Origin of the sequence: Aquimarina celericrescens, assembly GCF_042682765.1 — a bacterium.
GTDB classification, from domain to species: domain Bacteria; phylum Bacteroidota; class Bacteroidia; order Flavobacteriales; family Flavobacteriaceae; genus Aquimarina; species Aquimarina celericrescens.
The window spans coordinates 403,701-461,371 of record NZ_JBHUHY010000002.1 but is presented as its reverse complement, the minus strand read 5'-3'; the positions used below and the strand labels follow the sequence as shown (position 1 = coordinate 461,371).

Sequence of the window (57,671 nt, the reverse complement as noted above, 5' to 3'; positions counted from 1 at the left end):
AAACGGCATATCTATATGAAGAATTAAATAGTGTTAAAAATGAAGTCTTGCATCATGAATTGGTAGAGAACTCATTAACCATAATAAAAAATGCCAGGGCTACATTACCGATAAAGAACTTAGACCTGAAAAAAGTTGCTTATGTATCTCTGGGAGATGATTCTGGAGAAGCTTTTTACGAACAACTGAACAAGTATACCAAGGTTGATTGGATTAAAGCCGGTCAGCTTAGTGATATGATGGAGCAGCTACGTAATTATAATTATATAGTAATAGGATTTCATAAGTCTAATACTTCACCCTGGGCAACCTATAAGTTTACCGATAAAGAATTAGTTTGGTTATATGAGATCGCCAGGCTCAATACTACTGTACTCAATATTTTTGCACGCCCTTACGCGGCATTAGATATGCTTTCTACCACAAATTTTGAAGGAATTGTAATGGCATATCAAAATAGTAGTGTAGCACAAGAGAAAGCAGCTCAACTTCTTTTTGGTGCGATAGAAGCAAAAGGAAAGTTGCCAGTGAGCGTAGGAGAAGAATTCCCGGTAGGAACAGGAATCGAAACAAGATCACTAAAACGATTAACATATGGGTTACCAGAGAGTGTTGGTGTTAATTCTTATAGGCTTAGTAGAATTGATTCTATCGTTAATCGCGCATTAGAAGAAAAAATGACACCTGGTTTGCAGTTAATTATTGCCAGAAAAGGAAAAGTTATTTTTAATAAAAACTACGGTTATCATACTTATAATAAACTTCGCAAAGTAAAGGGTTCAGATATTTATGACCTTGCATCACTTACAAAAATACTGGCTACATTGCCGCTTACTATTGAATTAAAAGATAAAGGACTTATTTCTTTAGACTCTAGAGTAGGCGAACTCCTACCGTCGTTTAACGATTCTAACAAAAAAGATATCACTGTTAGGTCTATGTTGTCACATTATGCCAGATTGAGAGCATGGATTCCGTTTTATTTGAAAACATTAGACACCATAACTCAAAAACCAGATAAGAAATATTATCGCAATAGATTTTCGGAAGACTTTAATATAGAAGTAACAAATAATCTTTACTTGCGAAGCGATATGAAGGATTCTTTAATGCAGCGAATAAAGGACAGTGAATTGCGAACAAAATTGCGTTATAAATACAGTGATTTGCCATATTATCTTTTAAAAACATATATAGAAGATCACTATGGTAATACTTTAAATGATCTTACACAACAACATTTTTATAGACCTTTGGGAGCAACTAACACCACGTTTCTACCTTTAAAAAGATTCAAGAAGAAACGAATAGTACCCACAGAGAATGATCAGGTTTTTAGAAAAGAGATTATACACGGGTATGTGCACGATCAGGGAGCTGCTATGTTCGGAGGAATAGGAGGGCACGCCGGCTTGTTTTCCAATGCAAATGATGTTGCTAAAATAATGCAGATGTATCTCAACGGTGGATATTATGGTGGGAAGCAATATTTCAAAAGTCAAACTCTCGAAGAATTTAATACATGCTACTATTGTGATAAAGATGTACGAAGAGGAGTGGGGTTTGATAAACCCCAATTGGGAGATATTGGTCCTACATGTGGTTGCATATCGATGACCAGTTTTGGTCATAGTGGCTTTACAGGGACTTTTACCTGGGCAGATCCAGAAGAGGAAATCATTTATGTTTTCTTAAGTAATCGTACGTTTCCTGATTCTGCAAATCGAAAATTGATCGCTAATGATATACGATCAGAAATACAAAGGGTGATCTATGAAGCCATTGATTATTGATTACATAATGTCTCTGAGGATACTTTAAAAGTTTGAATAATATGAAAGTTGAATTTTCTAAAAATGGTCCTGTTTTTTCTCGTATCGTAGCAGGATGCATGAATTGGGGAGCATGGGGAGCCAATCTATCTGTGGATCAAACCCAAAAACTTATTGAAGATTGTATAGAAATCGATGTGACAACATTTGACCATGCCGATATTTATGGCCACTATACTACAGAAGAACTATTTGGTCATGCAATAAAAGGTAATACCGCATTTCGTGATAAAATGCAATTAGTGACAAAGTGTGGTATTAAGTTGACAACACCAAATCGCCCTAAAAATCGAATAAAATCATATGATACTTCGGCTAGTTATATTATTGAATCGGTTGAAAGGTCATTGACCAATTTACAAACTGATTATATTGATCTTCTTTTACTGCACAGACCTAGTCCGCTAATGAATCCAGAAGAAATTGCTGACGCTTTTACAAAATTAAAAGACCAGGGGAAAGCATTAAGTTTTGGAGTTTCTAATTTTACTCAATCACAGTTTGACATGCTTAATGATTTAATTTCTTTAGAGACAAATCAGATTGAAATATCCCCATTATATTTAAAACCTTTTACTGATGGTACTTTAGATCAATGTATAAAAAATGGTATTAAACCAATGGGGTATTCCACATTGGCTGGAGGTAAGTTTTTTGCAAAAGAACCAGAGGATAGTGTAGTACAAATTATTAAAGTTGCTGGTCAGTTAGCTCAAAAGTATAAGGTGACTATAGATCAAGTACTCATTTCCTGGATCGTAAAACATCCTTCTGGAATTTATCCCATAATAGGATCAACAAAAATTAGTAGAATTCAAGCTGCAAAAGAGGCCTTAGCTATTGAAATCACAGATGAAGAATGGTTTATGATTTGGGAAGCATCTACAGGAAGGGAAGTGGCTTAGAAATTTTATAAGAAACCAGAAATACTATATTATATATTTGATTTTGATGATTTTAACTTTGATTTTTTATGGGTTTCCATCAAAATATTAGTGTTAAATTACTTGTAAATTGTATTAGTAATATAGTTTTTGTTTATATTTAAACTTTCGGACTCTTAAACGTATATGCAGTTTTGTTGAAAATTGTTAACCGTAAACCAAGTAAACCTCGCACAAAAAACATCCCTAATCTTAATCCCCCTGACCAATGAATAAGTATAAATTAACACTTTTCGGATTGGTATTGTCTATTTTTATTTATTTCTCCTCAATCCTATTAGAATTAGACTTGTTTGAAAAATTTATGGACTTTCTAGCCAGTGTTGAACAATTTGAAGTCGACGAAATGATAATTCCTTTTTTGATTTTCGTAGTATTTCTTTTTATTGATACGTTTAGAAATAACAAAAAAGTCGAAATGGAAAGCGCAAAACTTAATATCTATAAAGCAATGCTTTCGTCTAGCCATCATATTTTAAATAATTTTATTTATCAAATGGATATCTTTAAACTCACAGCTGAAGATACACCAGGTTTTGACGCCAAAGTATTAGCTTTTTATGAGGATATCATAAGTAACGCCTCTGAACAGATTTATTCTTTAAGTAATCTAACTACTATAGACGAGTTTTCTATTCGAACTTCGGTAATGAGTGAATAGGACAGTTTTTATTTTTTGAAAAAACTGAATACAGAACCTCCATATTTTCGGGAATTATCAAAAAATGGTACTTCTTCTAGCGAGGTGTATTTTGAATGTTCGATTATTAGAATACCCTTTTCGTATAGTAATTCTTTTTCAAAAACTAATGTTGCTATTCTTGAAAATTGTTCATTGGTAAAGTCATAAGGAGGATCTGCAAAGATTATATCAGCTTTACGATTTACTTTTTCTAGGTAACTATAAACATCGCTTTTTATAGTTTCTATAGGGAAATCATATTCATGTGTCGTCTTTTTTATATATCCCAAACAGGCATAATGAGAATCTACTGCAGTTATATTTGTTGTGCCCCGGGAAGCAAATTCGTAACTTATATTCCCAGTTCCAGAAAAAAGGTCAATTACTGATATCTTTGAAAAATTATAATGATTGTTTAAAATATTAAATAATCCTTCTTTGGCCATATCTGTGGTTGGGCGAACTGGTAATTTTTTTGGAGCAGTAAGTCTTTTTCCTTTATGTTTTCCCGAAATAATACGCATGTCAAAAATGGCTTAATAGTACAAAATGTTGATGTGGTTCTATAGGATCAATAGTTGATGGTAACTTATATTCTTGCCCATTGTGATGACCAAAGTCTACATTTCGAATATATTTATGGGCAATAGTGTAATATTCACTATCTTTTTGAATATCTCCCAAAAATGTGAGTGTAAAGTCTTCCGGGTTTAGTTGTAATTGTTCAGTTGTGAACATGAGGTAATATAAAAAATCTTCCTTACTTTCATGATTAAAAGAATTGGCTAAAATCAATTTTCCTCTATTTATGATGATCAGATCAAAGGATTTTTCGTTCATGTTGGCAAAAACAGTTACATTGTCGCTATTCTTTTCTTGTGAGAGTAATGAGCTTATTAAGATAGTACTTGTATGCTTGTAAGTGAATGATCCAAAAGTTTCAAAAAAGAAATTATTTATGTTAGTAAGCGGAATGTATACAGTCACTATTTCATGCTGATCCAGTTCATCGTATGCAATAAAATCATTTTCAAGTAATTTGATATTGTATTTCAAATAATCAGTCAGAAGATTTTTATCAAATAAAGCCTTTGGAACAATTGTATATAAGTTATTTTGATGGATAACTTCAATGGTTTTAAAACTTCCCTTTAAGGCTGGGTTTCTATCAAAAGTATGCTTGATTTTATTAAGTACCTGTTCTGGTGTAAGTTGTATTCCAAAATTATCTTGCTCGATAGCATTTATGTGTTTATGGTCATCTATAGTGCAAAAAGAAAGTCCATTCAAGCTAACTTGAATGGACAATGTATGTAATACGTTATCTATATTATTATTGGTCGTTTGCTCCATAAGTTCTTGGCCAGTTACCAGAAGTCATTACTTCAGTCATTGAACCTACCGAAAGAAACGGTCCATTCACTCCATCAACAGATACTACCTCTTTTTCCTGAGCCAATAAATCTTTGTCCAAATCATGTAAAAGTATGTCTTTAGCTACTTTTGCCTCAAAAACAGGAATTCTAAGGTCATTTTTATTAATAAAACCGGCATTCATTTCGAAAGTAGCGTCAATACCTTCAACGGGTACTTTCATCATGCTTTTATGACTACCTGCTTTGAAAAGGGAATCTTTAACTGAAGCATACCCTAAGGTATCAACTACAACCGTATCTTTTGGTTCGTCGATTCTCAATATTTTATTATATCTTATGAAACTAGAATCTCTTCTTTGAGTAAGAGTAAACTGAGCGGTGTCTATAAATGTGATTAATTTTTCAGCATCTTTTTCAAATCTTCCAGTTATTGATCTATAAGCTAATTGGGCTTTACGGATATCCCTTAGATTTTCAACAGCTTGAGCATATCGAGCTTGTTTTATTTTATTGAATTTCACAGGACCGTTAACAGAATTGAATACTAAGTATCCTAAAAAACCTATAACTACCCACAGAACTAATTGAATAACAATTTTCATTTTATGATTTAGCTTTAAACATTAGTGTATACGCAAATCTACAATTTTTTTTTAATCGTAAAAGTTTATTGCCAAAAAATCATTCCTATCTTTGATTTATTAACTAAGTATCAATACAACATCAAAGAATTTAATGAAGGAAAATGAATTTTACGAATTATTGAAAGAAGATTTTCCTTTTGAACCCACACTCAAACAAGATATTGTTCTTCAAAAATTATCACATTTTGTTCTTAATGGAACAAAGGATTCTCTTTTTTTATTGAAGGGATATGCAGGTACAGGAAAAACCACCTTAGTTGGTACCCTGGTAAAAAATTTATGGAAGGCTAAACTAAGTGCAATACTTCTTGCCCCCACAGGAAGAGCTGCCAAAGTGATTAGTAATTACTCTGGCAAGCAAGCACAAACCATTCATAGAAATATCTATTATCCCAAAAAAGATAAAACTGGAGGTTTGGCTTTTCAATTAAAGCAAAATAAGTCCCGAAATACTATTTTTATTATAGATGAAGCATCAATGATTCCTGATACACCCAGTGATAGTAAACTATTTGAAAATGGATCTTTGCTTGATGATTTGATGATGTATGTGTATTCTGGTCATAATTGTAAAATACTTTTTATTGGTGATACCGCACAACTACCACCAGTTAAACTTGAGGTAAGTCCGGCTTTAAACCCTGATAATTTATCGATGGGGTTTAATAAAGATGTAACACAGATAGAATTAGACGAAGTCGTAAGACAAGCCGAGAATAGTGGGATTTTAATGAATGCAACACGCTTGCGAGAGTCGCTAAATGATGGTTTTTATGATTCTTTTCAATTTGAAATATCGGGATACCCAGATATTGTAAGATTTTTAGATGGACATGAAATCATAGAAGCTTTGAATGATGCATATTCTAGTTCTGGCCACGAGGAATCCGTTATTATTTTGCGTTCTAATAAAAGAGCAAACGTTTATAATCAACAAATAAGATCCAGAATCCTTTTTCAAGAAGAAGAACTTTCTGCCGGAGATTATTTAATGGTGGTAAAGAATAATTATTTTTGGCTTGATAGCAAAAGTGAAGCAGGGTTTATTGCAAATGGAGACATCGTAAAAGTTCTTGAAATATATTCGATAAAAGAGCTGTACGATTTTAGATTTGCCGAGGTAAAAGTGAGTATGGTAGATTATCCAAATCAAAAACCTTTTGAAACAGTTTTGTTGTTGAATACATTAACATCAGAGACTCCTTCACTATCATATGAAGAATCAAACAAACTGTATCAAGAAGTAATGAAGGATTTTACAGATGAAAAATCAAAGTATAAAAAATTTTTAAAGGTGAAGAACAACAAATATTTTAATAGCTTACAGGTTAAGTTTTCTTATGCGATTACCTGTCATAAATCACAGGGAGGGCAATGGGATAAGGTTTTTATAGAACAACCATATTTACCCGAAGGGATTAACAGAGATTATCTACGCTGGTTATATACTGCAGTAACAAGAGCTAAAAAAAAACTGTATCTAATAGGATTTAAGAATGATTTTTTCGTGGAAAACTAGTATTTTAAATGATTCACGTATCGATATTTAAGATATATTTAGAGACTTGTATGAAACTAAAATCTTATGTTGGCAGGATAATTGATTTAAAAAAGTTATTTTTGCAAATCCAGAAAAGCAACAAACATTGAACAAAAATACTCTAAAAATCATCGCAATGATACCTGCGAGATATGCAGCAACGCGATTTCCAGGAAAACTAATGCAAGACCTTGGTGGTAAGACCGTTATAAGACGTACTTATGAAGCCACGATCAATTCGGGACTTTTTGATGCTGTATATGTAGTTACAGATAGTGATATAATTTATCAGGAGATAAGTGATCACGGCGGAAAAGCAATTATGAGTAAGAAAGAGCATAGTTGTGGTAGTGACAGAATAGCAGAAGCTGTAGAAAATATGGATGTTGACATTGTTGTTAACGTGCAGGGAGATGAGCCCTTTACAGATCGCCAAAGTTTAGAAAAAGTTCTTGAAGTATTTTATGAAGATGATTCTGATCGTATTGATTTGGCAAGCCTTATGACCCCAATTAGTGATTGGGATGATATAATGAACCCAAATAGTGTTAAAGTCATTGTTGACGAAAATAATTATGCTTTATACTTTTCTCGCGCACCGATTCCCTATCCAAGAGATAAAGAATTAGACTACACGTACCATAAACATAAGGGTGTTTATGCTTTTAGAAAACAAGCTATTTTAGACTTTTACAATCTCCCCATGCGTTCATTAGAAGCTTCAGAAAAAATTGAATGTATTCGATATCTAGAGTATGGTAAAAATATTAAAATGGTAGAAACACAACACCAAGGTGTTGAAATTGATACCCCGGAAGATTTAGAAAGAGCAAAGAAAATAATTAACAAAGAGGATATTATAAGCACGAAATTTATGGCTACCACTTCCGAAGTATATACCTCTAATCATAGAAACTTTCCTATGGTTCCAAAGGTAGTATTTGGAAGAGGATCATTTAATCAAGTAGGAGAGATTATTTCATGTGAGCGCAAAGGAATCGCACCATTTATTTATTTGATAGATAGCGTTTTTGAGAAAAATATCACTTTTATTGAGGACAGAATACCGTTATCATCTACTGATGAAATAATTTATGTATCAACTGCAGAAGAACCAAAAACTTCTCAGGTAGATGAGATCGTTGCTAAAATAAAAAAGGACTATCAGTACACACCAAGTGGTATTATTGGGATAGGTGGAGGATCAATATTAGATTTGTCAAAAGCTGTTTCGATTATGTTGACCAATCCCGGGAGTGCTTCGGAATATCAAGGTTGGGATTTGGTTAAAAATAAGGCGGTATTTCATGTTGGCGTACCCACTATTTCTGGAACTGGAGCCGAAGTGTCTAGAACAACCGTACTTACCGGACCTGAACGTAAGTTAGGTATTAATTCAGATTTTACTCCATTTGATCAGGTTATTTTGGATCCCGAATTAATTAAGGATGTACCTAAAGATCAGTGGTTTTATACAGGGATGGATTGTTATATTCATTGTGTAGAATCTCTTCATGGAACCTATTTGAATGCATTTAGCCAGAGCTATGGAGAAAAGGCATTGGATCTTTGCAAAGAAATTTTTGTAAGTAATTCACTTAGTAAAGAAGAAGCTGATGCCAAATTAATGATGGCCTCTTGGCATGGAGGAATGAGTATTGCTTATTCTCAGGTAGGTGTCGCTCATGCAATGAGCTATGGTTTGGCTTATGTTTTAGGTACAAAGCATGGAATAGGAAATTGTATTGTTTTTGATAAATTAGGAAAGTATTATCCAGAAGGCGTTGCTGTGTTCAAAAAAATGAAAGAAATACATGGTATCAGTTTACCCGTTGGAGTTTGTGCCGATGTAACCGAGGATCAGCTGAATATTATGACTAGCGTTGCACTAAGCTTGGAGCCCTTGTGGGAAAATGCCCTTGGAACAGACTGGAAATCAAAGGTGAATGCGGATACCCTAAAAGAAATTTACCGCTCTTTATAAATAAATTTATCTGATCTCGTAATTTATTTTTCTTTATGAAACGTTTTTCTTCCTTTTTATATCACAAAATTTTAGGTTGGAAGATAATAGGGGATTTTAGTGCAGCAACGGTTAAAAAATGTGTAGTCGTTGTAGTACCCCATACTAGCTGGCACGATTTCTACATTGGTTTACTTATTAGACAGTTGGTCGGTCTTAAAATTAGTTTTTTAGGAAAAAAAGAACTTTTTAAATGGCCAATAGGATGGTATCTTAAAAAGGTAGGAGGAATCCCGTTAGACAGAACTCCTGGGCAAAATAAGGTCGAAGCTATAGCAGAAATTTTTCAAAAAAGAGATGAACTACGTTTGGCAATTGCCCCAGAAGGTACTAGAAAAAGAGTAAAAGAATGGAAAACTGGGTTTTATCATATTGCCAAAGCAGCAAAAGTTCCTATAATCATGGTGACATTTGATTTTGGAAGAAAACAGAATGTAATTTCAAAGCCTTTTTACCCAACAGACAATATTGAAGAAGATTTGAACTATATGTACAGTTTTTTTAAAGGCGTTAAAGGGAAAATTCCCAAATATAGCTTCGATGTAGACTAAAATTTTTGAGTTTTCTTTTCTTTAATTTCTTCTTTCTTTTCTTCAGTATTTCTTCTGCCAAATAGTAAAGCTGTACTGGAAAAAGTTGTACCAAAATTTTTCGCAGCATAATAAACCTGAGACATTGCGCTTTCCACTTGTTCACTTGAAAGTTCCTTTAAAGGATGAATATAAACAGACCAAAGAATTCCGTTAGAAATGCCATATTTTACATCTAATGCAGAATGAAAATTTGCAGTCATCGAATCTAATAACAAGTCTTTATCAAGATTAGCCGATTCTGTAATCGGTGAAATAATTCTCATTCTATTATTTTGCTCATCGGTAACGCAAAGCATTGGGATTTTTTTATAAATAAATTTCCAGTTACCCATAACCCCGCCAATAGTATCTGCCTTTTGGTTAATGATCTCTTGAAGCGAATTGTTGGTCATGTTTTGAGCATGTGCGAAATATACTATAAAAAGGAGTAATAATATGAGTAGTTTTTTCATGCTTTGTGTTTTACAAGTAGTCGGCCAAATTTATAAAACATAACAATAAAAAAGAGTTTAGCCATGCTAAACTCTTTGCATAATATAATTAGGTGAATATTATTCATTCTTCAGAAGAAGATTCTTCCATGGTATGATATACATTTTGCACATCATCATCCTCTTCTATCTTTTCTAATAACTTTTCTACATCTGCCGCCTGTTCTGGTGTTAATTTTTTAGTAACCTGTGGGATTCGCTCAAAGCCAGAAGATAGAATTTCAATCTCGCGGCTTTCAAGTTCTTTTTGAATGGCTCCAAAATTTTCAAAGGGAGCATAAATTAGTATTCCATCATCGTCTTGAAATACCTCTTCAGCACCAAAATCGATAAATTCTAATTCCAATTCTTCAGGATCAACCCCTTCACTATTAATCCTAAAATTACAAGTATGGTCAAACATGAATTCAACAGAGCCAGAGGTTCCTAAGTTTCCGTCACATTTATTAAAATAAGATCGAATGTTAGCTACTGTCCTGTTATTGTTATCAGTGGCTGTTTCTACCAAAATAGCAATACCGTGTGGCGCATATCCTTCAAAAAGTACTTCTTTATAATCTCCCTGAGATTTATCGGAAGCCCTTTTAATTGCTCTTTCAATATTGTCCTTGGGCATATTTACAGACTTGGCATTCTGTATAACTGCTCTAAGACGAGAGTTAGAATCTGGATCAGGACCGCCTTCTTTTACGGCCATAACAATATCTTTTCCTATCCTTGTAAATGCCTTGGCCATTGCAGACCAACGTTTCATTTTACGCGCTTTTCTAAATTCGAAAGCTCTTCCCATATGTTAATTTTATAATCTAAATACAAACATAAGTAGAAACCAAGTTTTTGACAAATGTTTATTCTCCTTCTATGATATCTTCTATGGTTTTGGCAAGTTTAAAATCTTTGTCGGTTATACCGCCAGCATCATGGGTAGAAAGACTTATTTGTAATTTATTAAAGACATTAGACCAATCGGGATGATGTTGTTGTAATTCTGCTTCAAAAGCGATACGAGTCATCACAGAGAAAGCATCTTTAAAATCATTAAATTCGAAGGTGGTATGAATTGCATTATTCTCGTATTCCCAACCATCAATAGCTGTTAATCTCTCCTTAATTTCTGAATCTGTTAGTTTTTTCATGTTTTTAATTTTGTTTTTTGGCGTGATTATAAGCCCAGTTCATTACGCATCACTTCATCTTCATTACTGTTTTTACCCCAATAGGCAGATTTAATGCGTTTGATTTTTGTTGCTTTAGTAATCATTTCTTTGGCGTTGGATCCAAAACCACTGGTAAAGCTTTCTGTCCAACTTTCAATTTCGTAAGGGAAAGAGCTGTTAAATGCGATACTAATGTTTCTACTAAGTTCAGGATATTCGATTGAGTAAATATTAGTTTCTCCATCATTTTTTATAGAAGCTTTTGCTGTATAGGCTTTAATTTCCTTATGTTTTAACCTGCAATACTCAAAAGATGGGATCACTTTAATATCACCCAAAGGTAAATCATCGGGATTGATTCTAATTTTTGTCCATAGTTCATTTTCAAGGATGGCTTTGTTCAAAGAAAATTCTTGATCAGCTTCATTTTGAAAGTAAGAATGTGACATAATGTCGAATTGTTGTCGATTGTTTAATTGTGCATATATATGTCCACACCATTCTTGAATTGAACTTGATACTTTTATAGCATGTCGATTGTCTGAGACAGGATAGAAGGTACTTTGCATAATAGAATATGGATAGATACCAGTGTTGAATTTTTTGGTTGCATTGAGTTTCAGAACCGGAATATTGTTCGGATTGCGGTTATCAGCCTTTACTTGCTCATTGGGTAGAAAATCTTCAGTTACATAAATGAGTGTAGCAGTTCCCTTTCGTATTTCGCCGTACCGAGCTTGTTCTAATTGAAAGGAGGTGATTTCAGCATTACCGGCATACCAATATTTTTTAAAATCTTCTGAAAGACTTTTTGTAAGCGGTTTACTATCTTCTTCTAATTTTTCTTTTTCTTTATTCGATTCATCAGCTTTGGCATTACTACATGCGATAACTACCAGAAAACTTAGAATCCCGAATAATATGGCTAACTTTTTCATAGCTTTATTTTTGATTTCTCTTTCTGTGCAAATTACAATAAAGCTATGATTTGGCAAGTGTTGTTAACGTTTCATAAACAAGGTGAGTAGGGAGTCCCATTACATTAAAATAACTTCCTTCTATAGATGAAATTCCAATAAAACCGATCCATTCCTGGATACCATACGCACCGGCTTTATCTAAGGGTTGATATGTATTCACGTAGTACTCAATTTCTTCTTTAGTAAGTTCTTTAAAAGTAACTTTTGTAGTATCATAAATTACTTTGATTTGATTTGTAGTTTTAAAACAAACAGAGGTAATAACCTTGTGTGTGTCATTAGACAAAGAAGCAATCATATCTTTGGCCTCGTCAAGAGTTTTTGGTTTACCAAGCGCTCTGTTTTTATGCCATACAATGGTATCACTTGTTATTAAAATATCGTTTGGTTTTAAATCTGTAAACACTGTTGCCTTAAGTTCTGCTAAGTAATTAGAAATCTCCTCTTTTTCAAGATGATCTGGATATATTTCTTGGACTTCTCTAACATCAATAGTAAAATCTAAATCTAAATCATTAAAAAACTTTTGCCTCCTGGGAGAACCTGATGCAAGTATTATAGTGTAATCTTTTAAGAGATCTTTCAGCATGATTTATGTTAAAATAAATTGATAAAACAACAATGATAAAGAGGCGACAATGAGGATGATTTTTAAGAGTAGTTTCAATATAGCTATATGTTTGTTTGATTCCAGAGTAAAACTTCTTATCATGAAATAAATAAGAGGAGCAACCAACAATACCAATACAAAAACGACGGCCTGGGTATTAGCGAATAAATAGGAGTAAATATAATAAACAACCGATGCAATCGGAATTAAGGCTGCTATCCCTATTAATTTTATAGTTCGTTCTTTACCTAAAACTATTGGGACCGTTCTTAACCCGAGATTATGATCCCTATCAATCTTTAAGCAGTCTTTAACTATTTCTCTTAGTGTAATTATTGTAAATGCAAATACTGAATAATCTAAAATAATAGAAAATATGACGGTTTGAGATTCTCTGTTCTTTTCGGTAATAGCAGGAAGTAAGTCAAAGACTCCAACAACGATCAAGCTTAATGCGGCTAATAACCCAATCACCAAATTTTTGACGAATACTATTTCTTTTAGATATGAAGCATACATATAAAAGATACCCGAAACTAAGATGAATAACGCTGCAAAACCAGGTCTTCCAATAATATTGGCCAAATAAAATCCAATGAGAACACCAATTGCATTAAGGAGAATAAACAATCGATTTGCAGATTTCTCGTTAATATTCTTGTAAAGTAAATTTTTGTCTTCGTTGTCATAAATTGCTATGATAATGTTTCCTGCTGCAGCAATAGAAATAGTGGCAATAACGAGTAAAGCTATTCCAAAATTACTTAGTGTAATTGCAACTCCGAAAGGTTCAAAAAGACCATACTTTATGCAAAGTTGTGCAAAGGCAATTATTAGTAGATTATCTAATTTTATGAGTTTGAGAAATGGTGGCATGAATATTGGTTAATGAGTGGGCAAATGTAATAATTAATCTAATCTTTCAATAGGGGTTTTTGATACTTCAATAGGAAGAAATGTTTTAGCGATGATGATAAGGCTCATTTTTTAATATGGTGAACGCCCTATACAATTGTTCTATAAAAAACAGACGTATCATCTGATGGGAAAATGTCATCTTTGATAAGGACAATTTACTATTCGCACGACTGCAGACTTCTGGGCTGAAGCCATAGGGGCCTCCAATGACAAAGGTAAGTTGTTTGATCCCACTATTCATGTGTTTTTGCAAAAGACTAGAAAAACCCACAGAATCATATTGTTTTCCGTTTTCATCTAAGAGAATTAAAATATCAGAATTTTCAACTTTTTTCAAAATTAATTTTCCCTCTTTTTCTTTTTGTTGCGATTCGCTAAGGTTTTTTGCCTTTTTAATATCAGGAATAACGTCAAAACTGAATTTAACATAGAATCCTAACCTATTGATATAGCTGATGATAAGATCTTCCAGCTGTTTATTATCTGTTTTGCCTATTGCCAGTAATTTGATGTTCATATTAAGTAAAAGTTACGATAATTATACCTTTAAAATTGGGTAGATAATGCAGTAATAATATAGAGTAAGTAGCAATACCTTATGTTTCCGACTTCGTACTTCCGACTTCTTTTTTTACATTAGCAAAAATAACTATTCAATATGATTAGCAAAGCCCAATTTGATAAAGAAATTGATTTGATCATTGCCAACGCGATTAGAGAAGATGTTGGCGACGGCGATCATAGCTCGTTGGCATGTATTCCAGAATCTGCAACAGGAAAAGCAAAACTTTTAGTAAAGGATGAAGGAATTTTGGCAGGTGTAGCATTTGCTAAGAAAGTATTTAATTATGTTGATCCCAAGATGATTCTGGAGGTGAAGATCAACGATGGGGCTCCTGTTAAATATGGAGATGTTGCTTTCTATATATCAGGTAGTTCACAATCCATTTTAAAAGCAGAAAGACTAGTGCTCAATGCCATGCAACGAATGAGTGCTATTGCCACCAAAACGAATCATTTTGTAAAGCTGCTGGAGGGTACCGGAACAAAAATTCTGGATACTCGAAAAACTACTCCGGGAATAAGAGCTTTAGAAAAATGGGCTGTAAAAATAGGGGGAGGAGAAAACCACAGATTTGCCCTGTATGATATGGTTATGTTAAAGGATAATCACATAGATTTTGCCGGAGGAATAACAAAAGCCATAGAAAAAACTACAAAGTATCTTTCCGACAAAGGGCTTGATCTCAAGATTATCGTAGAGGCTCGTAATCTTGAAGAAATAAAAGAAATACTTAAAACTTCTAGCGTTTATCGAATATTAATTGATAATTTTAATTATGAAGATACCAGAAAAGCCGTAGCACTTATTGGAGATACCTGTCTTACCGAATCCAGTGGAGGAATTAACGAAAAAACGTTACGAAAATATGCAGAATGTGGAGTAGATTATATTAGTAGCGGAGCTTTGACGCATTCTGTTTATAACCTGGATCTAAGTTTGAAAGCGGTATGATAATATGACAAAACCTATTGAAGATAAGCTTGCTAAAATACCAGTAATCAATATTTTGGTTAAACTAGGAAAAAAAGCTATTCTTCCTGGTTTGGAAGGGCTATCACTGTATGATCTGGTAGAGATTTATGTCATAGGAATTATAAAAGGTACTTTTTCTGCAAGGGCAAGTGCAATATCCTGGAGCTTTTTTCTTTCCATTTTCCCTTTTTTACTATTTCTGTTAAATTTGATTCCATATGTGCCTATCGATGATTTTGAAAAAAACTTTTTTGAGTTTATAAATGAGGCACTACCTAAGCAAACTTCGGTTTTTTTTTCTGGTATATTCGAAGACATTGCATCCAATCCAAGAGGGGGTCTTTTATCAACAGTTTTTGTACTTTCAATCTTATTCATGACCAATGGTATTAATGCTGTTTTTTCAGGTTTTGGATACTCATATCATATAAGTCTGAATAGAAATTTTGTCAGGCAGTATGTAGTCGCCTTAGGAGTCTCGTTAATCGTGGCATCGTTGTTGCTAATTACTGTCATAGGAACTCTATATTTCACATATTTGGTAAATAACTTAAATGAAATGGGAATGGTAGACGATACTGTTTTTTGGTTAACCATTGGAAGATATTCATTATTCGTCTTCATGATATTTGTGATCATTGCAACATTGTTTTATTTTGGCACTTCAGAGGGAAAACAAAATAAGTTCTTTTCACCAGGTGCATTAATGACCACCTTGTTGATTATTGTAACGACTTATTTATTTGGAATCTATATTGATAATTTCTCGAATTATAATAAATTATATGGCTCTATAGGGGCTGTTTTGATATTGATGCTTTATATCTGGCTTAATGCGAACTTATTATTGTTAGGCTTCGAATTGAACGCATCATTAAATCAATTAAGGAAAAATTTTGACACATAATTTAAACAATTAATTACTATTTAAAAATGAAAAAACTAAGCGTATTATTTTTTGTTCTAATTTCTTCAATGTCTGTTCAAGCTCAAATAGAAGTAGGTGATGCAGTGTTACCTAAAACAGTACAGTTTAATGGAGAAACTCTTACTATTAATGGATATGGATTAAGAGAAAAAATTTTTATAGATATTTATGCAGGAGGATTATACCTTAAACAAAAAAGTAATAATGCAAGTGCCATATCAAAGGCAGATGAGACTATGGCGATTAAACTTCATATCGTATCAGGATTAATGTCAAGAAGTAAAATGGCTGGTGCTTTACGAACTGGATTTGAAAAATCTACTAATGGTAACTTACAACCTTATAAAGAAAGAATAGAGAAATTTATAAGTTTTATAAAAGATGAAATTGAAGTTGATCAGGTATATGATATTGTATACGAAAAAGGAAAAGGAAGCGTCATTTATAAGGATGGTAAAGAGAAAGGATATATAACCGGATTAGATTTTAAAGAAGCTCTTTTTGGTATTTGGCTAGGTGACAAACCTGCAGATAAGGGTCTTAAAAAAGAAATGTTGGGTTATTATTAATCCAAAAGATATAATTGTATTTTTGTATTAACAAGGTAAACAGATCTCATTTTGTTATGCGTGCATAATATTTTTAATATTTTGTTCGACTATAAAGCAATATAATTTTTACAATAACTTACCCCGAATAAACCTTATTTATAATGAAGAAAATTACATTCGTAGTAGTAGCTATAATTTCATTCACTGCTGCTACTGCACAAATTAGAGTTGGCAAAGCTATTTTACCTTATGAAGAGAATTTTGCGGGTACTGATTTAAAATTGAATGGAGCTGGAATGAGAGAGATGCTCTGGATTGATCTATATGCAGGAGGACTTTATCTTTCTAAAAAGAGTAAAGATCCAAAAGTAATATTGGATGCTAACGAAACCATGGCAATAAAATTAAATATTGTTTCAGGTTTTGTGACTCAAAAGAAAATGATAAAGGCGGTAAGAGATGGATTTACCAAAGCCACTTTTGGTAACACGAAGCCTTTGGATGAACGAATTAATAAGTTTATAAAATTTTTCTCAGAGCCCATTGTGAAAAATGATATTTTTGATATCGTGTACATCAAAGATAAAGGAGTAAAGGCCTTTAAGAACGGTAAAGAGTTGGGTACAATTGAGGGTCGTGATTTTAAATATGCACTCTTCAAAATTTGGCTAGGAGATGAGCCAGCTAGTGAAGGAATAAAAAATGGAATGTTAGGATTACAATAATCCTTATAATTTCAAAAATAAGAATAATAAAGTAAAGCTATCTGAAGTTTACCAGATAGCTTTTTTACCTAAGGACTTATATTTACTTTATAAACACAAATTACTTTATGGCTATGATTTTTTTTAGAATACTTTTTATTACATTATTGATAATATCTGGAAGTGTAAATGCGCAACAAGAGATCCTTGGTAAATGGAAAACAGTAGATGACAATACGGGAGAACCCAGATCTATAGTAGAAATATATAAAAAGGGAGAGAAAGTATACGGAAAAATTGAACGTATATTGAAAGAATCTGAAAGAGGGAAACGCTGTATAGAATGTGAAGGGGATAATTACAATGAACCTATCGAGGGTATGGTAATTATAAAAGAGTTAGAAAAAGATGGTGAGGAGTATGAGGATGGAACCATTCTTGACCCAGAAAACGGAAAAGTTTATCGTTGCAAAATATGGGTTGATAAAGAAAATCCAAGGATATTGAATGTTCGAGGATACATAGCTTTTCTCTACAGAACACAGAAGTGGATTAGGATATAAATAAAAATTCGGTTAGTAATCTGTTTGAGTTTTTATTGTTCAAATTACATCACTTTCTTTGGACTAAACTTGTATTTTTGTTCAAGAAAACTTAACTATTCTACTTCTTATTTATAGAAATAATGCCATACTTTATAGATGTTATCCTTCCTATACCACTCGATAAAGAGTTTACTTATGGCATTAACAAAAATGAAGCTGCTTATCTTCAACCAGGGATGAGAGTGGCGGTTCAGTTCGGTAAAAGCAAAGTGTATACCGCTCTGGTTGCAAAAGTCCATCAAAATCCACCATTAGTTTACGAAGCAAAAGAAATAGAGCATATTCTTGATGAGACTCCAATTATAACCAGTGAACAACTAAAGCTTTGGTCATGGATTGCCCAATATTACATGTGCACAAAAGGAGAGGTTATGCGTGCGGCATTACCCAGTGCCTTTCTATTAGAAAGCGAAACAATAATCCTTAAAAATGATCAAACAGTAATAGATGAGTCTATTTTGAAGGATGATGAATTTTTGATTTATGAAGCGCTTCAACATCAGAGTTTACTTCGTATACAGGAAGTAATGAATATCGTGAGCAAGAAAAATGTGCTTCCCGTTATAAAAAGATTGATAGATAAAGAGGTTATCGTTGTGCAGGAAGAAATTTATGAACAGTATAAACCTAAGATTGTTAGGTATATTAAGCTGCATCAAGATTTTTATAAAGAAGAAGCTTTACGGTCTCTTTTAGACACAATGACACGAGCTCCAAAACAACGTGAAGTTTTAATGCAATTATTCACCTTACAAGCTACGACGGTAAAGCCTATAAAAGTTGAAGAGCTAACAAAACAATCCAATAGCTCTTCTGCAGTAATAAGAACATTAATAGATAAGGGAATCTTACTTGAATATTTTGTGCAAACAGATAGGATAAATTTTGAAGGAGAAAAGAACGCTATCAAAGAACTCAATAAGTATCAAAATAAAGCATTTGATGAAATAAATGACTCATTTTCTGAAAAAGAAGTTTGTTTATTACATGGAGTCACTTCTTCAGGAAAAACCGAAATCTATGTTCAGCTCATTGAAAAAACGATTCAAAATGGAAGGCAAGTCTTGTATTTACTTCCGGAAATAGCACTGACTACACAACTCATTTCTCGATTACAAGAGTACTTCGGAGAAAAGCTTACTGTATACCATTCAAAATACTCTGTCAATGAAAGAGTAGAGGCTTGGAACAATGTAAAGAATAGAAAAGCCAAAGCGCAGATAGTAATTGGTGCCAGATCTGCAATATTTCTTCCTTTTGTAGATCTAGGATTAATTATAGTAGACGAAGAACATGAGAGCACGTTTAAACAATATGATCCTGCACCCAGGTATCACGCAAGAGATACGGCTATAGTATTGGCCGGTTTGTTTTCTGCAAAGGTGCTATTAGGATCAGCAACACCCTCAATTGAAACATATTATAATGCCAAACAAGGAAAGTATGGATTGGTTGAGCTCATGCGTAGATTTGGAGATGTCTTGATGCCCGAAATTAACTTAGTAGATATAAAAACTAAGTACAAGAAGAAGCAAATGACTGGCCATTTTAGTGATACTTTACTAGAAAGTATTCAGGATTCGCTTAAAGAAGGTGAGCAAATCATTCTTTTTCAAAATAGAAGGGGATACTCTCCGGTAGTCGAATGCAATACTTGCGGTCATTCCCCGCAATGCCCTAACTGTGATGTTAGTTTAACATATCATAGCTTTAGAAATCAATTAAGGTGTCACTATTGTGGACATCATATCGCAATGCTTCAACAGTGTATGGCTTGTCATAGCACAGAAATATCTACAAAAGGTTTTGGTACTGAGCAGATAGAAAATGAATTACAGAAGTTATTACCAGATCACATCGTAGGTAGAATGGATCAAGATACCACTCGTGGAAAGCATGGATATGAAAAGATAATCAGTAGATTTGAAAACGGAGAAATTGATGTTCTTGTAGGTACCCAGATGCTTTCAAAAGGGTTAGATTTCAGAAATGTGAGTCTAGTGGGAATAATGAATGCGGATAATCTTCTTAATTTCCCTGATTTCAGGGCACATGAAAGAAGTTTTCAGTTAATGCAACAGGTCTCAGGAAGGGCCGGTAGAACTAAAAAACAAGGGAAAGTGCTCATACAAACCTATAATCCGTTTCATCAAATTCTTCAACAAGTATCTGTTAATGATTATGGCGGTATGTATAAGGACCAAATTGAAGAAAGACAGCAGTATAAATATCCTCCTTTCTATAGAATCATAAAAATAACGGCCAAACATAAAGATTATAACAAGGTGAATGATGCAATGAATTGGTTGGCGAAATCTCTAATAAATGTTTTTAAGGATAATGTGTTGGGGCCAGAATTTCCACCTATTTCTAGAATAAGAAATCAATATCATAAAAACGTTCTGATAAAAATCCCACAAGGACAATCATTAATAAAAACAAAAGAAGTGATTCATAAGATTAATAACTCTTTTAAAAGTATAAAAGAATTTTCAGGTGTTAGAATAATAATAAACGTAGACAATTACTAGCTGTTTAAAGCCTCTATTAAGGAGTGTTTCTTATGCCTGCTTAGAGGTATTTTTTCGTCAGCAATTTCTATATTACGACTATTATAACGCTCTACTTTATCAAGATTAACAATGTAAGACTTATGTATTCTTAAAAAACGATCACTTGGTAATTGTGCTTCAAAAGATTTCATTGTGGCCAAGACTACAATAGGGTCTCCTTCTTCCATAATTAATTTCACATAATCACCAAGGGCTTCTACATATTTTAACTGACTTAAGAAAATTTTTCGTTTTTTGAGGTTGCTTTTCACGAATATGTAGTCATCATCTTCTACAGTGGCACCTTCAGTACCTAAACGAGACATACTTAACGCCTTTTCAACTGCGGCATTAAAACGATCTTTTTTAAGTGGTTTTCTCAAATAATCGATTGCATCATAATCAAATGCCTTAAAAGCATATTTCGTTTTTCCGGTTACAAAGATTATGTGAGGTTTGTTTTCCAGATCATCCAGAAGATCAAAACCTGTAAGTATAGGCATTTCAATATCTAAGAATAATAAATCCACCTTAGTATCCAATAAGCCATTTTTAGTCTCAATAGCATTGTTCCATTCAGCCACCAATTCTAGCGAAGGATGTTCATCTATGAGCTTAACTATAGCCAGTCTTTGAAGGCGGGAATCGTCTACTACCGCACATTTTAATTGAGGTTGTTCCACTTGTTTAGTGTTATATATTCTATTTACAATATTAATGAATATATATTATTCCAACAAACAATTCTGGTTTTTTATCGATAAAAATAGTGTTTCATCGAGGTGATTAGTATAGTTATTAGTAATTTTTAATGAATTATGAAGTTGTAAAACAGTTTTTTGCTGGTAGTCAGTGTTTTAGAATTCCCAGTATTACTTTGGAATTTCGATTTTTTCTTTCTATTGAGTAGCAAAGTACTTAAAAATGAGTGCTATTTGCTACTGGGTTAAACGCATAAATTGTAATAATAATAGGTTTTTTGAATGTCTTGAGAATGGGGTTTGAAAATCAAAAAAATAGTCTTACTTTTGCACCCAATTTTAATTTAAACATAGATTTTATGAATCATTATGAAACTGTTTTCATCTTGAATCCCGTTTTATCTGATGACCAGATAAAGGAAACAGTTAAGAAATACGAAGACCTTCTTGTTTCTAACGGTGCCAAGATGATATCTAAAGAGGATTGGGGGCTTAAAAAGCTTGCTTATGCAATCCAGCACAAAAAAAGTGGTTTTTATCACTTATTTGAGTTCCAGGCGCCTGGTGAGGGGATCAACCCAGTAGAAGTAGAGTTTAGAAGAGATGAGCGTGTAATGCGATATCTTACTGTTCGCCTTGACAAGCATGCGATTGCTTGGGCAGAAAAAAGAAGAAATAGAAACAAACAAAAAGCTTAATTATGTCATCTATAGAACAACAAGCTAAAGGAAAAAAAGACGGAGAGATCAGATATCTTACTCCTCTTAATATAGATACAACAAAAAATAAGAAGTATTGTCGTTTCAAAAAATCTGGTATTAAGTATATAGATTACAAGGATCCTGATTTTTTAATGGCATTCGTGAATGAGCAAGGTAAATTATTACCACGTCGTTTAACAGGAACTTCACTGAAATATCAGCGTAAAGTTAGTGTTGCTGTAAAAAGAGCAAGACACTTAGCTTTAATGCCTTACGTTGGTGATTTATTAAAATAAAATACGTCATAACATTATGGAACTTATATTAAGAAAAGACGTTGAGAATCTAGGATTCGCAGACGATGTAGTAGAAGTGAAAAATGGTTATGGTCGTAACTATTTAATCCCTCAGGGATTTGCTGTATTGGCGACTCCTTCTGCAAAGAAAGTACTAGCTGAAACATTGAAGCAGCGTTCTTTTAAAGAAAAGAAAGATATAGAAGACGCGCAAAAGATTGCAAAAAAGCTTGGTGGTCTTGACATCAAGATTTCTGCAAAAGTAGGAACAGGAGATAAATTGTTTGGTTCCGTTTCTAACGCTGATGTTGCAGAAGCTTTTGCTAAAGAAGGTATTGAGATAGAAAAGAAATTTATATCTGTACCTGGTGGAACAATCAAACGTTTAGGTCAGTATGAAGCTTCAGTTCGTCTTCATAGAGAAGTTATTGCTCCTGTTACTTTTGAGATAGTAGCTCAAGGAAAATAAATATAATATTTACAGTTAATAACTGTTTATAACATTAAAAAAAATCGCTCATTCGAGCGATTTTTTTGTTTTAATTTTATATCAAATAGACACACAAATTATCAAACATCATTTTTATGAAAAAACTCATATTGTTATCATTTTTGATATTAGGAGGATTAATGACTTATGCACAGGTTACAACTTCAAATATTTCGGGAGTTGTATATGATAGTGCCAATCAATTGTTACCAGGTGCTAATGTAACTGCTATACACACTCCAACAGGTACTTCTTATGGCGGAGTAACAAATTTTGATGGTCGCTTCGATCTTATTAACCTTAGAGTTGGGGGGCCTTATAGAGTTACAATAAGTTATATAGGATTCAAAAAACAACTTATTGATGATGTCTTCCTTCAGTTAGGGCAAACTTTTAATTTGGATGTTGTATTAATTGAAGATGATAATCAATTAGACGAAGTAGTCATAACATCAAACAAGAGTACTACATTTAGTAGCGCAAGAACAGGTGCCGAAACAAGCATTGGAAATAGAGAATTAAAAGCGCTTCCCACAATAACACGTTCTGCGGCTGATTTTTACAGATTAGAACCTACTGCATCTAGCAATGGTTCTTTTGGTGGTAGAAATGACCAGTTTAATAATTTTAGTTTAGATGGTTCTATATTCAACAACCCCTTTGGTCTTGATGCGGCAACTCCTGGAGGACAAACCAATGCACAGCCCATATCTCTTGATGCGATTGACCAAATCCAGGTGTCTACGGCGCCTTATGATGTCACACAGGCCGGATTTACAGGAGCGTCTGTTAATGCGGTAACAAAAAGTGGTACAAATACATGGAAAGGAACTGTATATGGCTTTTATCGTAACCAAGATATGACCGGTGATAAAGTAGGGGATGATGATATTATTGTTCCTGATCTTACTCAAGCTCAATACGGTATTAGTATTGGCGGACCAATAATAAAGAATAAACTTTTCGTCTTTGCTAACTTCGAAAAAGATGATCGTGAAGACTTAGGTTCAAACTTTCTAGCTGCGCGACCTGGTTTAACAGGAGCCAATGTATCCAGAGTTACTGCAGAAGATTTAGATTTTGTGTCAGAACAACTCAGGGCATTAGGGTATGATCCAGGGCCATATGAAGGATATACGCATGATACAGAATCTACCAAAGGAATTCTTAAACTAGACTGGAATATCAATGACAAGCACCGTATGGCCTTGATATATAATTTTTTAGATGCATCAAGAGATTTACCGGCGAATCCAGAGGCTATTGGGCGAAGAGGTCCCGATTTAACTACGTTGCAATTCCGAAATTCTGGATATCGAATCAATAATAAAATTAATTCATTTTTGGTAGAATTAAATTCAAATTTCACAGGGAATATCTCTAATAAGTTTCAGGCAGGATATACGTTTTTTGACGATAGTAGAGATCCGTTTTCTGCTCCTGCTCCTCCGATCAACATTGCACAGGATGGTGTAAGATATATCGTAGCAGGACATGAGCCTTTCTCTATAAATAATCGTTTAGAACAGAAAGTTTACCAAGTTACAAATAACTTAAATATTGTTACCGGTAACCATACTATTACTCTTGGAGGTTCTTTTGAGAAATTCGAATTTGATAATTCATTTAATTTAGGAGTTTACACTTTTTTTAACAACAATGGGCAAGGAGTGGGTACATTTGCGGCAGATTTCTTTGGTGTTAGAATAGATCCATCCAATCCTCCACCAGATCCGAGTCTTTTAAGCTTCGAAGAAGCTATTAATAATGGTCTTATTGCAGATGCATTAACCAATGCCCAAAACGTATTTGATTCTAATAATGTGGCTGATAACTGGGCATTAGCAGAAACCAATGTAGGCCAGTTGGCCTTCTATGCTCAGGATAAATGGAAAATGAACGATAAACTCACCGTGACTTATGGACTTAGAATCGATCAGCCATTATATTTTGATACAAAGGATAAAATAGCCGAAAATATAGAAAGAGGCGCAGGAGGAACGTTTCCAGATGGTAATTACCAACCAGAAATTACTTATTTTGATGAAAATGGTAATCCTACACAACTCAATAGTTTGGATTTGCCTACAAGAAGATTGTTGGTATCTCCAAGATTGGGGTTTAATTATGATGTAAATGGAGACAAAACCTTTCAAATCAGAGGAGGGACAGGAATTTTTACAGGACGCTTACCATTTGTATGGATAGGAAATCAGGTGGCAAATCCTAATTTCTTTTTCTACACTACATCGGCACCTAATTTTAGATTTCCCCAGGTATGGAGAAATAGTTTAGGTATTGATTATAAATTTGAAAATGGAATTGTGGCTTCTACAGACTTAATATATACTGAGGATGTTAATGCACAGATGGTTAGAAATTATGGTTTGGGGACACCTACAGGTGTTCTTAATGGGGTAGATAATAGAGCAATTTACGAGCCATCAGACAGAGCTCTTAATGAATTTGGAGGTCCTACAAATGCATATGTGTTCACAAATACCAACATAGGATATTCTTTTAACTGGTCTTTCAAATTGCAAAAGAATTTTAGTAACGGATTATTTGCCAGTATTGCTTATAATTATTTAGAGGCTGAAGATGCTAGTTCCTTAGATGCAGAAATCTCTAGTGATGCATTTGATAGAAACCCTGCATTGGGTAATGTAAATCAAGCAGTGAGTACTACGGCAAGATATGGTGATAAGCATAGAATTGTTGGTCAGATTAATAAGTCGTTTAGTTATGGTAAAAATAAAGAATGGAGAACGTCTCTAGGAGCTTTTTATGAATATGCTCAAGGAGGACGATTTTCTTATACTTATGGAGGAGATATTAATAGGGATGGTTCACCACTAAACGATTTAATCTATATTCCTACCCAAGATGATTTAGCTACGTATAGCTTTAGCGGAACAGTAGCTGAACAAAGTGAGCAGAGAGCTGCTCTCGAGGCTTTTATCCAACAGGATGAATATCTAAGCGACAGAAGAGGGAGTTATGCCGAAAAATATGCGATTTTAAGTCCGTGGAGAGGACGTTGGGATGTAAAGTTATTACAGGATTATGATTTCCAGGTAGGCGACCGAACAAATACGATTCAATTAAGTATAGATATTCTAAACTTTGGTAATCTATTAAACTCTGATTGGGGAGTAATTGAGATTCCGGTTAATGATCAGCCTATTGGCGTTTCTGTAGATGCCGCTGGCACACCAACCTATACTTTCGATACTTCTCAGGATAAAACTTTTGCCAATGATTTTAGTTTAGATTCCAGATGGCAAGCTCAAGTTGGATTACGATATATATTTAATTAGCTTATTTAAAAAAATATCTGGAAAAAGAGGTTCCATATCAGAGCCTCTTTTTCTAGATCTGCTCAATCCGGCTTATTAATTAATCAATCTATAAATCAATATGGCAGTGCGTTTGGTTAGTGCTTCAAAAGTAGTGAGATCTAACGATTCGTTAGGAGTATGTGCTCCTTTTCCCATAGTCCCTAGTCCATCTAAACAATCAACATAGTCTGCTACAAAAGACGTATCTGCAGCACCACGTTTTCCTGGATCAAAGGCTTCAACTTCTCCTTGGCCAAGATCAAGACTCACTTCGTTTAAGAGAGTCAATAATTTTAGGTTTCCCTCTGTAGGTTGCATGGCGGGATAGCTGTCCTTAAAACTTATTTCTGCAGTAGTATGTGGTAGATTTTCTTCGACAATTTTACGCATTTTTGATCGGGCATTTTCTTTTTGTTCTTCAGAAATAAATCGTAAACCACCCTTTACTATTACAGTTTGCGATACTACATTGCTTTTTCCAAAGGCCTCACCTTTACTTAATTCTTTATTAAACTTAACATCGGTTCCACCCAGAATTACTCCTGGATTAAAGGTTAAAAACTCTTCTCCTTTAACATCAGTATAAAAAGCATTAAGTATTCTTGAAGCTTCAAAAATGGCTCCAGCTCCTACATTTTCACTAAAAACACCCGAAGAATGTGCTCTTTTACCGCTTACTTGTAGTTCCCAACCTGAAGATCCCCTGCGGGCAACTGTCGCATAGTTGAACCCGGTAGACGTTTCAAACCCTAGAGCGATATCACTATTTTTTGCAGCATCGATAAGATCTTTTCTGCTTAAAGCTAACGGTTTTCCTGTACTTTCTTCATCTCCCGTAAATGCAACAATGATTTGTGCATCATCTAAAAGCTTATTTTCATATAATGCTTTTAAAGCAAACAAGACAATAACATCGCCACCTTTCATATCATTAGCCCCTGGGCCATACGCAATATCTCCTTCTTTTTTAAAGGTTTGAAAAGGACTGTCTTTTTCGAAAACGGTATCCAGGTGTCCAATAAGAAGTATTTTTTTCCCTTTGCTTCCTTTGTTTTCGGCAAAAAAATGACCGGCTCTATTGACTTCAGTAGGCATATCTATCCATCGAGTATCAAAATTGATTGCATCAAACTGTTCTTTAAAGATCATTCCGACTTCCTTAACACCAGCATGATTCATAGTACCGCTGTTAATATTTACTACTTTTTCTAGAAATTTTATGGCATCTTGATGATTGCTTTCTATCGTTTTGACGATATTTTTCTCTTTTTTGGATAATTTTTGTGCGGTTGCAGTAACGGTATTTCCAAATATAAAAAGGATGCTAAGTGCTAATAGGGGTATTTGTATTAATTTCATGTGAAGTTTTAATTTGATTGAATATAAATATACTCACTTTCACGATTCTATCTTATAAAAGTAATTAGATATTTTTATAAAAGGTAGAGACATTATTTTTAAATTAATTTTTATTCTGAAATTGAGGTTAAAAATAAAATTTTTCTCATAGTAAATTTAAGTGGTAATTGGTATTATAATTACTTTTGCAGTCAATTTTTACAGAGATGAAATATCAAAGACTAAGCAGAGAGCAGTTAGAAGAATTACATGTAGAATTTATCAATTTTTTGGCTTCTCAATCGATTACCGCAGACGAATGGAATGGAATTAAGGAAAATAAACCCCAGGTTGCAGAGGAAGAGATAGACATTTTTAGTGATTTGGTGTGGGAAAAAGTGTTAACCAATGCACAGTATCTGGAACATTTTTCTAAAGATCAAATTCATTTATTCGAGCTTAATGAGGATAAAATGAATCTCATCGCAGTAAAAGTTAATAATGAAACTATCGATATTACTACTGCAGAGGGGTATGATTGGTTACGAAATAATTTATTGAATGACGATGTAGTTTTTTATAATGCCTCCAAAGAATATAGTGATGATAGAAATCTGGATAAATTTAAACTCATACAACAAGGTGCAAATGTTACCAAAGGTGAGTTGTATCGTTACTTTGAGAAAATGATTTAAAAAAGGGAGTCAATAAGACAACTTTTTTAAAATTACTCATACCTCAAAGATTCTATAGGGTCTTGTCTTGCTGCTTTTACTGCAGGATAGAGACCGGATACAACTGCCGTTAGAAAAGAAGTCAATACAGCGGCAAAAATTGCTAACCAGGGGACGCTAAATTCAAAATTTGAAATTGAAGCAGCAAGAGCACCGACAGCAATTCCAAGAATTATACCTATAATACCCCCAAATTGACCAATGATAACAGTTTCCAAAAAGAATTGTCCTGATATCGTATGTCTTTTCGCTCCAAGAGCTTTTCTTACACCTATTTCTCGGGTACGTTCAGTAACCGAAACAAGCATTATATTCATAAGAGCTATAGAAGATCCAAAAATTGTAATGATACTTATAATCCAGGCAGCATAGTAGAGATATGAGGTTATACTGGATATACGATTTAAAAGATCATCGCTACGTTCTAGTCCAAAATTATTCTCTTCAACAGGGTTTAATCGCCTGATATTTCTAAACGTTATTATAGCTTCATCTTGGGCTCCCTCCAGAAACTGTTTATCATCAACTTTTACACTAATACTGTAATTTATATTAGGCAATGTAAAAATGGACCTTGCTATTTGTAATGGGATTAGAACTTTTAAATCTTGATTGTCCCTAAAGGTAGCTCCTTTGCTTTCGAGTATGCCAATTACCTTAAACTTTACCCCTCTAATACTAATCGTTTTTCCTATTGGATCAGTGTTTTTGAAAATGTTCTTTTTGAAATCAGACCCTAGGAGACATACGGGGTTGTTATTTTCGATATCGAAAAAAGTAAAATTTCTTCCTTTGTCAATCTCAGTTCCGGTATTCTCAAGATAATTTTCATTGACTCCGATTACCGAGGCTTCAGGATCAGTTTTTTCGTTTTCATATTTTACTTCGGCGTTACGTGTACCTGTAAAAAAAATAGAGGTTTTTGAAAAAGGATATTGAAACCGGTCGTTAAATTCTTTTACATTTCGATAGCTTATTACCGGATTTACTTTCTCCCGTTCTTTATTTCTTCTGGTAGTAAATTCATAGCGCTGGATATTAAAAGTATTCGCTCCCATGGATGCAAAATCTCCTGTTATTGTCTTTTCCAATGCTCCTAAAAATGTAAGTATGCTCACCAATGCAGTGATACCAATCGCAATAATTAATACGGTAAGGACAGTACGTAAAACCTGTCCTTTAATAGAATCCAATGCGATACGAATATTCTCTCTAAAAAGTGAAAACATAATAGATGGTATTAACAGGTTTGCATAATAAGACTAAAAAATGTATTTAAAGTTACTTAAAAATCAAGATTTTTTCTGGTGGCTGAAATGTCTTTATACTTTTTTTAGGATATTTGCAGCCTCGAATAGTGAATAGTTATTAGTAGTTAATAAATAGTTTCGGTCATATTTTTAAGTTGAAGACTAGTAATTACCATTCGCAGAAAACTAAAATCATAGGTAATATTTAGTAAATCTGTTGAATTAATAAAGTTTAGTTTTACTATTTTCTATTCTTAATTATGTGACTTTGAATATCAACCAACAACTATCAACTAACAATTAAAAATTAAATGGCACAAAAACCATCTTTACCAAAAGGAACTCGTGACTTTTCCCCTATAGAAGTGGCAAAGAGAAATTATATTGTTGATATCATAAAAAAGCAGTTTGAGTTATTTGGTTTTCACCCTATAGAAACTCCAAGTTTTGAGAATAGCGAAACTTTAATGGGTAAATATGGGGAAGAAGGAGATCGATTAATTTTTAAGATCTTAAATAGTGGTGATTATTTAAAAAAGATAGATGAAGACCTATATAGTAGTAAGAACAGTACCAAAATCACAGGTAAGATAAGCGAAAAAGCCCTTCGATATGATCTTACAGTGCCTTTTGCACGTTATGTGGTTCAACATCAAAATGAAATTGTTTTCCCATTTAAAAGATATCAAATTCAACCCGTTTGGCGTGCAGATAGACCACAAAAAGGTAGATTCAGAGAGTTTTATCAGTGCGATGCAGATGTGGTAGGAAGTAAATCTTTGTGGCAAGAGGTAGATTTTATTCAGTTATATGATCGAGTTTTTACACAGCTTAATCTGCAAGGAGTGACTATAAAAATTAATAACCGTAAGGTGTTATCGGGGATTGCCGAGGTAATTGGCGCAAGCGATAAACTCATAGATTTTACAGTAGCCCTTGATAAATTAGATAAGATAGGAGAGGACGGAGTTAAAAAAGAAATGCTTGAAAAAGGAATTTCTGAATCGGCTATAGAAAAAGTGAAACCACTTTTTAATTTTACAGGAACTACTTCAAAGAAAATTGATAAACTAAAAGAATTATTGGTCTCTTCTGAAGAAGGTATGCGAGGAGTGGAGGAATTAGAGTTCATAGTGAATTCAATTAGCGAAATTCCTTTAAAAACTAGTAACTTGGATCTTGATGTGACTTTGGCAAGAGGATTAAACTATTACACAGGAGCAATTTATGAAGTGTCTGCTCCGGAAACAGTCAAATTAGGATCCATTGGTGGTGGTGGACGTTATGATGATCTTACCGGAATTTTTGGACTTAAAGATGTGAGCGGCGTTGGGATATCTTTTGGATTAGATAGGATTTATCTCGTTTTAGAAGAACTTGGTCTTTTTCCGGAAACGGTGGCACCTCAAACAAAGGCTTTATTTATAAATTTTGGTAATGAAGAAGCACTTTATTGCTTGAGAGCTGTAAATAGATTAAGAAACGAAGGGATAATAACAGAACTTTATCCTGATCATACAAAAATGAAGAAGCAAATGGGATATGCAGATAAAAGAGGAATAGGGTATGTTATATTAGCGGGTACTTCTGAAATAAGCAATAATACATTCACCGTAAAAAATATGCATTCCGGCACCCAAGAGGAAATGAATTTTGAAGAATTAAAAATGATTTTACAGTAAAAATTTAGTAACTTAAAGCATTTAAATTTCACACTTTTCTGTTATATAATCAATTAATTGCGATTAGTTTTTCCAAAATTGAAATTATGAAAAAGACGATTTGTATTATTTTTTTAAGTGTTCTAGCGCTATTGTCTGTTACATCGTGTAAGAAAGATACTAAAGCTAATGATTTTGAAGCTGTAGAGTATCCCGTAGATTCTACATACATAGAGGGTGAGGATAAAGGAGTGGTAATAAAAAAAGCGGTTACCAAAAAGAAAAATAAACCCGCAGCCAAAAAGAAAAAGACGTCTACAAAGAAAAAGACTGCAAAAGAGGACGAAATGATGCGTATTCCAGGTACTTTTGAAAGAACGAATAATTCATATTCAAAAAAGTATATAAAGGACTACGAAAGGTATGTTTCTAATTATAAAAAAGCTGTCGAAGCTCACGACATGGATTCTTTTCTTAAGCTTAATAGTGCAAGTAGTGATCTTTCTAGACAATATAGTCGTCTTATGAGTATACTTCCCGGAGAAGAAATTGAAAAGCTGAGTAAATATATGGAGGTCAAAACAAAACAAATGAATGATCTTTCTGCTAAGATGTAAGAACTATTAATAAATTATAACGATAACAAACAAAAAAAGGTTGCTTAAAGCAACCTTTTTTATTGATTTTGCGCAAATTATTTTTATCGTAGCGAGGGGGGGGCACGATCCCCCGACCTCTGGGTTATGAATCCAACGCTCTAACCAGCTGAGCTACCTCGCCAATAGATGCTACATTAATAATAAATGCGGGTGCAAATATAAAAACAAAATACATTGACACAAACAATAATGTATAATTAATTTTTTTTTCATTGTCCTTTTAAAGTCGACAATTAATCTATATATTGGCTTACCAACAATTAATGATATGTCTGAAAAAACAAAATATGAACTTGAATTTGTGGTACAGTCATCACCGCAACTATTATATCAATATATTTCCACACCTTCTGGGCTCTCAGAGTGGTTTGCAGATAATGTGAATTCTAGAGGAGAATTATTCACTTTCATCTGGGATGATTCTGAAGAAGATGCTAAACTTTTGAGTAGAAAGAGTGGTGAACGTATTAAATTTCGATGGGTTGAAGATGAAAATGATGGTAATGACTATTTCTTTGAACTGCGTATTCAGGTTGATGAGATAACCAAAGATGTTTCCCTTATGGTTACAGACTATTCTGATGATGATGAATTAGATGAAAATAAAATGCTTTGGGACAATATGATAAGTAACCTTAAACATGTATTAGGATCAGCATAATTCTTTTTTTTTAAAACAAAATTTATTCCCCATAAATATTCAATTTTTATGGGACTTTTTTTATGATTAATAGTAATGGAAACTTACTGGAGGATACTGAAGCATTCATCCAGATCAGAAATAGGGGGTATGCTTACGGAGATGCCTTATTCGAAACAATTCGTGTTAATGCCAATAAAATTTTGTTCTGGGAAGATCACTATTTTCGTTTAATGGCCTCTATGCGTATTCTAAGAATGCAGATCCCTATGCAATTTACCCCTGAGTTTTTAGAAGAAAAAATTCTTAATCTTATTAAAGAAAATGATTTAATCAGTTCTTCTGTGCGGGTAAAGCTTATGGTGCATAGGGTTATTGGAGGATTGTATACCCCTACATCTAATGAAGTAGAATATTCTATATCGGTATCCCCTTTAGATTCAAGTTTTTATACTATTTCTGAAGAACCTTATAAGGTTACGCTTTTTAAAGATCATTATGTTGCCGCAGACTTGCTTTCTACCTTAAAAACCAATAATAAAATTATCAATGTTTTAGCAGGTATTTTTGCTAAGGAAAATGGTTTTGATAACTGTCTGCTCATGAATTCTAATAAAATGATTATCGAAGCAGTAAATGGTAATTTGTTTTTGGTAAAGAAGAATATTATAAAAACCCCTCCAATTGCTGATGGATGCCTTAAAGGTATACTTCGAACTCAGCTATTACGAATTTTGAAGGATTTACCAGATTATGAAGTAGAAGAAGCTTCTATTTCTCCCTTTGAGTTACAAAAAGCAGATGAATTGTTTATTACAAATGTTATTAATGGGATTCAACCCATAAGTAAGTTTAGAAAAAAAGAATACAATAACGCAACAAGTAGAAGGTTGTTAGGGATTCTAAATACAAAAATTAGATTGGGAAATTAATTATAAGTTGGGTTTTCAGGTGCATTGGACCAAAGCATATATTCGCCACCTAATTCTATCATTTTTTCTTTCCAAAAGGTGTCATATGATTTTCCAAAAATGTTTTTTTTGTAATTGTTTTCAACAATAACCCATGAGTTCGCCTCGAGTTCTTGATTTAGTTGTTCTGAGTCCCATCCCGAATATCCTAAAAAGAAACGAATCTCATTAGGAGTTATTTTATTTTCTGCTATAAGGTCGGAAACAACAGCGAAATCTCCTCCCCAATAAATTCCTCCAGATATTTCCACACTATTCGGTATCAAATCAGGAACTTTATGAATAAAATATAAATTATCCTGTTCCACAGGTCCTCCGTTATATATTTTAAACTCTGATGTAATCTCGGGCACCAAATCTGCGAGAAGATATTCAAGAGGTTTGTTCATGATAAAACCAATAGAACCTTGATCGCTATGATCTGCAAGTAAAACTACAGAGCGATTAAAAGACATATCGCCAATAATCGAAGGTTCGGCAATTAAGAGATGTCCTTTTGAGGGTTGAAGTGATATCATGCGATGGCTTTCATTATCTTAAAGCTAAATAATTATTTCTAATAATCAAAGAAGTCTTGAGTTTTTTGTGGAAAAACCATAAAAAAAGCTCCTGGAACCAGGAGCTTTTTAATAATATCGAAAACGAACTGATTAGTTTACCGAACTAGATAAATCAGCACCAGCCTTAAACTTAACAACGTTTTTAGCAGCGATTTTGATAGTTTTACCAGTTTGTGGGTTTCTACCTTCTCTTGCCGCTCTTTTAGAAACTGACCAAGATCCAAATCCTACCAAAGAAACACGGTTCCCTTTTTTAAGAGCTCCTTCAACGTTTCCTAAGAAAGATTCTAAGGCTTTTTTAGCCGCTGCTTTAGTGATTCCAGCATCAGCTGCCATTGCATCGATTAATTCTGTTTTGTTCATAATTCTGTTTTTAAATTAATTGTTGGTTAAACCAATCTTTATGTTAAACGCTTTACAAATTTATACGGATTTATGATTCGTGCAAGGATTAGCCCAGTAAATACAAGGATTTGTTGATAACTCAATGCGATTGTTAATAAACAAAGGTGGTTTTTATGGATTTTTAAATCCTCATATTAAATGAAACTTACATCATTTTTGCATCTCTGTAAAAGTTATACCCATTAAGGAGTGCCTGACTATCCATAATTTTTTTTCCTGGCAATTGAAGTTTCTTAATGTATAGATATCCTTCCCTAACTGCTACCTTAATTATAGAATCTTCGACAATTATTTTTCCAATCTCAAAATTATGTGTTTCTATAATAGGTGATGCTTCATAAATTTTAATAGATTGGCTCGTGCCATTATTATATAGTTCGCACCAAGCACTTGGATAAGGGCTTAAACCTCTTATCAGGTTATTAATGATATTGATATCCGCCTGCCAATTTATTTTAGTGTTATCTCTATTTAATTTATAGGCTGTTTTAAAAGTATCTTCTTTTGGTTGAGGTTGCACTTCAATTGTATCTTTTTCTATTCCTTGTAGGGTTTGAATAACTAATTTTGCTCCTTCTCTCATTAACTTATCATGAAGTATTCCTGCAGTATCGTTTTCACTAATTTCTACTTCTTTCTGAAAAATTACATGTCCCGTATCTATTTTTTCGTCAATAAAGAAGGTAGTAACACCGGTTTTTTGTTCTCCATTAATAATAGACCAATTAATGGGAGCGGCACCGCGATAATCAGGCAAAAGAGAAGCGTGTAAATTGAAAGTACCATATTCTGGGAGATTCCATACTACTTTTGGCAGCATTCTAAAGGCTACTACTACATTCAGGTTTGGTTCAAGAGCCTTTAACTCATTAATAAAGCTCTCGTCTTTTAGATTTGTAGGTTGTAGAATTTTTAAGTTTTTGGATAAAGCATATTCTTTTACTGCCGAGGCTTTAAGTTTTCTTCCTCGGCCTGCAGGTCTATCCGGAGCAGTTATTACACCCACCACATTATAGTTGTTTTCTAATATAGTTTTAAGGGTTTCTACCGCAAAGTCTGGTGTACCCATAAATACAATTCTCAAATCTCTCATTACTTTAGACTAATTGATAGTGATTATCGTGGTTAATTATTATAATTTTATGTTCATTCATTTTACGTAATACTTCCAGTACTGTTTTTTCGGGATATCCTAATTGCGCCATTAAATCTCTGGAAGATAATTTTTTTTCTTGTAAAAGCCTCAAAATATCTTCTTGTATTTGGATGGTATCGGTTTTTATATTATGCTTTTTTTTATTTGCACAAAAACTACAAATTCCACAATCTGTAGCGTTTTCTTCGCCAAAATACTTCAGCAGTTGCCTGCTCTTACATATAGTATCATTTTCGGTAAATCTTAAAATCGATTTCACCTTGTTTATTTTCGAATTGTTTTGTTCAGTCAAATGATGTTTTACTCTATTGATTGTATGATCATCTTCTCTGGGGACTAAAAGAATAATTTGTGCATCAGAAAGTTTGTAACTAAATTCAAGCAGCTCTTGATCTTTCAATTTATTTAAAATCGTAACAATATCCTTTTCGCTTTTGCTAATTTTTGACGCGATATGTGGTATGTCGACATCCACTTTATTATCAAAAATGCCACTATAGGTTCTTAGTATAGTCTTAATAACCAATTCGTACTCTGGATTGTTCTCCAAGTATTGCAAGAGATGATTCCCGCTGATAAGGATTTGTAAGCTACTCTTTTGGGTAAATCGTTGGGTAAATCTAATGACAGCGCAACGGTCTAGAAATTGTAAGGTATTATAGGTAATTAGTGTGTTGATTTCATATGTTTTGCAAAATTTGTTGAAATTGAATTCATGAATAGTATGCTCTCCTTCACCATAAGATATCTGAAAATAGTTACACAGTTTTCGATAAACCAACTTTACAGCATCAATGTTTGGTAATACTTTAATGAACTGATTGTTTAACCTCTGATGATCATTTTCATTTTTCAAAAGAAAAGCAATGGATTTCTTACCATCCCGACCCGCTCTTCCTGCCTCCTGAAAATAGCTTTCCAGACTTTCTGGAATATCATAGTGTATTACCGTTCTCACATTTGGTTTATCGATGCCCATCCCAAAAGCATTAGTGGCAACCATAATACGAACCTCTTCATTTAACCATTGTTTGAAGCGTTTCGTTTTTTCTTGAGCATCAACCCCTCCATGATAATAAGTAGTAGGGTAGCCCTTGTTATTTAGAAAATCACTCAACTCCATCGTTGCTTTTCTATTTCGCACATATATGATAGAGGTCCCTGGATATTTTTCAAGGATTTGAGTGATTCTATAAGTTTTATCTACCGATTTCATCACCCAATATGCCAAGTTAGACCTGAAGAAGGACTGTCTAAATATTTTTGTTTGAAAAAGATCTAATTCTACAACAATATCGTCAACCACTTTTTTAGTAGCCGAAGCTGTTAAGGCAATCATAGGAACATAAGGATGAAGCTGCCTTAATATTTTAATTTTCTTGTAGGATGGCCTGAAATCATTACCCCATTGCGAAATACAGTGTGCCTCATCTACTGCAATAAGATTAATATTCATTTGTTTTAACCGCTCTTTTACAATATCTTGTTGAAGACGTTCTGGCGATATATACAAAAACTTATAATTACCATAGATACAGTTATCAAGTAGCGTATCTAATTCTGAGTATTTGATCCCACTTGTAAGTGCAATAGCTTTAATTCCTTTTTGCTGAAGCTGTTGTACCTGATCCTGCATTAATGCGATTAATGGAGAAATAACAACGCAAATGCCATCTTTTACAAGTGCAGGAACCTGAAAGCAAATAGATTTTCCTCCTCCGGTAGGTAATAAGGCAAAGGTGTCGTTTCCTTCTAGAACAGAGTCAATGATCTCTTTTTGAAGTGATTTGAAACTATCATATCGCCAATATTGTTTTAATATGTCTAAGGGAGTTTGCATTAAAGGGTCATGATATAGTTTGAAGTATAAAATTACTTCGTTTTTCTACATCTCCAAAAGGAACCTCAATACAATGGTATCCTAACTTGGTATAGGTATCGAATAGATGATGATGAATTTCTACGGCTTGCTCAAAACTTTCATAACGCTCTTCGTCTGATACATAAATATCTTCCCAAGGCGGTAGTATAAAGATATGATCGTAAATATGTTTTTTACATTCGTTTACAAAATGTTCTTCATACGATTGGTTAAAGTAATCCATATATGCCAGGACATCGGGAATACCTCTATCATAGAACAGGATATTTTCTTTATTGAGTGAAGCATCTTTAAATTGCTGAATCCGTGCATTAAGTATTGTTGTATTAAACCGATATGGATTCGAGACAGATACGATGGGGTTAGAAACAATGCTTTTTACTCCATTATTTTTCTTTGCTTCTTGGGTCATGGTTCTTATCACCTCATGAAAACAAAAGAATTTAGATTCTTCAAGTTTAACAATGATAGAGGTTTTACCTGTACCTGGAGCTCCCGTAATTACAATTCTTTTCTTAGTCAAAGGAATGTTTTGGTGCAAATTTCGGAATTATAAAAGGATTTTAAAAATACTATTAACAGAACTATAAAGCTCTGTTAAAGTTGAATTTGCTAAAGTGAATTTTTCTTAACTTCAGTAGCAATTCTTGCTAAATTGCTTTATTTAGACTAGTTAAACACAATCATCAAATTAAATCTAAAACTCATGCCAGTTTATAATTTAAAAATAAATGGTCAGTCTCAAACTGTTGAAGCAGACCAGGATACTCCTCTTTTATGGGTGTTAAGGGACCATTTGGATATGGTAGGTACAAAATTTGGCTGCGGTATTGGCCAATGTGGTGCCTGCACCATTCATCTCGACGGATCTGCGACCAGAAGTTGTTTACTTAAAGTTTCTATGGTAGAAAATATGGAAATTACTACAATTGAAGGTATATCAGAAGACGCCTCGCATCCCGTGCAACAAGCCTGGAAAGAAATCGATGTTCCACAATGTGGATATTGTCAGGCGGGACAAATAATGTCGGCAACGGCCTTCTTAAATGAGAACTCTAATCCCAATAAGTCCGAGATTCGAGATGCGATGAATGGTAATATTTGTAGATGCGCTTCTTACAATAGAATTGAGAGAGCGGTAGAGCTCGCAGCTAGTAAAATGAGCTAACCCTTAAACTTCACAAAATGAAAAATACTATGTCGCCTTCTTTTAGTAGAAGGTCTTTTATAAAAACATCTGCCCTTGCAGGAGGTGGAATTTTAATTGGTTTTAATCTGTTTCAGGCTTGTAAACCAGAAACAACTCCACCGGTTGATATTTCTCAATTGAATTTTAATGACTTTAATGCATTTATAAAAATTGCAGATAATGGGATGGTAACAATTTTTTCTCCAAACCCTGAAATTGGTCAAGGGGTCAAGACATCGATGCCAATGATCATTGCCGAAGAGCTTGATGTAGCTTGGGATAATGTACATGTTGTACAAGGTGCTTTGGATACCAAGAATTTTACCCGTCAAGTGGCAGGAGGAAGCCAGTCTATACGATTTGGTTGGGAAGCTTTACGACAAACGGGAGCAACAGCCAGACAAATGCTTGTTAATGCAGCTGCCGCCAAATGGGGAGTAAATGCCTCGACTTGTACAACGGATAGCGGGGTAATCATAAACTCAAATGGAGACAAACTGGGGTATGGAGAAGTAGTACAAGAAGCAGCGGCTCTCGAGGTACCTGAAAATGTAACATTGAAAGAACCTAAAGATTTCAAGATTATAGGAAAAGATATAAGGAACGTAGATACCGACAAGATAATTACCGGAAAACCATTATTCGGATTAGACTACAAAGAAGAAGGAATGATGCATGCCGTTGTTTTAAGACCTCCTGCTTTTGGTAAAAAATTGGTAGATTATGATGACACCGAGACTAAAGCGATTTCTGGAGTAGAAGATGTTATTAAGTTTGGTGATAAGGTGGCAGTCTTGGCAAAGGATACCTGGACGGCAATGAAAGGTAAAAAGGCCCTTAAAGCTAACTGGACTTCTGATTCAAAATTAGAAAATACAGAAGAACATGATAAAATTTTAACCGACCTTCTTAACGGCAATGAATTTAAAACCATGCGTGCAGATGGAGATGTAAAGAAGGCATTCGCAGCTTCAGATCAGGTGATAGAAAGGGTTTATGAGTCTCCTTTCTTACCTCATAATTGTATGGAGCCAATGAATTTCTTTGCCAATGTGACCGCAGAAAAAGTTCGCTTGGTGGGTCCGATCCAAACTCCGGCAGGAACAGCAAAAAGAGTGGCCGATTTAATAGAAAGAGATGTAGAAGATGTTTCTGTCGAAATGACCAGAATGGGTGGTGGTTTTGGAAGAAGATTATATGGTGATTTTGCTTTGGAAGCAGCAGAAATATCTAAACTAGCTCAAAAACCAGTTAAGGTGATATACTCCAGAGAAGATGATATGGGAGCAGGGATTTATCGTCCTTCCATAAAATATAAAATTAGTGCATCTATAAAAGATGGTAAAATTACTGGCTATCATTTAAAAGAAGCTTCGGTAAACTCGAATATGTATGGGTTAATACCTAATTTTTTTCCGGCAGGTGCGATAGAAAATTATCAGGTAGATGTAGCTGCTTATGATAGTAAAATTACCACAGGAGCCTGGCGTGCACCGTATACGAACTTCTTGTCTTTTGCAGAGCAAAGCTTCTTTGATGAATTAGCCGAAATACTTGAAATAGATCGTATTAAACTTCGTTTGGATTTACTTCAAAAAGTGAAAGGAACAACCGATGAGAGGATTCAATATTCTCCCGAGCGATTAGAGAATGTTATTAATGTTGCCGTCGAAAAGTCAGGATGGGGAAATGCAAAAGAAGGAGTGTATCAGGGATTTAGTGCTTATTACTGCCATAATACTCATGTTGCCGAGGTTGCCGAGGTAGAGCTCGAAAATGATGTACCTGTGGTTAAAAAGATTACTTGCGTAGTAGATTGCGGAATCGTGGTTAATCCGTTGGGAGCCAAAAATCAGATTGAAGGTGGTGTTATCGATGGTATAGGCCATGCGATGTATGGCGATTTTTCATTTAAAGACGGAGAACCAGAAAGTAAAAACTTTGATACCTATCGTTTAATACGTATCAATGAAACCCCGATAGTAGAAACTCACTTTATAGAGAACGAATTATCGCCAACTGGTCTAGGTGAGCCCGCATTACCGCCTGCCGGTGCAGCAGTTGCAAACGCCATTAAAGCAGCCAAAGGAATTCGATTATATAAACAACCGTTTATTAAACACATGAATACTAAAGCTCCTTTAGGATAATAGTTAATGACACACGAATTTAAAGAGATCATCAAAGCTTATACTCTGGCCAGGCAGCAGGGAATACCTGCTGTTATGGCTACTGTTGTAGATGTAGAAGGCTCCTCATACAGGAGACCGGGAGTAGGGATGCTTATTCTTGAAAATGGAATTACAAAAGGGGCCGTAAGTGGGGGATGTGTAGAAAAAGAAGTATTTAGACAGGCGCAATCTGTATTTCAGACTGGCACTCCTAAAGTAATGACCTATGATGGGAAATACCGATTAGGTTGTGAAGGAGTACTTTATATTCTTATAGAAACTTTCGATATTAATCAAAAGTTGATCAATACAATTTTGGGAAAATTAAAATCTAGGAATGTATTCAAGATTTCTTCTTTTTATTCGAAGACTGAAAATCCTAATGATAATATGGGATCTGTAGTTCAATTTGAAGAAGGCGAGAAGATTGTATTTTCTCATAGAATTGATAAAACAATGCTACATGAAGAATCTACTTTAGCATGCTTTCAAAGAGATATGCAGCCTTGTTTTCGTTTGGTAATAATAGGAGCAGAACATGATGCCATAGAATTATGTAAGCTGGCTTCTACCACAGGATGGGAAATAGAGATAGTAAATTCTCCTAAGAGTCCAAAGCAATTAGAAGATTTTCCCGGCGCTTCCAAAGTACATAATAGTTCTCCTGATAATTTAAGAATCGAACATGTAGATAACCAAACGGCATTTGTATTAATGACTCATAATTTTGCGAAAGATTCATTATATCTTCAAGCTATTATGTGTTTGAAACCCATATATATTGGGTTGCTTGGTCCTGCACGTCGACGAGAAAAACTCCTTTCTGCTCTTATTGAATACAATCCTGATATCACAGAAGAATTTATGAATGCTATACATGGTCCAGCAGGTTTGAATCTTGGGGCAGAGACTCCGCAAGAGATAGCAATTTCTATTATTGCAGAAATTTTGTCAATAATAAGAAATCAAAAACCAATACCATTACAAGAAAAGAAAGGTGCCATTCATGATGATCCAAAAAGGAAAAATATAAATGTCCTCTCAAACAAAACCTAAAATTGCTCATCTTATTCTTGCAGCAGGCGCTTCTAGTAGAATGGGTAAACCAAAGCAATTATTATCCTGGGGAGATACCACATTGATAGGTCATGCAATTGTTCAATCCTTGTCCATTAAAGAAGTCACAACTTGGGTTATTTTGGGGGCAAATTATGATTTGATAAAGCGTGAAGTTTCTCGGTTTCCTGTAACACCTATAAACAACGTGAACTGGGCATTGGGTATAGGGTCTTCAATAAGTGTTGGTGTTAAAACTATACGCAAAGAGAAATCTAAATATAATGCCGTTCTCATTTCGTTAATAGATCAACCTTTAATAGATGTAGAACACTATAAGACCTTAATAACTGAATTTGATTTGTATTCTAATTCTTTGGTGGCTTCAGATTTAGGAGGTAGAATTGGAGTTCCTGCAATTTTTTCAAAATCTTTTTTTAATGAATTAGAACTATTGAAAGAGGATTTTGGAGCACGTTATATTATTAAAAATAAGATAAATGGAGTAAAAGTGGTTTCTGCTATTGAAAAGGGGATCGATATTGATACCAATGAGCAATATCAAGCAATTAAAAAAAGTAAATTTTCTTATTAGATAAAATTGGGTAAGAGTTTGTATCTTCTTAAGTATTTTTATAAATGATAAGTATTATCTTTGGCCTAAAATTTGGTAGATAGAGAATATGAGAGACTCAGAAGAATTTTATAAAAAATTAAAAGTACAATTAGCAGATACTGCATTATGGCCCACTGCTTATTTATATAAATTTATAGTACCTACTGATACTTCAAAAATTACTCAGATTGAAACTATATTTGATAATCTGGGAGCTGTAATTAATACAAAACAATCTAAAAACGGTAAATATACTAGTGTATCTATTAATGTAAGAATGAAGAATCCCGATCAGGTTATTCTTAAATATAAAGAAGTAGCCATAAAAGTTGAAGGAGTGATATCATTGTAGTTTGTGAATAGAAATAAAGTCCAATTACATATTTGCACTTTAAGATACCCCAATATTGGTCACTAATAAATTTATATAAGTCTATAGCTTACTTATTTTATTTTAGTATTTTGCGAAACGAATTATTATCGCCCTTACTTATGGCTAAAATACTTCACTTAAATTTTTTTTCATGATAATTGATAATTTAGAATATAATACAGAAAGAGAAAAGCTTATCATACCCGAGTATGGACGCCATATGCAAAAGATGATAAATTATGCCGTATCTATTGAAGATAAGGAAGAAAGAAACAAAGTTGCCAGGTCTATAATTGCGGTTATGGGTAATTTGCAGCCACACTTGCGTGATGTGCCAGAGTTTCAGCACAAGCTTTGGGACCAGTTATTTATCATGAGCGATTTCAAACTTGATGTAGAGGCCCCATTTCCTGTTTTAACCAAAGAAAAGCTTCAGGAACGACCAGAACCTTTAAACTATCCGCAAAATTTCCCCAAATACCGTTTTTATGGAAATAATATCAAACGAATGATCGATGTTGCAAATAGTTGGGAAGAAGGCGATCTAAAAACCGCACTTACTTATACGATTGCAAATCATATGAAAAAATGCTATTTAAACTGGAATAAAGACACAGTTGAAGACAGTGTAATTTTTGATCATCTTTTTGAGCTAAGTAACGGTAAGATCAATCTTAAAGGAAGTAAAGAAGATCTTACAGATTCTTCAAACTTACTAAGAGGTAAGAAGAAAAAAACTAACTCCGGAAGCAAAAAGAGTTACCGTAGTAGAGGAAAAAAACGCTACTAAATATCTAATCAGCCACCAGTGCTAACCACTAATGACTATTTACTAAATGGGTACTTTTCAGATTGAAGGAGGGCATCAGCTCGAAGGGGAAATCACTCCCCAGGGAGCAAAAAATGAAGCTCTTCAAATTCTTTGTGCAGTATTACTAACTCCAGAAGAAGTAATAATTTCTAATATACCAGATATTAGAGATGTCAATAAATTAATAGAAATCCTGGGTAATCTAGGTGTAAAAATAAAAAAGCTTGAAAAAGGCAAGTATTCCTTTAAAAGCGATGAATTAAACCTAGAATATCTGGAAAGCGAGCAATTTAAAAAAGAAGGAAGTGGTCTTAGGGGATCGATTATGATCGTTGGACCGCTGTTGGCTCGATTTGGTAAAGGATACATTCCACGTCCTGGAGGTGATAAAATAGGAAGAAGACGATTAGATACACACTTTCAGGGGTTTATTAATCTGGGAGCAGAGTTTCGTTACAATAAGGAAGAGCGTTTTTATGGTGTAGAAGCTCCAGAAGGCTTAACGGGAACGTATATGCTGTTAGACGAAGCTTCAGTTACTGGTACTGCTAATATTGTCATGGCAGCCGTATTAGCAAAAGGAACCACTACAATTTATAATGCTGCATGTGAGCCTTATCTCCAACAACTTTGTAGGATGTTAAACTCTATGGGAGCTAACATTAGCGGAGTGGGATCTAATTTGCTAGTTATTGAAGGTGTAAAAGAATTAAAGGGTTGTGAGCATCGTGTATTACCAGATATGATCGAGATTGGTTCTTGGATCGGTTTGGCAGCAATGACAAAAAGTGAGATTACCATCAAAAATGTTAGTTGGGAGAATCTCGGGATCATCCCCGATACTTTTAGAAAATTAGGAATTACGTTGGAACGCGTTGGAGACGATATTTTTATTCCAGCACATAAAAATGGTTACCAGATCGAAAGCTATATTGATGGATCTTTTATGACTATTGCTGATGCGCCTTGGCCAGGATTTACTCCTGATCTTTTAAGTATTGTATTGGTTGTTGCCACACAAGCAAGAGGAGAAGTTATGGTACATCAAAAAATGTTTGAGAGTCGCTTGTTTTTTGTGGATAAACTTATTGATATGGGAGCAAAAATCATTTTGTGTGACCCACACAGAGCTACTATAATCGGACATGATTTTGAGTCTACTTTGAAAGCCACAACCATGGTGTCACCAGATATCAGAGCAGGGATCTCATTACTAATTGCTGCGCTAGGTGCCAAAGGGACTTCTACGATACATAATATTGAACAAATTGACCGTGGATATGAAAATATTGATGAGCGTCTTAGGGCTATTGGAGCTAAGATCGTGAGAAAGGAATAAATGGGTGCTTATCAAAGATATTAGAGCAGGAAATTTTTTTCCTGCTTTTTTGTTTTATGCTTTTTTGTAAGGAATTGTAAAATAAAAAGTGGAGCCCTTATTTTTCTTACTTTCTAACCAAATCTTACCATCTAACATCTCAACATACGCTTTGGCTATTGACAGTCCTATTCCAGCACCTTCCAAAGCATAACGATCCTCTATATCGGCTTGAACAAATCGATCAAAAATTGCTTCTTGCCTGTTTTTATCAATTCCCATGCCGGTATCTTTTACATAAAACTTAAGAGAATCGGTCAGTTGATGATATCCAAATTCTATAGTACCTTCATTGGTATATTTAATAGCATTTTTGACTAGATTAGTAAGAATAGCATTAAACTTTTCTTTATCCGTTTTAATCATTGCGTCTTCCTCAGTCAATCCATTTTTTAGTACTAAGGTTATTCCCTTTTTGTCTGTTTCCGGTTTAAAGAAATTATACAAATATTCTGTTTGTTTATTGATATTAAATTCATTAACAGATACTTTGACCTGATCTGCTTCAATTCTTGAAATATCAATGATATCTTTGATAATGTTCAGCATTCTTGCTCCACTTTCTTTGATCAAATCGAGATACAATTGTTGCTCGTCACCTGTTAGTTTAGGTTCTTTTAAGAGTTCTGCTAGCCCTAATATTCCATTCATAGGGGTGCGGATCTCATGACTCATATTAGCCAGGAAAGCCGATTTTAAGCGGTCACTTTCTTCAGCCTTTTCTTTAAGTCGATTCAGCTCTATCTCATATAATTTGATGTCGGTAATATCAGTTATTGTACCAACATATCCAATGACTTCTCGTCTGTCATTATATTCGGGTATCGCTTGTCCTAATACCCAGGTAATAGAACCATCAGGTTTCATAAATCTGTATTCTGCATCAGAGTCTTTTCTTCGCGAAGAATCATTATACCATCCTTTTTTCAGTCGTGCTCTATCTTCAGGATGAACAGCATCTAACCACCCGTCATTTAGAGCTTCTTCCTGGGTTAACCCCGATATTGAACACCATTTAGGATTTACAAAGGTTGTTTTCCCGTCTGCCCGGGTCATGAAAATACCAACCGGCACTAGATTCGTCAAGGTATGATATCTGCTCTCAGTAAGTTGTATAGCTCTCTCTGCTACTTCAAACTTCTGTCTATACGTTAATGAATGGTAAATATCTTTAAAAGTGAGATAATCGGTTTGAAACTCTTCTTTTTCAATAAATTTTAAATAAATCGTAAACAAAATACTGTAAAAAATAGCCATAAAAACTTTTGAAATCAGTCCAGAATACATCACTTTTAAAACGTCATCAAAGAACCAAAATGCCCCAAGAGAAAAACAGATCGCATCAAAACTTAGTACTGCGGTCATGGTGATGAGAATCTTAAAAAAGAGAGTCTTAATATGTTTTGAAACAAACTCAAAAATAAAAATGATTAAGATAGAATCGATATACAGAAGACCAGTGCCGGCAAAAAGTACAAAAACATTAGTATAAAAAAATTCTGTAGAGACATCAAAAGGATTATAACTATAAGCCCCTTCAATATTCAAACGAAAAGAAGGCAAAAGAAAGCATAAAACAAGATTTGCGACTACCAAAGCGTATATCAGTTTCCTCGCTGTAATGGCATCTTCTTTTATATAAATTAATAATACAGTGAACAAAGTGGCCGAGAACAAGACAGACGAGCCTGGTGATACAACAAGAGTTTCAGAAATTTCGAAATAAAGAGTACTTGCAAGGAAAACTTGTATGAATTGAAATAGCCCTAGCGAAGTAAAAAGCAGACCATTACCCATTACTGTTCTAAGGCGAAATAATAGCAGTATCAATGAAGCAACTATTAAACCTTGAAAAAGGAAAATTGATATTTGATAAAAGTTAATTGTGTCCATAAAATCCAATACTAAGTTGGATAGGTTGTTTGAAGTCCTTTTGAAGGCCTGCAAATATAGGTTTTTATTTGGTTTTGAGTTCTTTAAAGCTACAAACAAAAGTTAAATTTTTACTACGGTTAAACCATAATGTTTATCTAGTGCCTTAAAACTATATTTTTTGAGTTAAGAATTGAATCCAGGGATTATATAATTGAATCTAATTGTTGGTAATTTTTGCGATTTGAAAAATATTTTGTTTTTTCGTTAAAAACATCAATAGTGTCTTGGAGGACTTAAAACAAACAATACGATCTTATACGCATGTTAGTGACGCTGATATGGAGTTTGGTCTTCGGTTTTACAAGAAACAAATTTTTAAAAAAGGAACTTTTTTACTTAAACCGGGTCAATATATAGATAGCTTTTATTTTATGAAAAAAGGCTGTGTTTCTTACTACACTATCGAACAGGGTAATACCCAGGTAATGGAATTTTTTACCGAGGGCTATTTTTTCACAGATTTATATGCCTATATCGAAGATATTCAGTCACAATGTTATCTAGAAGCTTTAGAAGATTCTGTGGTATATACGATTTCAAAAGCCGATGTTCAAAAAGTATTTGATCATTCTCATCAGCTTGAACGTTTTGGTAGGTTGTCTATGCAACGAACCTTTGTTATTAACTTTCATCGTATTAATCAACTTAGAAATCTTTCGAACCAGGAAAGGTACTTGCAATTACTTAAAAAGCGGCCTACACTTTTTCAACGCGTTCCTCAATATCTAATCGCCTCATACCTGGGGTTAACACCAGTAGGACTTTCCAAAATCAGAAAGCGACTAAGTCAAAAATGATATATTGTATACTAGATTACTAATCATTTTTGATATTCTTGATTATAAAAGTTAAGAGTATCAAAAATTCGGTATTTATTAAACTGGTTTAATAAGAATTCATCAAATATTTCCGTAATTTATTACTGTATTAATATCCAACTTTAAAAAACTTCACACAATGGCTAATGAATATATAGATTTTGAAACACTTAAATATCTTTTGTACGATGTACATCAACTTGAAGAGGTGTTAGAAGGAGATCGATTTGCAGATCATGACGTAGCATCCTTAGATATGTTTTTAGAAGCAGTCAAAGAGTTTTCAGACCGGGAGTTGTTTCCTTACATCAAAGAGATGGACGAGCAACCGGCGTATCATAAAGATGGTAATGTATTTGTGCATAAACAGGTTGATGTCATGATGAAAAAAGGAGGCGAAATGGGACTAATTTCTGGTACTTTTGACTATGATGCAGGAGGATTGCAGTTGCCCATGCTGGTCTATACGGCATCCGCTTTTATTCAAGATGCAGCAAATAATCATTTACCTGGATATGCTGGCTTAACGTTGGGATCGGCAGAATTAATCGTGCATTTTGGAAATGCAGCTTTGAATGACACTTATGTTCCTAAAATGCTTTCCGGAGAGTGGGGAGGCACCATGTGTTTGACCGAACCGCAAGCGGGAAGCTCATTATCTGATGTCGTAACCAAAGCAGTACCTACCAATGAGGGGTATTATAAAATTTCTGGACAAAAAATTTTTATCTCTGGGGGCGATCATCAATATGCTGATAATTTTGTGCATCTCGTGTTGGCAAGAATAGAAGGAGCACCAGCAGGAACCAAAGGGATTTCTTTGTTTGTGGTGCCTAAAAAACGACCAGATAGTGATGGCAATCTTAACCCTAATGATGTAACTACGGTAGCCGATTTTCAAAAAATGGGACAAAGGGGATATTGCACTACACATCTTGGTTTTGGAGATGCTGATGATTGTCGTGGCTGGTTGGTTGGTGAGCCCCATCAAGGTTTGAAATATATGTTTTTAATGATGAATGGTGCACGTATTGCAGTAGGTCGAGGAGCAGCTGCAATTGCTACGGCGGCGTATCACGCATCCTTGCAATATGCAAAGGAGCGTCCGCAAGGACGTAAATTAGCCAGTGACGGAAAGAAAAATCCTGAACAAGGACAAACCCTAATCATTAACCATCCTGATGTACGCAGAATGTTACTACATCAAAAAGTCGTGGCCGAAGGATCATTAAGTTTAGTACTACTTGCCTCAAAATATTATGATCTTAAAGAAACCATGAAGGATGAGTCAGAGAAAAATAAGTATGCCTTATTACTCGAATTAATTATTCCGATGGTAAAAACCTATCCGTCAGAAATGGGAGCACAAGCAGTTTCAAACGGCTTACAGGTACTTGGTGGTTATGGTTTCTGTACAGATTTTATTTTACAACAATATTATAGAGACATTCGTATTTTTCCAATTTACGAAGGGACGACCGGTATTCAGTCTCAAGACCTTTTAGGAAGAAAACTACTATTAGAAAATGGAAAAGCATTAGAATTGCTTACGAATGAAATTCTTCAAACCATTGAAGAAGTTTCCAAATACGATCAGTTAAAAAAATATGCTGTAAAACTTGGGGAAAAGCTAAAAATAGCTCAAAAAGTAATTCAATCGCTACTCCATTATGCTAAAAAGGGTGATTTCGAGCGCTTTTTGTCTGATGCTACTCCTTTTATGGAATACTTAAGTACAATCACAATGGCGTGGATATGGTTAGATATTGCTGCTCATTCAAAAAACGCTTTAGTTACTGGACAAAAAAATCATTCAGAGGATTTTTATGAGAATAAAATTCATGCTATGAAATTTTTCTTCAAGTATGAAGTACCTAAAACTAGTGGTCTTTCAGAAATTCTAATGGATGAAGAAACACTTACTATCGCGGACGAAAAAGAAGTGCTTAATTAGAAATAAAAACACCTTTTATCATTAAACTCACCAATTAATAAATGAACAGTATAAAACAATCGTTCGATCTTGAAGGTAAAGTGGCTGTTATTACCGGTTCCAGTAAAGGAATTGGAAAAGCAATCGCTCAGGGCCTTGCCGAATATGGAGCCAAAGTCGTTATAAGCAGTAGAAGTCAGGAGGCTGTAGACGAAGTTGCAGCAGAATTTAAAACCGCTGGACTAGAAGCTGTTGGCATAGCATGTCATATAGGAAAAAAAACAGAACGCCAAAACCTGGTACATAAAACTATAGCGCATTATGGCGGAATTGATATTTTAATAAACAATGCAGCTATTAATCCTGTGTATGGCCCGATTGAGGATGCAGACGAAGAGGTGTTTGATAAGATTATGGATGTGAATGTGAAAGCTCCCTGGATGTTGTCTAATTTAGTTATGTCTTCGATGAAAGAACGAGGAGGGGGTAGTATTGTTAATATAGCTTCGGTAGAAGCACTGCATCCTGGCGCGGGATTAGGATTATATAGCACTAGCAAGGCGGCATTATTAATGTTAACCAAAAATCAGGCAAAAGAATGGGGTCCGTATGGTATTCGTGCTAATGTCGTATGCCCGGGATTGATCAAAACCAAATTTAGCGCAGCACTTTGGCAAAATGAAAAACTACTTCAAAAGATAGAAAAGACTTTACCAAGTGCACGTATGGGAATGCCTGATGAAATAGCCGGAATTGTATGCTTATTAGCCTCAGATGCCGGAGCATATATGACCGGTGGTGTTTATAATGCAGACGGAGGATATATGATCGCCGGATAATGTAATAATGTGGCTGTACGACACAATGAGCTTGTTGAAATACAGACAGTAATCTCTTAACGATCGCTATACTAATGAATTTCAATTACACAGAAAAAACAACTTCACTTCAAGAAAAACTGAATACATTTTTTGAAGAACATATTCTGCCCATAGAAAAGGAAGTTAGCGCCTTTAATTATGACCCCGACAATAGATGGAAACGTTGGCCTGGCATGGAGGATCTTAAGGCAAAAGCAAGAGCTGCTGGTTTATGGAATCTTTTCTTACCTAAGAGTTATGGAGAATTAAGTCCTGGATTGACTAATCTTGAATATGCCCCGTTAGCAGAGATTATGGGTCGTGTATTGTGGTCCTCAGAAGTGTTTAACTGCAACGCTCCAGACACAGGCAATATGGAGGTGCTGGCAAAATACGGATCTCCGTATCAGAAAAAACAATGGCTAGAACCTTTGATGAACGGTGAAATTCGTTCGGCGTTTTTAATGACAGAACCACAGGTTGCTTCTTCTGATGCGACTAATATTGAAACTTCTATTACCGGTGACGGAGATGATTATGTGATCAACGGTCGTAAATGGTGGTCATCTGGTGGAATGGATCCTCATTGTAAAATAGCTATTGTGATGGGGAAAACGGATCCCGATGCCCCACGTCATCAACAACAAAGTATGATTTTGGTGCCTATGGATACTCCCGGACTTAAAATTATACGACCGTTATCGGTTTTCGGGTTTTATGATTCACCCGAAGGACATGCCGAAATTGTATTAGAGAATCTAAGAGTACCTAAAAAAAATCTTATCCTTGGAGAAGGAAGAGGCTTTGAAATTGCTCAGGGACGTTTGGGACCTGGCCGTATTCACCATTGCATGCGTTTGATAGGGATGGCACAACGATCCTTAGAATTAATGTCTCAACGTGCCTCAGAACGAATTGCGTTTGGTAAAACCTTTAAAGATTTTAGTAGTATTCGCCAAGAAATCGCTCAATCTCAGTGTGAAATTGAACAGGCACGATTGTTAACACTTTCCGCAGCTGATAAAATGGATAAAGAAGGAAATAAAATTTCAAAAGATCTTATTGCTATGATCAAAATTGTGGCTCCTAATATGGCATTGAATGTGATCGATCGTGCGATGCAGATTCACGGCGGAAAGGGAGTAGGACCAGATACACCCTTGGCACATTTTTTTGTAGCGGCAAGAATGCTACGTTTGGCCGATGGTCCCGACGAGGTGCATATGTATCAACTGGGTAAAAGTGTGATTAATAAATATGCTACAATTAAGATATAGCTAATAGTATCCTATTCAAAATAAAATTGTCAGTCTGAGCTTGTCGAAGACAAATTAACCAATACAATAAAATGCAAAACGTGCGCAAAGGCGAAGAATTAAATGAAAAAACATTAAAAATATTCTTACAAAAAGAAGGTCTTATTGATAATGATCAAAGTGATTGGAAAGTTACCCAATTCACACATGGTTATTCTAATCTCACCTATCTGCTGCAAATAGAAAGTAATGAATACGTACTACGCCGACCTCCATTTGGAGCTATAAAAAGAGGACACGATATGGGTAGGGAGTTTAAAGTACAGTCTAGGATTTACAATGCTTTTCCAAAAGTGCCAAAAATGTATGCGTATTCTGAGAATGAAAGTATTTTAGGCTGCCCTTTTTATATCATGGAAAAGGTTGAAGGCATTATTCTTAACGTGAAAGAAGCCAAAAAAAGGAATATTCCTGCAGATGACTTTAAAACTATAGCAGATTCCTGGCTAGATACGTTTGTAGAACTTCATAATGTTGACTATAAAGCGGTAGGATTATCTGATTTAGGAAAGCCAGAGGGATATGTAGAACGACAGGTGCTCAATTGGGGAAAACAATATCTAAAAGCAGCTACAGAAGATGTGCCTGCAGCAGAAAAGGTTATGCGTTGGATGGAGGATAACCAACCCACCAAATATAAGCATAGCCTAGTGCACAATGATTTTAAATACGATAACATCGTTTTTAAAGATGATAGCTGGAAAGAAGTCGTTGCCGTTTTAGATTGGGAAATGGCAACCCTTGGCGATCCTTTGATGGATTTAGGAACTTCTTTAGGATATTGGACCATGGCGAGTGATCATCCGCTTGTCCAGCAGGGAATTCCTTCGCCTACAATAATGGAAGGAAATCCAGGAAGAAGCGAAATTGTAGAATTATATACAAAAAAGAGTGGGCGACAAGTAGATCACCTGGTATTTTACTATGTGTTCGGACTATTTAAAATAGCAGTAATTGCTCAGCAGATCTATTACAGATATAGTAAGGGATTGACCACAGATCCTCGATTTGCACAACTGAATAAAGCAGCTGAATTACTATGTAATTTGGGATTGCAGGCAATTCAGAAAAATAAAATTGATTAACAATTCCAATTTAGAATGAATTATTTAGATCCTACATATTTTCTTGATTACGAGTCCGATGAAATTCAGAAACTCGTAAAAGAATTTAATACCGATACCCTAACACCAAAAGAAAAAGCAATAGGATTGTATCTTAAGGTGAGAGATCAATGGAAATACGATCCGTATAACATACACCTTACAAAAGAAGGATATAGGGCAAGTGAAATTGCCAAAAAACCATACGGTCATTGTGTTGATAAATCAATTGTATTAGTTGCAGGTTTGCGGGCACTACAAATACCTGCTAGAATTCATTTGGCAAAGGTGAAGAACCATATAGCTGTGGAAAAATTAACCGAGAAATTTGGAACCAATGAATTGACACCACACGGGATGGTAAATATATACCTTAATGGAAAATGGGTAAAGGCTTGTCCAGCATTTAATCAAACTTTATGTGAGAAATGTAATGTGACACCTTTAGAATTTGATGGTGAAAATGATTCTATGTTTCAGGAATATGATAGTAAAGGAAACATTTTTATGGAATATGTAGAAGATTATGGCCATTTTGAAGATGTTCCTTTTGATTTTATGATTCATACTATGAAGACGCATTATCCTGGAATTATCAACATGATTGAGGATTCAGGAATAATTAGGATATAGTAAACAAAATAAAAATTTGAGACATGAACGAAAAATATATTGGAGTTACCTCAGAACAGTTTCAGGATTTTAGTCAGTTGCCTCTTGAAGGGCCTTTTCAGATGTTAAACCTATTGAAATTTAAAGATAAAGTTAAAGAAACCGGAGTTACAGGAGCAGAGACTTATGCCCAATATATGAAAGCCGTGATCCCTTTTTTTCAAGCTTCAAAAGCTAAGGTAATATATCAAGGAAAACCCAAAATTACACTCATAGGTCCAAAGGATGGATTAGAATGGGACAAAATTCTGATTGTAGAATATGCAAGTAAAGAGGATTTTATAAAAATGATTACTTCAGAAGGTTATCCTGCAAAGATACGTAGCCAAGCACTCGAAGATTCAAGGTTGATATTAAGTGTTTCAACGTAGAAATAAGAATTAGATGCATAGGATAAAGTATAACGTTTTAAAGCAGCGCTTTGAAAATTCTTTTTCACCAGTATAAGATTTGGTTTGCGTTAAAAAATCTTATAGCCTTGGAAAGATTTTAGCAAAACAATTCTGGTTTTCAGTAAAACTGAAAAATACCTTGAAAAAGTGCCCTTTCTTTTGGTTCGTTTTCTTTGGGCAAGCAAAGAAAATGAACATGAGGTTCAATAGTTACCAAAAATTAAAAATGAAATAATAAAAAGATATAAGATACATGCAAGTAAAAGATAAAATAGTAATCGTTACAGGAGCCGGTTCTGGGATAGGAGCAGCAGCTGCAAAACATTTCGCAAAACATCAAGCCAAAGTAGTAGTTTCAGATGTAAAAGAAGAAAAAGCACAAAAAATAGCTGATGAAATTAAGGATGCAAAAGGAGAAGCTACTGTAATGGTGGCCAATGTAGCCAAATTTAATGAAGTAGAAGATCTTATAACTAAAACCGTATCACATTATGGTCGTTTGGATGTGATGGTCAATAACGCAGGAATAGGACCCAAAAATATGGCACGAACAGGTGATTATACCCTAGAAGACTGGGACAGTGTGATTGCGGTTAACCAAACAGGGGTGTTTTATTGCATGAAGTTAGCCATAAAGCAAATGGTAAAACAGGGAGAAGGAAATATTGTAAATATAGCATCTCTGGCTGGTCTGAAAGCTTCATTAAATAATCTCTCATATAGCGCAAGCAAATTCGCTGTAGTCGGAATGACAAAATCGGCAGCTTTAGAATATGCTACCAAAAATATACGCATCAATGCGGTTTGCCCTGGATATACAGAATCTGCTCTACTTGATAAGTTATTATCGGTTCGACCAGATATGGACCAGCGTTTAAAGAGTGTAATCCCGATGAAACGATATGGCTTGGCCGAAGAAATTGCTGAGGCCGTAGTTTGGTTAGCTTCAGATAGCACAAAATTCATTACTGGCCAGACCATTACACTAGACGGAGGAACATCTTTATAAATAAACACACAATAATCAAAATAAAATATCATGAGTAATAAACAACTAATATTCAAAAAACGTCCGGTAGGACTTCCGGAAGCAGATACCTGGGAATTACAATCCAACCCAATTCCAGAGCCAAATGAAGGCGAGGTTTTAATTCAGCAACATTATATATCCCTTGATCCGGCAATGAGAGGTTGGATGAATGAAGGGAAATCATACATAGAACCTGTACAAATTAATGATGTTATGCGTGCTGGATCAGTAGGAAAAGTAATAAAAGCAAATAATCATCCTAAATTTAAAGAAGGAGATTACCTAACAGGGTGGGGCGGTGTGCAACAATACACAGTGACCGATGGAAGTAATTGGTATCAGGTTGATCCAAACTTAGCTCCGCTACCGACGTATATCGGTACTTTAGGTATGCCCGGAATGACCGCTTATTTTGGAATTTTGGAAGTTGGTAAAATCAAAGAAGGAGATGTTGTTTTAGTTTCTGGTGCAGCCGGAGCTGTAGGAAGCGTAGTGGGACAAATTGCGAAAATTAAAGGATGCAAAGTTATTGGAATAGCCGGAGGAGCCGATAAATGTAAATATATTGTAGACGAATTAGGTTTTGATGGTGCAATCGATTATAAATCAGAAAATGTGCATGCAGGATTAAAGCGCGAATGTCCCAAGGGAATTGATGTGTATTTTGATAACGTAGGAGGAGAAATTCTGGATGCAGCCTTAGCTAGATTACGTATGCATGCTCGCATAGTGATCTGTGGAGCGATTTCACAATATAATAATAAAACGGCGATGAAAGGACCAAGTAATTACCTGTCATTATTAGTAAATCGTGCAACCATGCAAGGAATGGTAGTAATGGACTACGCCAAAGACTATGGTAAAGCAGCCATGGAAATGGGAGGTTGGATCGCTCAGGGAAAATTAAAAAGCAAAGAAGATATTTATGAAGGCATCGAAAACTTTCATGAAACCTTTTTACGCCTATTCTCTGGAAAGAAAATGGGAAAACTGGTGTTGAAGGTGATTGAGGAATAAAAAGCGTCATAACGAGTGATTTTTCGTGACAAAGTGAAGAAAAATTGCATGCTTGCCTAGCGGTCAGGTATCTAGAACGGCTTTTTAGTCAAGTTGAATGTCATCCTGAACTTCCTGCCCGTCCGGCAGGCTGGGATTCAGAGGGCTCTTTAAGAAAAAGAAATTATTAACAAGATGAGATACTGAAATAAATTCAGCATGACAAATTAAATCATTTAGACTAACATACTCAAAACTCAAAACTCAAAACTCAAAACCTCACAAACCAAAAATGAAAGCAATAGTTTGTAAACAATTTGGACCACCATCATCCTTGGTTCTTGAAGATATAGAAAGCCCAAAGCCCGCAGAAAAGGAAGTTCTGGTGCAAGTAAAAGCATGCGGTGTTAATTTTCCGGATACGTTGATTATTCAGGGATTGTATCAGTTTAAACCTGAATTACCTTTTACCCCGGGAAGTGATATTGCCGGAGTGGTTAAAGAAGTAGGTATCAAAATTAAGCATGTAAAACCAGGTGATGAGGTTTTTGGATTTGTGATGCATGGCGGCTATGCCGAAGAAGTGGTAGTGCCCGGCAATGCTTGTTTTCTAAAACCATCTGAAATGGAATTTCCGGTTGCGGCATCATTTATGATGGCCTATGGTACTTCGTATCATGCGTTAAAGGATCGCGGAAGACTTAAAGAAGGGGAAACCCTTTTGGTATTGGGTGCTTCTGGAGGTGTAGGATTAGCGGCTGTAGAACTTGGAAAGCTTATGGGAGCAAAGGTAATCGCTGCTGCATCTTCTACAGAAAAGTTAGAATTGTGTAAGGAATATGGTGCCGACGAAGTGATTAATTACGATACCGAAGATTTAAAAGCTCGTATCAAAGAACTTACCGATGGTAAAGGAGTAAACGTTGTCTATGATCCGGTGGGTGGTCGATATTCAGAACCTGCGATACGTGGTGTGGCATGGGAAGGACGTTACCTCGTGGTAGGATTTGCAGCAGGTGATATTCCTAAAATACCACTAAATCTTGCATTACTCAAAGGATGCGCGATTGTTGGGGTATTCTGGGGAAGTTTTGCCATGAAAACACCTGATAAAAATATGCAAAACACCATGCAACTGATGCAATGGTACGGAGCCGGAAAACTAAAACCCCATATTCATAAAATATATCCACTAGCCGAAGCTTCGAAAGCTTTGGAAGATATAATGAACAGAACAGTAAAAGGAAAAGCAGTGATCCAATGCTCTTAAAGAGGAAAGAAAGTTCTAACGTTTCAAAGCAGAGCTTTTAAAATCTTTTTAAACGCAAAATAAATCTGGTTTTTAGCGAAGCTGAAAAATACCTTACGACATAGCGAAAGCTATGGGCGAGATGGAGTAAGAAGAGCCCTTTTTCCCTGCCTACCTGGCGGATGGCAGGCAGGTTTTGGTTCTGTTTGCTGCCGGGCGAGCAAAGAAAATGAATGAGAGGTCGAAAAGAAGTTCAAGGTTTAACTATTACCGTTATTACTACATAAAAAAATGAAGATATGAGACTAAAAAACAAAATAG

At 34.6% G+C, this 57,671-nt stretch carries 58 protein-coding genes, 1 tRNA gene and 1 pseudogene (2 of these 60 cut by a window edge); 40 read left to right on the top strand and 20 right to left on the bottom strand.

All coding sequences use genetic code 11. The features are described 5' to 3' along the window. The 3 genes from ACFSJT_RS02095 to ACFSJT_RS02085 all read left to right on the top strand — a co-directional run. Positions 1–1,793, top strand: partial view of a glycoside hydrolase family 3 N-terminal domain-containing protein gene (locus tag ACFSJT_RS02095; protein ID WP_378318544.1) — the 3' portion only. It extends 1,132 nt beyond the left edge of the window; the window shows 1,793 of its 2,925 coding nt (coding positions 1,133–2,925); the start codon falls outside the window, past its left edge; its stop codon occupies positions 1,791–1,793. Positions 1,794–1,834: 41 nt separating this feature from the next. Next, complete coding sequence (locus tag ACFSJT_RS02090; protein WP_378318543.1) at positions 1,835–2,737, top strand: aldo/keto reductase; 903 nt, start codon at positions 1,835–1,837, stop codon at positions 2,735–2,737. A gap of 247 nt (positions 2,738–2,984) precedes the next feature. Continuing rightward, positions 2,985–3,437: a hypothetical protein gene (locus tag ACFSJT_RS02085; protein WP_378318542.1), complete on the top strand. Its 453-nt coding sequence runs from the start codon at positions 2,985–2,987 to the stop codon at positions 3,435–3,437. 8 nt (positions 3,438–3,445) lie between these two features. Here ACFSJT_RS02085 and ACFSJT_RS02080 read toward each other — a convergent pair whose 3' ends face one another. From ACFSJT_RS02080 to ACFSJT_RS02070, 3 genes are read right to left on the bottom strand one after another with little or no spacing between them, the layout of a single operon-like run. Continuing rightward, entirely contained in the window at positions 3,446–3,982 is a 537-nt protein-coding gene (locus ACFSJT_RS02080) for an RsmD family RNA methyltransferase (protein WP_378318541.1), read from the bottom strand. 1 nt (position 3,983) lies between these two features. Continuing rightward, entirely contained in the window at positions 3,984–4,811 is an 828-nt protein-coding gene (locus ACFSJT_RS02075; protein ID WP_378318540.1) for a DUF3822 family protein, read from the bottom strand. Beyond that, entirely contained in the window at positions 4,792–5,436 is a 645-nt protein-coding gene (locus tag ACFSJT_RS02070) for a hypothetical protein (protein ID WP_378318539.1), read from the bottom strand. Before ACFSJT_RS02070 ends, ACFSJT_RS02075 begins: the two co-directional genes overlap by 20 nt. A gap of 133 nt (positions 5,437–5,569) precedes the next feature. Here ACFSJT_RS02070 and ACFSJT_RS02065 point away from each other — a divergent pair, with 133 nt between their 5' ends. From ACFSJT_RS02065 to ACFSJT_RS02050, 4 genes and pseudogenes are all read left to right on the top strand, one after another. Beyond that, the gene (locus ACFSJT_RS02065; RefSeq protein WP_378318538.1) at positions 5,570–6,997 is read left to right on the top strand and encodes an ATP-dependent DNA helicase; all 1,428 of its coding nucleotides are present in this window, start codon (positions 5,570–5,572) and stop codon (positions 6,995–6,997) included. Positions 6,998–7,154: 157 nt separating this feature from the next. After that, a pseudogene (gene kdsB / locus ACFSJT_RS02060) lies at positions 7,155–7,859 on the top strand (3-deoxy-manno-octulosonate cytidylyltransferase); the annotation flags it as partial. A 33-nt stretch (positions 7,860–7,892) separates the two neighbouring features. Beyond that, on the top strand, positions 7,893–9,002 hold the full coding sequence (locus tag ACFSJT_RS02055) for an iron-containing alcohol dehydrogenase family protein (protein WP_378318890.1): 1,110 nt from the start codon (positions 7,893–7,895) through the stop codon (positions 9,000–9,002). A gap of 35 nt (positions 9,003–9,037) precedes the next feature. Further along, complete coding sequence (locus tag ACFSJT_RS02050) at positions 9,038–9,592, top strand: 1-acyl-sn-glycerol-3-phosphate acyltransferase (protein WP_378318537.1); 555 nt, start codon at positions 9,038–9,040, stop codon at positions 9,590–9,592. Here ACFSJT_RS02050 and ACFSJT_RS02045 read toward each other — a convergent pair. The 7 genes from ACFSJT_RS02045 to rlmH form a co-directional block, all read right to left on the bottom strand. Then, positions 9,589–10,086, bottom strand: coding sequence for a hypothetical protein (locus ACFSJT_RS02045; RefSeq protein ID WP_378318536.1), 498 nt, complete (start codon positions 10,084–10,086; stop codon positions 9,589–9,591). The genes ACFSJT_RS02050 and ACFSJT_RS02045 overlap by 4 nt on opposite strands. Positions 10,087–10,189: 103 nt before the next feature. Further along, positions 10,190–10,915 (bottom strand): YebC/PmpR family DNA-binding transcriptional regulator, encoded by a 726-nt coding sequence (locus tag ACFSJT_RS02040; protein WP_378318535.1) that lies wholly within the window; start codon positions 10,913–10,915, stop codon positions 10,190–10,192. A gap of 58 nt (positions 10,916–10,973) precedes the next feature. Then, positions 10,974–11,261 carry a 4a-hydroxytetrahydrobiopterin dehydratase gene (locus tag ACFSJT_RS02035; RefSeq protein ID WP_378318534.1) on the bottom strand — a complete coding sequence of 96 codons (288 nt, stop codon included), beginning with the start codon at positions 11,259–11,261 and terminating at the stop codon, positions 10,974–10,976. A 26-nt stretch (positions 11,262–11,287) separates the two neighbouring features. Then, positions 11,288–12,220: a septum formation inhibitor Maf gene (locus ACFSJT_RS02030; RefSeq protein ID WP_378318533.1), complete on the bottom strand. Its 933-nt coding sequence runs from the start codon at positions 12,218–12,220 to the stop codon at positions 11,288–11,290. Positions 12,221–12,263: 43 nt separating this feature from the next. Further along, on the bottom strand, positions 12,264–12,851 hold the full coding sequence (locus ACFSJT_RS02025; protein ID WP_378318532.1) for a Maf-like protein: 588 nt from the start codon (positions 12,849–12,851) through the stop codon (positions 12,264–12,266). Positions 12,852–12,854: 3 nt separating this feature from the next. Then, a complete protein-coding gene (locus ACFSJT_RS02020) occupies positions 12,855–13,748 on the bottom strand; it encodes a geranylgeranylglycerol-phosphate geranylgeranyltransferase (protein WP_378318531.1) in 894 nt (297 codons plus the stop codon). Positions 13,749–13,833: 85 nt separating this feature from the next. Next, positions 13,834–14,307 carry a 23S rRNA (pseudouridine(1915)-N(3))-methyltransferase RlmH gene (gene rlmH, locus ACFSJT_RS02015; protein ID WP_378318530.1) on the bottom strand — a complete coding sequence of 158 codons (474 nt, stop codon included), beginning with the start codon at positions 14,305–14,307 and terminating at the stop codon, positions 13,834–13,836. Positions 14,308–14,448: 141 nt separating this feature from the next. Between rlmH and nadC the strand changes: the two genes are divergently transcribed. From nadC to priA, 6 genes are all read left to right on the top strand, one after another. Continuing rightward, complete coding sequence (nadC, locus tag ACFSJT_RS02010; protein WP_378318529.1) at positions 14,449–15,306, top strand: carboxylating nicotinate-nucleotide diphosphorylase; 858 nt, start codon at positions 14,449–14,451, stop codon at positions 15,304–15,306. Between the two features lie 4 nt (positions 15,307–15,310). Continuing rightward, the gene (locus ACFSJT_RS02005; protein WP_378318528.1) at positions 15,311–16,234 is read left to right on the top strand and encodes a YihY/virulence factor BrkB family protein; all 924 of its coding nucleotides are present in this window, start codon (positions 15,311–15,313) and stop codon (positions 16,232–16,234) included. A 26-nt stretch (positions 16,235–16,260) separates the two neighbouring features. After that, entirely contained in the window at positions 16,261–16,824 is a 564-nt protein-coding gene (locus ACFSJT_RS02000) for a chalcone isomerase family protein (RefSeq protein WP_378318527.1), read from the top strand. A 143-nt stretch (positions 16,825–16,967) separates the two neighbouring features. Continuing rightward, entirely contained in the window at positions 16,968–17,531 is a 564-nt protein-coding gene (locus ACFSJT_RS01995; RefSeq protein WP_378318526.1) for a chalcone isomerase family protein, read from the top strand. Between the two features lie 107 nt (positions 17,532–17,638). Then, positions 17,639–18,073: a DUF2147 domain-containing protein gene (locus ACFSJT_RS01990; RefSeq protein ID WP_378318525.1), complete on the top strand. Its 435-nt coding sequence runs from the start codon at positions 17,639–17,641 to the stop codon at positions 18,071–18,073. Positions 18,074–18,195: 122 nt separating this feature from the next. Beyond that, positions 18,196–20,646, top strand: a complete 2,451-nt coding sequence (gene priA / locus ACFSJT_RS01985) for a replication restart helicase PriA (RefSeq protein WP_378318524.1) — start codon at positions 18,196–18,198, stop codon at positions 20,644–20,646. On the opposite strand, the gene ACFSJT_RS01980 is transcribed toward priA, so the two are convergent. Beyond that, a complete protein-coding gene (locus tag ACFSJT_RS01980; protein WP_378318523.1) occupies positions 20,643–21,350 on the bottom strand; it encodes a LytR/AlgR family response regulator transcription factor in 708 nt (235 codons plus the stop codon). The two genes, priA and ACFSJT_RS01980, sit on opposite strands and share 4 nt — an antisense overlap. Positions 21,351–21,727: 377 nt before the next feature. Here ACFSJT_RS01980 and rpsF point away from each other — a divergent pair, with 377 nt between their 5' ends. The 4 genes from rpsF to ACFSJT_RS01960 all read left to right on the top strand — a co-directional run bounded on the left by rpsF (position 21,728) and on the right by ACFSJT_RS01960 (position 26,175). Next, entirely contained in the window at positions 21,728–22,066 is a 339-nt protein-coding gene (gene rpsF, locus ACFSJT_RS01975) for a 30S ribosomal protein S6 (RefSeq protein ID WP_378318522.1), read from the top strand. After that, on the top strand, positions 22,066–22,365 hold the full coding sequence (rpsR, locus tag ACFSJT_RS01970) for a 30S ribosomal protein S18 (RefSeq protein ID WP_201918229.1): 300 nt from the start codon (positions 22,066–22,068) through the stop codon (positions 22,363–22,365). The genes rpsF and rpsR overlap by 1 nt, the downstream gene beginning before the upstream one ends. A 16-nt stretch (positions 22,366–22,381) precedes the next feature. Next, the gene (rplI, locus tag ACFSJT_RS01965; protein WP_378318521.1) at positions 22,382–22,834 is read left to right on the top strand and encodes a 50S ribosomal protein L9; all 453 of its coding nucleotides are present in this window, start codon (positions 22,382–22,384) and stop codon (positions 22,832–22,834) included. 116 nt (positions 22,835–22,950) lie between these two features. Beyond that, positions 22,951–26,175: a TonB-dependent receptor gene (locus tag ACFSJT_RS01960; protein WP_378318520.1), complete on the top strand. Its 3,225-nt coding sequence runs from the start codon at positions 22,951–22,953 to the stop codon at positions 26,173–26,175. 75 nt (positions 26,176–26,250) lie between these two features. Here ACFSJT_RS01960 and ACFSJT_RS01955 read toward each other — a convergent pair whose 3' ends face one another. Next, positions 26,251–27,555 (bottom strand): M20/M25/M40 family metallo-hydrolase, encoded by a 1,305-nt coding sequence (locus ACFSJT_RS01955; RefSeq protein WP_378318519.1) that lies wholly within the window; start codon positions 27,553–27,555, stop codon positions 26,251–26,253. Between the two features lie 206 nt (positions 27,556–27,761). Between ACFSJT_RS01955 and ACFSJT_RS01950 the strand changes: the two genes are divergently transcribed. After that, positions 27,762–28,229 carry a DUF6495 family protein gene (locus ACFSJT_RS01950; RefSeq protein ID WP_378318518.1) on the top strand — a complete coding sequence of 156 codons (468 nt, stop codon included), beginning with the start codon at positions 27,762–27,764 and terminating at the stop codon, positions 28,227–28,229. A gap of 32 nt (positions 28,230–28,261) precedes the next feature. On the opposite strand, the gene ACFSJT_RS01945 is transcribed toward ACFSJT_RS01950, so the two are convergent. After that, positions 28,262–29,497, bottom strand: coding sequence for an ABC transporter permease (locus tag ACFSJT_RS01945; protein ID WP_378318517.1), 1,236 nt, complete (start codon positions 29,495–29,497; stop codon positions 28,262–28,264). A gap of 332 nt (positions 29,498–29,829) precedes the next feature. On the opposite strand from ACFSJT_RS01945, the gene hisS reads away from it, so the two are divergent. Both hisS and ACFSJT_RS01935 read left to right on the top strand, forming a co-directional pair. Further along, the gene (gene hisS / locus ACFSJT_RS01940; RefSeq protein WP_378318516.1) at positions 29,830–31,200 is read left to right on the top strand and encodes a histidine--tRNA ligase; all 1,371 of its coding nucleotides are present in this window, start codon (positions 29,830–29,832) and stop codon (positions 31,198–31,200) included. Between the two features lie 86 nt (positions 31,201–31,286). Beyond that, positions 31,287–31,796, top strand: coding sequence for a hypothetical protein (locus ACFSJT_RS01935; RefSeq protein WP_378318515.1), 510 nt, complete (start codon positions 31,287–31,289; stop codon positions 31,794–31,796). Positions 31,797–31,885: 89 nt separating this feature from the next. Here ACFSJT_RS01935 and ACFSJT_RS01930 read toward each other — a convergent pair. Beyond that, a tRNA-Met gene (locus ACFSJT_RS01930) sits at positions 31,886–31,959 on the bottom strand. Positions 31,960–32,106: 147 nt separating this feature from the next. Between ACFSJT_RS01930 and ACFSJT_RS01925 the strand changes: the two genes are divergently transcribed. Next, positions 32,107–32,499, top strand: coding sequence for an START-like domain-containing protein (locus ACFSJT_RS01925; protein WP_378318514.1), 393 nt, complete (start codon positions 32,107–32,109; stop codon positions 32,497–32,499). Positions 32,500–32,561: 62 nt separating this feature from the next. Beyond that, positions 32,562–33,410, top strand: coding sequence for an aminotransferase class IV (locus ACFSJT_RS01920; protein ID WP_378318513.1), 849 nt, complete (start codon positions 32,562–32,564; stop codon positions 33,408–33,410). On the opposite strand, the gene ACFSJT_RS01915 is transcribed toward ACFSJT_RS01920, so the two are convergent. The 5 genes from ACFSJT_RS01915 to ACFSJT_RS01895 form a co-directional block, all read right to left on the bottom strand. Next, a complete protein-coding gene (locus ACFSJT_RS01915) occupies positions 33,407–33,967 on the bottom strand; it encodes a YqgE/AlgH family protein (RefSeq protein WP_378318512.1) in 561 nt (186 codons plus the stop codon). The two genes, ACFSJT_RS01920 and ACFSJT_RS01915, sit on opposite strands and share 4 nt — an antisense overlap. 132 nt (positions 33,968–34,099) lie before the next feature. Next, positions 34,100–34,372 (bottom strand): HU family DNA-binding protein, encoded by a 273-nt coding sequence (locus ACFSJT_RS01910; protein ID WP_210197042.1) that lies wholly within the window; start codon positions 34,370–34,372, stop codon positions 34,100–34,102. A 187-nt stretch (positions 34,373–34,559) separates the two neighbouring features. Then, the gene (fmt, locus tag ACFSJT_RS01905; protein ID WP_378318511.1) at positions 34,560–35,507 is read right to left on the bottom strand and encodes a methionyl-tRNA formyltransferase; all 948 of its coding nucleotides are present in this window, start codon (positions 35,505–35,507) and stop codon (positions 34,560–34,562) included. A 4-nt stretch (positions 35,508–35,511) separates the two neighbouring features. Then, complete coding sequence (locus ACFSJT_RS01900; protein WP_378318510.1) at positions 35,512–37,410, bottom strand: RecQ family ATP-dependent DNA helicase; 1,899 nt, start codon at positions 37,408–37,410, stop codon at positions 35,512–35,514. A 7-nt stretch (positions 37,411–37,417) separates the two neighbouring features. Beyond that, positions 37,418–37,975, bottom strand: a complete 558-nt coding sequence (locus tag ACFSJT_RS01895) for an AAA family ATPase (RefSeq protein ID WP_378318508.1) — start codon at positions 37,973–37,975, stop codon at positions 37,418–37,420. A 183-nt stretch (positions 37,976–38,158) separates the two neighbouring features. Here ACFSJT_RS01895 and ACFSJT_RS01890 point away from each other — a divergent pair, with 183 nt between their 5' ends. From ACFSJT_RS01890 to murA, 7 genes are all read left to right on the top strand, one after another. Then, positions 38,159–38,620: a (2Fe-2S)-binding protein gene (locus ACFSJT_RS01890; RefSeq protein ID WP_378318507.1), complete on the top strand. Its 462-nt coding sequence runs from the start codon at positions 38,159–38,161 to the stop codon at positions 38,618–38,620. Between the two features lie 17 nt (positions 38,621–38,637). Further along, positions 38,638–40,791 carry a xanthine dehydrogenase family protein molybdopterin-binding subunit gene (locus ACFSJT_RS01885; RefSeq protein ID WP_378318506.1) on the top strand — a complete coding sequence of 718 codons (2,154 nt, stop codon included), beginning with the start codon at positions 38,638–38,640 and terminating at the stop codon, positions 40,789–40,791. 6 nt (positions 40,792–40,797) lie between these two features. Further along, entirely contained in the window at positions 40,798–41,868 is a 1,071-nt protein-coding gene (locus ACFSJT_RS01880) for an XdhC family protein (protein ID WP_378318505.1), read from the top strand. Continuing rightward, complete coding sequence (locus ACFSJT_RS01875; protein ID WP_378318504.1) at positions 41,846–42,463, top strand: nucleotidyltransferase family protein; 618 nt, start codon at positions 41,846–41,848, stop codon at positions 42,461–42,463. Before ACFSJT_RS01880 ends, ACFSJT_RS01875 begins: the two co-directional genes overlap by 23 nt. An 88-nt stretch (positions 42,464–42,551) precedes the next feature. Then, a complete protein-coding gene (locus ACFSJT_RS01870) occupies positions 42,552–42,836 on the top strand; it encodes a DUF493 family protein (RefSeq protein ID WP_378318503.1) in 285 nt (94 codons plus the stop codon). 172 nt (positions 42,837–43,008) lie between these two features. Continuing rightward, the gene (locus ACFSJT_RS01865; RefSeq protein WP_378318502.1) at positions 43,009–43,647 is read left to right on the top strand and encodes a DUF4290 domain-containing protein; all 639 of its coding nucleotides are present in this window, start codon (positions 43,009–43,011) and stop codon (positions 43,645–43,647) included. A 46-nt stretch (positions 43,648–43,693) separates the two neighbouring features. After that, positions 43,694–45,007 (top strand): UDP-N-acetylglucosamine 1-carboxyvinyltransferase, encoded by a 1,314-nt coding sequence (gene murA / locus ACFSJT_RS01860; protein WP_378318501.1) that lies wholly within the window; start codon positions 43,694–43,696, stop codon positions 45,005–45,007. Positions 45,008–45,061: 54 nt separating this feature from the next. Here the strand turns inward: murA and ACFSJT_RS01855 are convergent, their stop codons facing one another. Then, on the bottom strand, positions 45,062–46,939 hold the full coding sequence (locus ACFSJT_RS01855) for a sensor histidine kinase (RefSeq protein WP_378318500.1): 1,878 nt from the start codon (positions 46,937–46,939) through the stop codon (positions 45,062–45,064). 266 nt (positions 46,940–47,205) lie between these two features. Between ACFSJT_RS01855 and ACFSJT_RS01850 the strand changes: the two genes are divergently transcribed. From ACFSJT_RS01850 to fabG, 11 genes are all read left to right on the top strand, one after another. Next, on the top strand, positions 47,206–47,778 hold the full coding sequence (locus ACFSJT_RS01850; protein WP_378318499.1) for a Crp/Fnr family transcriptional regulator: 573 nt from the start codon (positions 47,206–47,208) through the stop codon (positions 47,776–47,778). Between the two features lie 160 nt (positions 47,779–47,938). Then, complete coding sequence (locus tag ACFSJT_RS01845; protein WP_378318498.1) at positions 47,939–49,753, top strand: acyl-CoA dehydrogenase; 1,815 nt, start codon at positions 47,939–47,941, stop codon at positions 49,751–49,753. Between the two features lie 41 nt (positions 49,754–49,794). Next, positions 49,795–50,571 (top strand): SDR family NAD(P)-dependent oxidoreductase, encoded by a 777-nt coding sequence (locus ACFSJT_RS01840; protein ID WP_378318497.1) that lies wholly within the window; start codon positions 49,795–49,797, stop codon positions 50,569–50,571. Positions 50,572–50,645: 74 nt separating this feature from the next. After that, a complete protein-coding gene (locus ACFSJT_RS01835; protein ID WP_378318496.1) occupies positions 50,646–51,869 on the top strand; it encodes an acyl-CoA dehydrogenase family protein in 1,224 nt (407 codons plus the stop codon). A 71-nt stretch (positions 51,870–51,940) separates the two neighbouring features. Next, complete coding sequence (locus ACFSJT_RS01830; protein ID WP_378318495.1) at positions 51,941–52,993, top strand: phosphotransferase family protein; 1,053 nt, start codon at positions 51,941–51,943, stop codon at positions 52,991–52,993. Between the two features lie 15 nt (positions 52,994–53,008). After that, a complete protein-coding gene (locus ACFSJT_RS01825; RefSeq protein WP_378318494.1) occupies positions 53,009–53,644 on the top strand; it encodes a transglutaminase-like domain-containing protein in 636 nt (211 codons plus the stop codon). Positions 53,645–53,667: 23 nt separating this feature from the next. Further along, positions 53,668–54,054 (top strand): hypothetical protein, encoded by a 387-nt coding sequence (locus tag ACFSJT_RS01820; RefSeq protein ID WP_378318493.1) that lies wholly within the window; start codon positions 53,668–53,670, stop codon positions 54,052–54,054. 274 nt (positions 54,055–54,328) lie between these two features. After that, entirely contained in the window at positions 54,329–55,084 is a 756-nt protein-coding gene (locus ACFSJT_RS01815; RefSeq protein ID WP_378318491.1) for an SDR family NAD(P)-dependent oxidoreductase, read from the top strand. A gap of 30 nt (positions 55,085–55,114) precedes the next feature. Further along, the gene (locus ACFSJT_RS01810) at positions 55,115–56,122 is read left to right on the top strand and encodes an NADP-dependent oxidoreductase (protein ID WP_378318489.1); all 1,008 of its coding nucleotides are present in this window, start codon (positions 55,115–55,117) and stop codon (positions 56,120–56,122) included. 271 nt (positions 56,123–56,393) lie between these two features. Continuing rightward, entirely contained in the window at positions 56,394–57,371 is a 978-nt protein-coding gene (locus tag ACFSJT_RS01805; RefSeq protein WP_378318487.1) for an NADPH:quinone oxidoreductase family protein, read from the top strand. A gap of 278 nt (positions 57,372–57,649) precedes the next feature. Then, positions 57,650–57,671, top strand: partial view of a 3-oxoacyl-ACP reductase FabG gene (fabG, locus tag ACFSJT_RS01800; protein WP_378318485.1) — the 5' portion only. It continues 716 nt past the right edge of the window; 22 of the gene's 738 nt are visible here — the first part of the coding sequence; the start codon lies at positions 57,650–57,652; the stop codon falls past the right edge of the window.

What these genes read in the sequence shown, in the direction of transcription:
- ACFSJT_RS02065 (WP_378318538.1), top strand. Translation starts at nt 5,570, where the DNA reads ATGAAGGAAAATGAATTTTACGAATTATTGAAAGAAGATTTTCCTTTT.
- ACFSJT_RS02000 (WP_378318527.1), top strand. Translation starts at nt 16,261, where the DNA reads ATGAAAAAACTAAGCGTATTATTTTTTGTTCTAATTTCTTCAATGTCT.
- ACFSJT_RS02055 (WP_378318890.1), top strand. Translation starts at nt 7,893, where the DNA reads ATGGCTACCACTTCCGAAGTATATACCTCTAATCATAGAAACTTTCCT.
- ACFSJT_RS01890 (WP_378318507.1), top strand. Translation starts at nt 38,159, where the DNA reads ATGCCAGTTTATAATTTAAAAATAAATGGTCAGTCTCAAACTGTTGAA.
- ACFSJT_RS01810 (WP_378318489.1), top strand. Translation starts at nt 55,115, where the DNA reads ATGAGTAATAAACAACTAATATTCAAAAAACGTCCGGTAGGACTTCCG.
- ACFSJT_RS01865 (WP_378318502.1), top strand. Translation starts at nt 43,009, where the DNA reads ATGATAATTGATAATTTAGAATATAATACAGAAAGAGAAAAGCTTATC.
- ACFSJT_RS01910 (WP_210197042.1), bottom strand. Translation starts at nt 34,372, where the DNA reads ATGAACAAAACAGAATTAATCGATGCAATGGCAGCTGATGCTGGAATC.
- ACFSJT_RS01815 (WP_378318491.1), top strand. Translation starts at nt 54,329, where the DNA reads ATGCAAGTAAAAGATAAAATAGTAATCGTTACAGGAGCCGGTTCTGGG.
- rplI (WP_378318521.1), top strand. Translation starts at nt 22,382, where the DNA reads ATGGAACTTATATTAAGAAAAGACGTTGAGAATCTAGGATTCGCAGAC.
- ACFSJT_RS01915 (WP_378318512.1), bottom strand. Translation starts at nt 33,967, where the DNA reads ATGATATCACTTCAACCCTCAAAAGGACATCTCTTAATTGCCGAACCT.
- nadC (WP_378318529.1), top strand. Translation starts at nt 14,449, where the DNA reads ATGATTAGCAAAGCCCAATTTGATAAAGAAATTGATTTGATCATTGCC.
- ACFSJT_RS01830 (WP_378318495.1), top strand. Translation starts at nt 51,941, where the DNA reads ATGCAAAACGTGCGCAAAGGCGAAGAATTAAATGAAAAAACATTAAAA.
- ACFSJT_RS01820 (WP_378318493.1), top strand. Translation starts at nt 53,668, where the DNA reads ATGAACGAAAAATATATTGGAGTTACCTCAGAACAGTTTCAGGATTTT.
- ACFSJT_RS01825 (WP_378318494.1), top strand. Translation starts at nt 53,009, where the DNA reads ATGAATTATTTAGATCCTACATATTTTCTTGATTACGAGTCCGATGAA.
- rlmH (WP_378318530.1), bottom strand. Translation starts at nt 14,307, where the DNA reads ATGAACATCAAATTACTGGCAATAGGCAAAACAGATAATAAACAGCTG.
- ACFSJT_RS02040 (WP_378318535.1), bottom strand. Translation starts at nt 10,915, where the DNA reads ATGGGAAGAGCTTTCGAATTTAGAAAAGCGCGTAAAATGAAACGTTGG.
- ACFSJT_RS02080 (WP_378318541.1), bottom strand. Translation starts at nt 3,982, where the DNA reads ATGCGTATTATTTCGGGAAAACATAAAGGAAAAAGACTTACTGCTCCA.
- ACFSJT_RS01845 (WP_378318498.1), top strand. Translation starts at nt 47,939, where the DNA reads ATGGCTAATGAATATATAGATTTTGAAACACTTAAATATCTTTTGTAC.
- ACFSJT_RS01950 (WP_378318518.1), top strand. Translation starts at nt 27,762, where the DNA reads ATGAAATATCAAAGACTAAGCAGAGAGCAGTTAGAAGAATTACATGTA.
- ACFSJT_RS01835 (WP_378318496.1), top strand. Translation starts at nt 50,646, where the DNA reads ATGAATTTCAATTACACAGAAAAAACAACTTCACTTCAAGAAAAACTG.
- ACFSJT_RS02005 (WP_378318528.1), top strand. Translation starts at nt 15,311, where the DNA reads ATGACAAAACCTATTGAAGATAAGCTTGCTAAAATACCAGTAATCAAT.
- ACFSJT_RS01935 (WP_378318515.1), top strand. Translation starts at nt 31,287, where the DNA reads ATGAAAAAGACGATTTGTATTATTTTTTTAAGTGTTCTAGCGCTATTG.
- ACFSJT_RS01920 (WP_378318513.1), top strand. Translation starts at nt 32,562, where the DNA reads ATGATTAATAGTAATGGAAACTTACTGGAGGATACTGAAGCATTCATC.
- ACFSJT_RS01925 (WP_378318514.1), top strand. Translation starts at nt 32,107, where the DNA reads ATGTCTGAAAAAACAAAATATGAACTTGAATTTGTGGTACAGTCATCA.
- ACFSJT_RS01995 (WP_378318526.1), top strand. Translation starts at nt 16,968, where the DNA reads ATGAAGAAAATTACATTCGTAGTAGTAGCTATAATTTCATTCACTGCT.
- ACFSJT_RS01900 (WP_378318510.1), bottom strand. Translation starts at nt 37,410, where the DNA reads ATGCAAACTCCCTTAGACATATTAAAACAATATTGGCGATATGATAGT.
- ACFSJT_RS01855 (WP_378318500.1), bottom strand. Translation starts at nt 46,939, where the DNA reads ATGGACACAATTAACTTTTATCAAATATCAATTTTCCTTTTTCAAGGT.
- ACFSJT_RS01960 (WP_378318520.1), top strand. Translation starts at nt 22,951, where the DNA reads ATGAAAAAACTCATATTGTTATCATTTTTGATATTAGGAGGATTAATG.
- ACFSJT_RS02045 (WP_378318536.1), bottom strand. Translation starts at nt 10,086, where the DNA reads ATGAAAAAACTACTCATATTATTACTCCTTTTTATAGTATATTTCGCA.
- ACFSJT_RS02025 (WP_378318532.1), bottom strand. Translation starts at nt 12,851, where the DNA reads ATGCTGAAAGATCTCTTAAAAGATTACACTATAATACTTGCATCAGGT.
- hisS (WP_378318516.1), top strand. Translation starts at nt 29,830, where the DNA reads ATGGCACAAAAACCATCTTTACCAAAAGGAACTCGTGACTTTTCCCCT.
- ACFSJT_RS02090 (WP_378318543.1), top strand. Translation starts at nt 1,835, where the DNA reads ATGAAAGTTGAATTTTCTAAAAATGGTCCTGTTTTTTCTCGTATCGTA.
- ACFSJT_RS01870 (WP_378318503.1), top strand. Translation starts at nt 42,552, where the DNA reads ATGAGAGACTCAGAAGAATTTTATAAAAAATTAAAAGTACAATTAGCA.
- priA (WP_378318524.1), top strand. Translation starts at nt 18,196, where the DNA reads ATGCCATACTTTATAGATGTTATCCTTCCTATACCACTCGATAAAGAG.
- ACFSJT_RS02035 (WP_378318534.1), bottom strand. Translation starts at nt 11,261, where the DNA reads ATGAAAAAACTAACAGATTCAGAAATTAAGGAGAGATTAACAGCTATT.
- ACFSJT_RS01805 (WP_378318487.1), top strand. Translation starts at nt 56,394, where the DNA reads ATGAAAGCAATAGTTTGTAAACAATTTGGACCACCATCATCCTTGGTT.
- ACFSJT_RS02070 (WP_378318539.1), bottom strand. Translation starts at nt 5,436, where the DNA reads ATGAAAATTGTTATTCAATTAGTTCTGTGGGTAGTTATAGGTTTTTTA.
- ACFSJT_RS01880 (WP_378318505.1), top strand. Translation starts at nt 40,798, where the DNA reads ATGACACACGAATTTAAAGAGATCATCAAAGCTTATACTCTGGCCAGG.
- ACFSJT_RS01885 (WP_378318506.1), top strand. Translation starts at nt 38,638, where the DNA reads ATGAAAAATACTATGTCGCCTTCTTTTAGTAGAAGGTCTTTTATAAAA.
- ACFSJT_RS01945 (WP_378318517.1), bottom strand. Translation starts at nt 29,497, where the DNA reads ATGTTTTCACTTTTTAGAGAGAATATTCGTATCGCATTGGATTCTATT.
- murA (WP_378318501.1), top strand. Translation starts at nt 43,694, where the DNA reads ATGGGTACTTTTCAGATTGAAGGAGGGCATCAGCTCGAAGGGGAAATC.
- rpsF (WP_378318522.1), top strand. Translation starts at nt 21,728, where the DNA reads ATGAATCATTATGAAACTGTTTTCATCTTGAATCCCGTTTTATCTGAT.
- ACFSJT_RS02020 (WP_378318531.1), bottom strand. Translation starts at nt 13,748, where the DNA reads ATGCCACCATTTCTCAAACTCATAAAATTAGATAATCTACTAATAATT.
- ACFSJT_RS01955 (WP_378318519.1), bottom strand. Translation starts at nt 27,555, where the DNA reads ATGAAATTAATACAAATACCCCTATTAGCACTTAGCATCCTTTTTATA.
- ACFSJT_RS01875 (WP_378318504.1), top strand. Translation starts at nt 41,846, where the DNA reads ATGTCCTCTCAAACAAAACCTAAAATTGCTCATCTTATTCTTGCAGCA.
- ACFSJT_RS02030 (WP_378318533.1), bottom strand. Translation starts at nt 12,220, where the DNA reads ATGAAAAAGTTAGCCATATTATTCGGGATTCTAAGTTTTCTGGTAGTT.
- fmt (WP_378318511.1), bottom strand. Translation starts at nt 35,507, where the DNA reads ATGAGAGATTTGAGAATTGTATTTATGGGTACACCAGACTTTGCGGTA.
- ACFSJT_RS02075 (WP_378318540.1), bottom strand. Translation starts at nt 4,811, where the DNA reads ATGGAGCAAACGACCAATAATAATATAGATAACGTATTACATACATTG.
- ACFSJT_RS01840 (WP_378318497.1), top strand. Translation starts at nt 49,795, where the DNA reads ATGAACAGTATAAAACAATCGTTCGATCTTGAAGGTAAAGTGGCTGTT.
- ACFSJT_RS02085 (WP_378318542.1), top strand. Translation starts at nt 2,985, where the DNA reads ATGAATAAGTATAAATTAACACTTTTCGGATTGGTATTGTCTATTTTT.
- ACFSJT_RS02050 (WP_378318537.1), top strand. Translation starts at nt 9,038, where the DNA reads ATGAAACGTTTTTCTTCCTTTTTATATCACAAAATTTTAGGTTGGAAG.
- ACFSJT_RS01990 (WP_378318525.1), top strand. Translation starts at nt 17,639, where the DNA reads ATGGCTATGATTTTTTTTAGAATACTTTTTATTACATTATTGATAATA.